The sequence below is a fragment of the Cryobacterium mannosilyticum genome (assembly GCF_004402705.1).
GTDB lineage: Bacteria > Actinomycetota > Actinomycetes > Actinomycetales > Microbacteriaceae > Cryobacterium > Cryobacterium mannosilyticum.
The window spans coordinates 1-44,006 of the sequence record NZ_SOFM01000025.1; the positions used below are offsets into that span (position 1 = coordinate 1).

The following is a 44,006-nucleotide window of genomic DNA, read 5'->3' on the forward strand; positions in this document are numbered from 1 at the left end:
GAGCTGACCGGTACTAATAAGCCAATAATTTGATAACACACCAGTTTGAATAAGCTGCAAGCGTCCACTATGTGGTTCTCGATGTACGGTCGAGAACAAACCCTCACGGGCTGATAGACACGTGAGGGCTCTATAACTGAAAAATATAGAATCGATTCATCGAAAGATGTTTCGGCGGCTATAGCGAGAGGGAAACGCCCGGTCACATTCCGAACCCGGAAGCTAAGACTCTCTGCGCCGATGGTACTGCAGGGGGGACCCTGTGGGAGAGTAGGACACCGCCGGACTTAACTTAGCAAGATCAGGAAAGCCACCCCACGGGGTGGCTTTCCTGCGTTAACGGCCCGGGGTCTCGACACGCTCGACNGATCAGGAAAGCCACCCCACGGGGTGGCTTTCCTGCGTTAACGGCCCGGGGTCTCGACACGCTCGACCGCCGGTGGTCGAGCGTGTCGAGACCCGCTCCCGGACGGGCCTGGCGTGATCACCGGACCGGCTCGAGGACCTCTCCGTTGAGGATGTCGAGGGTCCAGCCGGCGGGCCCGCTCTGCGCCACCGTGAGGGCGGCGTTGGCGATCGTCGGGATCGGCCGGTCCAGGACGCGCATCAGGCTGAGCCGGATCAGGGTGCCGTGGCTGACCACGATGATGCGCGCCCCAGGGTAGTCGAGCGCCAGCATCCGCAGAGCCCCGACCCCCCTGTCGGCGACGTCGCCCTCCGTTTCGGCGCCGCGGAAGCCGCCGTTGCCGGTCGGTCCCCCCGGCTCGCGCAGAGCCTCAAGCTCGGCGCCGGCGCCCAGACCCTCGGCCAGGCCGTAGTCCCGTTCCACGAGGGAGGGGACGCGCTGGGTCACCGTCAGTCCCAGGCCCTCGGCGATCAGGTCGGCCGTCTCGGCCGCGCGGGACAGGGGCGAGGAGACCAGGAAGTCCCAGTCGTAGGGTGACAGAGCGCCGACAGCAGCGACGGCCTGCCCCCGTCCGGTGTCGTTGAGGGGGATGTCGGACCGACCCTGGATGCGCATGGCGGCGTTCCAGTCGGTCTGGCCGTGACGGACAAGGGCGAAGGTAGTTGCAGAACTCACCCGTCCATTGTCCTCCAGTGTCCTGCAGCCGTTGCCCTCCAGGTGTCAGTCCCGGCCGACCGGGACGGTGCGCGCGCCGGACCGGGTGGCCGACCCGAGGGTTCGGGGCGTGGAACGCACCAGGCGGGCCAGGGCGAGAATGGACCAGCCGAGCATGACCACGAGGAGCACATTGCGAGCGGTCAGGAGCAGGACGGCGAACGGATCCCCGTCGACCAGGGGCAGGTAGAAGACCGGGAAGATCAGGGTTGTCAGCACGCTGATGGCGAGCATCAGATAGACCGGGGCGCGCCACTGCCGCCAGGCCGTGGCGGCGCCGACGACCACGATCGGCACGAGCCAGAGCATGTACTGCGGCGAACCGACCTTGTTGAAGACGATGAAGGCGCCAACGAGGGAAAGCGCGCCGAGCAGGAGCAGCCGGGAGGGGTCGCTGCGCCGGCGGAGCCCGACCAGCATGAGGGTGAGCACCGCGGCGAGCACCAGGAACATGAGCGGCGTCATCAACTCGGCGACGATGGCGGTGCCGGGGCCGGCGACCTCCCTGGTCGCAATGGCGTAGTTCTGGTAGATGGCCGTGTCCGGCCTTCCGGACACGGCCAGCCACACCCACGGCGTGGTGACGGGCGCCTCGAGCTGCAGGGCACGGTCGGACTGCATGGTGACGAACCCCGTGAGGAACCGGATTCCGCCCGAGGCCCACACCATCAGGGCGACGCCGCCGCTCATGGCCGCACCGGTTACGGCGACCACAGTGCGGCGGCTGGAGACCGTGACGACGGCCAGCATCACCGCGGCCGGCCAGACCTTGATCCAGGTGGCGGCGGTGAGCAGGGCGGCCGCCACGATCGGGCGGCGGGAAAGGAGGACGAGACCGGTGATCACGAGCGGGGCGGTCAGTCCCTCCAACCGGAGAAGGCCGACCGGGCTCAGCACGAAGCTGAGCAGCAGCCAGAGCCAGGCGGCCCGGTATCCTCGGGCGTCCCGGCCCCGATCGGTCAGCGTGGTCACGGCGATCGCGTTGAGGGCCATCGTCATCAGGAACCACAGCAGTTGATAGAGCAGGGGACCGCCGATGGCGGCGAAAACGATGGGGACGAGGGCCCCGATCGGGTACACCCACAGGACGTCGATGCCCGGCCAGAGGTGGTGGACGAGGCCGTTCTCCGCCCAGGTGCGGTAGAGCGGAAGGTCACCCAGGACATTTCCGGTGAGGATCGCCGGCAACAGGGCGAGCAGGAACACGACGTGGATCGCCAGGAAGCCCAGCACCAGGGTGCGCGGAGAATGAAGCCAGGCCAGCCTGGCCGGGGTGAGGGCGTGGAAGAGCCGGCGATCGGCCCGGTCGAGAAGCTGGGACACGGCACTCACCTCTGCAGACGACGGCACCGGGAGCGGTGCCTGACGCCAGCGTAGAAACCCCAGGTGACAGGCAGGCTGCGTGCGGGCATCCATTGGGTGACACTTCTGAGAGTGCTCTCAGCGGGGGAGGCTCACGCCGGCCGGCCGCAGATCAGGTCACGGGCGAGGAAGCGAAGAGCGCCCGGCTGCTGGCGACGAGATCGGAGACCTCGAAGAGACGGGCCAGGTCACGGCCGGCCGCGTGCGCCCCGCGCGCCTCGGCCTCGCTCTGAGGCGCCATCCGGCCCAGCATGACGCCACCGAGCGCGCGAACCGCGCAGGCCGCGATGACACCCTCCGGGGTTCCGCCGATTCCCATCACGAGGTCGATCGCGGTGCCGGGGGTCGCGGCGGCGATGGCCGTGGACACGTCGCCTTCGGCAGTGAGGCTGACGGTCGCGCCGGCGGCACGGAGCTCGCGGATCAGGGACGCATGACGGGGTTTGTCGAGCACCGCGACCGTGAGTGAGGTTTCGGCGATGCCGCAGGCCGCCGCGTAGGCGCGAAGGTTCGCCGCGGGAGAGCGTCGGAGGTCGAGCACGCCCAGGCCGGCGGCTCCCGCGATGAGTTTCTCCATGTAGAACACGCCGGCCGGGTCGAACATCGTGCCGCGGGGGGCAATCGCGATGACGCTCACCGCGCCCGGGCGGGCGAGCGCGGCGAGGCTGGTGCCGTCGAGCGGGTCGACGGCGATGTCGCACTCCGGACCCTGCCCGCTGCCGAGCCGTTCCCCGTTCGCGAGCATCGGGGCGGCGTCCTTCTCGCCCTCGCCGATCACGACCGTTCCGGAGAACGGCGCACCGATCACCACCGCCCGCATCGCGGCCACCGCGGCCGCGTCCGCGGCGATCTTGTCGCCGCGCCCGACCCAGGCCCTGGCGGCCAGGGCGGCGGCGGCCGTCGAGGAGCGGACCGCCAGGACCAGGTCCGCCGGCCACGCCTCGGCGCCGATGACGGTGGTTTCGGCGACGCCGTCGGAAGGATCGTGCTGCGGCATCCGTCACCTCAATGCTCTGGATTCGGTCCGGTGACCGGGCTCTTCCAGCCTACCGGGCGGTCGGATCACACCGCCGTGCGGGAGGCGCCGGTCAGGAGAGCAGTTCGCGGATGTCGGCGGCCGTCAGCGCCGCGCCGCGCGGGGCGGCATCCGTCATGACGCTCTCGAACAGGCGCGCCTTGGTGGCCTTGAGTGCCATCACCTTCTCCTCGATCGTGTCCTTGGCGACCAGGCGGTAGACCATGACGTTCTTCGTCTGGCCGATCCGGTGCACCCGGTCGACGGCCTGCGCTTCCGTGGCCGGGTTCCACCACGGGTCGAGCAGGATGACGTAGTCGGCCTCGGTCAGGTTCAGGCCGAAGCCGCCGGCCTTCAGGCTGATCAGGAAGACCGAGTTGGTGCCGTTCTTGAAGTCGTCGATCGTGCGGGCCCGGCCACGGGTCTTGCCGTCCAGATACGAGTAGCTGATCCCGGCCGCGTCGAGCCGGTCCCTGGCCTTGCCGAGGTACTGGGTGAACTGGCTGAAGATGAGGGTGCGGTGCCCTTCGGCGACGGTGTCCTCCAGCAGCTCGAGCAGCGCGTCCAGCTTGGTGGACGGGACCCCGGCGTACTTCTCGTCGTACAGGCTCGCGTCGAGGCTGAGCTGACGCAGCATGGTGAGCGAGCGGAAGATCTCGAACCTGTTCGCGTTCAGGTCCTCGATCAGCCCGAGCACCTTCTGACGTTCCCGGGCCAGATGCATGTCGTAGACCTTGCGGTGCTTCGGGTTCAGTTCGAGTTCGAGCACCTGTTCCTGCTTTTCCGGAAGGTCGCCGGCCACCTGGTCCTTGGTGCGGCGCAGCATGAACGGGCGGATGCGGCGGCGCAGCTGGGTGAGCCGGTCAGTGTCCGCGTCGGTCTCGATCGGTTTGCGGTAATAGTCGGTGAACCGGCCGGGGCTCGGGAACAGGCCGGGCGCCGTGATCGACAGCAGCGACCAGAGCTCCATCAGGTTGTTCTCCATCGGGGTGCCCGTGATCGCGAGCTTGAACGGCGTCTTGAGGCGGCGCGCGCACTGGTGCGCCCTGGCCTGGTGGTTCTTCACGAACTGGGCCTCGTCGAGCAGGAGTCCCGCCCAGTCCAGTCCGTCGTAATCGTCGAAGTCGAGCCTGAACAGAGTGTACGAGGTGATCACGACATCGGCGCCGGCGGCGACGGAGGCGAGGCTTGTGGCGCGCTTCGCCGCGGTCTGCGTGATCGTGGCGACGCGAAGGTCAGGGGCGAAGCGGGCGCACTCCGCGGCCCAGTTCGAGACCACGCTCGTGGGGGCAACCACGAGGAACGGCGCTCCCGGAGCCGAGGGGGACGCCAGGTCGCGGGCGTGCGCGATCAGGGCGATCGCCTGCAGCGTCTTGCCGAGCCCCATGTCATCGGCGAGGATGCCGCCGAGCCGGTGGTCGTAAAGGAAGCTGAGCCAGTCGAATCCGGACTGCTGGTAGGCGCGCAGGGTGGCGTGGACCGTGGCGGGGAGCGGGCGCCGGTCGATCCGGTCGGCATCCGTGAGCCCGGCGACGGCGGCGCGCCACCCGGCGGCCTGTTCGGAGACCACGCCGAGAGCCTGCAGCTCCTCCCAGAGATCGGCCTGGAACCGGCTGAGGCCGAGGGACTCCGCGCCGGCGTCCTGCAGGCCGCGCGCCTCCTCGATCAGCCGGCGGAGCTGGTGCAGTTCGGGGCGGTCGAGGCTGAACCAGGTGCCGCTGTCCAGGATCAGGATCTCCTGGTCGGCGGCCAGCGCCCGGAACAGATCGTCGAACGGGATCTCCTCGCCGTCGATGCTGACGGTCACCGCGAGGTCGAACCAGTCCCGGGCGGCGGTGCTCTCGGTGGTGGCCAGGCTGATCACGGGGGCATCGTCGGCGGGGCGGTAGCGGGGCGCGTCGGCGCTGACGGTGACCCGGATGTCGTCCAGCGCCTCGAGCTCGACCAGAGCCCCGGCCAGGAAGTCGATCATGGCGGCGCCCTCGAGGGTCGCGATCATGGCGAGGCGCGGCAGGCCCTCGTGCGCCGGCGCGAGCGCGGGGAAACCGGTGAGCACCGGCAGGACGGCAGCGAGGATGGCCTGTTCGCGCGTGGCGTCCCTGAACCGGGTGTCCCCGGGCGCCGGCCGGAGGGCGCTGCGATAGAGCGTGCCGGCCGTGCCGGTCTCCGCCCCGGCGGCGAGGTACTCCCAGTCCCAGTGCAGTTCGAGGCGCGCCCCCGGTTGGTGGGTGACCTGGAGGGCGAGCCGTGGCCGCGGCGTCTCCGGCAGGTCGAAGGAGCCGTCGGCGCTGGTCAGGGTGAGCTGTCGGCGCAGGAACGGGTAGAAGTCGGCGAGGAAAAGGGCCTCGTCGGCGCCGGGGACGACGAGGGCTTCGGCGGACGCGGCCAGGGCGAGCAGCTCCGCGCCGAGCTGGTGTTCGAGTGGCGCGAGGGTGAGCACGGAGCCCGTGTCGTCGGGTTCCGTGCCCGCCGCGGGCTCCTCCCAGGTGAACACGCCGTGGGCGGGGCTGCCGATGAAACCGAATTGAGCGCGGTCGAGCCTGCGCCCGTCCAGGATGACCGCGGGCGAGAGGGTGAGGGTGCCGTCGGCGCGGCGGATGTCGAGTTGGAGCGCGGCGGGGCCAGGCGTCACGTCCACCCGGGCCCGGCCGCTCGCGGTGGTGACCAGGGCCAGCCCGGCCGTGCTCGCCTCGGCGAGGATCTCCCAGAACGCCCGGTTGGCGAAGCCGTCGAGAAGGATCCACTGCTGGGCGTAGCCGGTGGATCGGTTGCCGGCGGAGTACAGCGCGTAGAGCGCCTTGAGTACCGCCAGTTGGGCGGGGTCGTAGGCGCCGTAGGCATAGGCGAGGTTGTCCCAGGTGAGATTGCCGCGGATCCACTTGCCCTTCTTGCCCATGACCACCGGGCGCGCGGCCAGCCGCCTGGGCCTGGCGCCGCCGCCGGCGAACCGTCCGTCTCGGACCGGGTCCTGAAGTTCGAACTGCAGGCCGACCACCGTGATCGCCGGGCGAGAGGCGGCCGGGCGGGCGAGCGGCGCGAGGGCGCGCTGCCAGTCCGGCAGGACAGGCGGAGCGGGCGGGCCGGCGGACGGCTCGAACCGGGGCATCCGCCGGTCGCCGACCGCACGGCCGGGTTCGCCGCCCGGGTTGTGGTCCCCCGGGGAGCCCGCGGTTGCGATCAGGAGGGCCGCCACATGCTTGCAGTTCTTCTTCATCGGGCAGGTGCACACGCCGGTGGCGCGCACGAGGGTGCCCGCCGCGTTGGCGGTGAAGGACACGGTCACGGCGTACGGCGCCGACCGGGTGCCCTGCACCTCGCCGAAAAGCTGGGTGCCTGCGCCGAACCATTCCGGCGGGTGGACGTTGCCGTTTCGGGCATAGCGCTCGCCGCGCGAGAACGCCTGACTGCCCACCAGTAGCGCGATCTGGTGGGAACTGAGCGAATGAGCCATGGTGAGGGCTCCCATTCTCCCACGGGACGGCGGCGTCGGCGCGGCAGGGGTGCGTTGACTTTCCAGGTCAGGCGTGGTCGGTCGAGGAACCCTTTCGGAGCGTGCGGCCCTGGAAGAACGCCGGGTCGGCTCGGCGCATCAGCAGCATCAGCACCACGCCGCCGATGAACAGCACCATGGCGAGGATGAAGACGAGACCGACCCCGCCGATGTTCGACCCGCTGCCGTAGTCGGGGTTCATGCTGTCATACAGGGTGGTCGCGAAGATCACGGCGAGGATCACCCCGCCGACGAGCGGGGCGAGGAACTTGAGCAGGAACGCCCTGGCTTTGGTGAAGGCCTCGGCCCGGAAATACCAGACGCAGGCGAACGCGGTGACGCCGTAGTAGAAGCAGATCATCATGCCGAGGGTCAGGATGGTGTCGGTGAGGACATCCGTGCTGAGCACCCGCATCACCGCGTAGAACACCCAGGCCACGATGCCGGCCATCAGGGTGGCGAAGCCCGGCGACTTGTAGCGCGGGCTGATCGCGGCGAACCGCTTCGGGAAGGCCTTGTAGTGGCCCATCGCGAGCATGGTGCGCGCGGGGCCGACGAAGGTGGACTGCAGCGATGCCGCCGAGCTCGACAGCACGGCCAGGGACATCAGGATCGCGAAGGGTCCCATCACCGGCCCGGCGAGGGCGGCGAAGACGTTCCCCTGGATGTCTTCGTTGCCCAGTCCGAGCTCGCCGGTGCCGACGCCGGAGAACATCAGGGCCGCGACGGCGACCAGGATGTAGAGCGCGAAGATGATGCCGACCGTGAGGGTGGCCGCGCGTCCGGGGGTGGTCTTGGGGTTCTTCGTCTCCTCGTTCATGGTGAGGGTCACGTCCCAGCCCCAGAAGATGAAGATGGAGAGCGACACCCCGGCCGCGAAGGCGGAGAACGACGGGGCGAGGAACGGGTTGAACCAGTCGGCGCTGAAGCCGAGGGCGTCGAACGACGTGCCGTTGCCGAAGTGCACCAGTGCGGCGACGCTGAACCAGACCAGCACGACCAGTTGGAAGGCCACGAGCACGTACTGCACCGCCTTGGTGGTTTCCATTCCCCTGTAGGAGACGTAACAGGCCGCGACCATGAAGACCAGGCAGGTGAGCACGTTGACGACCACGTTGGAGGCCAGATCGGCCAGGTCGGGATTGCCGAACAACTGGGCCAGCATGAGGTAGAAGAAGTCGACGGCGACGCCGGCGAGGTTGGACAGCACGACCACGGTGGCGACGATGAGCCCCCAGCCGCCCATCCAGCCGATCCACGGGCCGAACGCGCGGGTTGCCCAGGTGAAGGAGGTGCCGGCATCCGGCATGGCGTTGTTGAGCTCCCGGTAGCCGAGGGCGACCAGCAGCATCGGGATGAAGCCGACCAGGAAGATGCCGGGCATCTGCGTTCCGACGGCCGCGACCGTCGGGCCGAGCGAAGCCGTCAGGGTGTAGGCGGGGGCGATGCAGGAGATGCCGATCACGGTCGCGCCGAGCAGTCCGATCGAGCCGGCGCGGAGGCCCTTGTCGGACAGGCCGCCGGCGGCGGTGGAGGCTCCGGTGGAGCCCGAGGAGTGGATGTTCGTCATCAGAGCCTCTTTCGGTCAGTGCGTCAGCCGGGCGTGGGTGCCGGTGGGAACGACGATCAGGGGCACGGGCAGGGCATGCAGCATGCGGTGGGCCGTGATGCCGAGGAAGATCGTGGTGGGCTGGGCGAGCCGGCTCGACCCGACGAAGGCGATCTCGGTCTCCTGCCAGTCGAGGGCCTCGACCGCGGCCTCCACGCTGTGGCCGGACGCCACTTCGGTGGTGATGTCCCCGTGTGCCCGGGAATGGGCCCCGAAGTAGTCGAGCACGGTGCGCAGGTGGGCGCCGCTCTCGTTCTCATCGGCAACCGCCTCGCCGCCGGTGGCGTGGGTGCGGTGGGCGTCGACCTCGACCAGGGTGACGAAGCGCAGGTCGACGGTGAGGCCCTCCGAGAACGCGAGCACCGAGTCGAGCAGGGTGCGCCAGCCCGGCCGGGTGCCGATCGCGCAGGTGATCCGCGTGATCTGTTCCGGGGCGCGGTAGCCGTGCGGCGCGAGGGCGACGGGCACCGGTGAGGCGTGCAGCAGCGCGTTGGCCACGCTGCCGATAGTGAACCGGTTCAGGATGCCGCGGCGGGAGGCGCCGACGATGATCCGATCGGAGTCGAACCGTTCGACCGCCTGCAGCAGCCCCTCGGTGGCCGAATCCGCCCAGAGCAGGTTCGTCGTTGCGACGATGTCCGCCGGGATCCGCAGGGCGGCCTGGGCGAGCCAGTCCAGGCCCTGCTCCTCGAGCAGGGCCTGGAAGTCCGAGGCAGAGGCTCCCACCTTGGCGGGCACGGCGGAGGAGTGCGGCAGCACGAGGCAAAGCCGCAACTCGGCCCCGGTCAGGCGCGCCAGGGCGACACCCAACTCGATGGCTTCGTTGCCGCGTTCGGTCGCTTCGTAGGCGACGACGTAGTTCGCTACTCGGGTCACTGCTCACTCCTTCGATTCTGTGGTGCCGTGGTCAGTGCTGGTGCTCTGCGTGCCCGTCGTGGTCGTGCCCGTCGTGTGCGTCGCCGATGGTTCCCGGGGCGCAGTGTGCGCTCGGGCTCGGCGCCACGTCGAGCGACGGGTTGCGGTCGAAGAAACCGACCGGTTTCAGCCAGAACGATACCGTGTCGGCGGGCATGACCGGCCATTCCTCCGGCCGGGTGATGTGGTGGATGCCAAAAACGTACCAGAGCACGAGGTCGGTGTCGCGGACGGACCGACCGGCCTGGATCCACTCGGGCAGCCCGTGGTCCACCGAACTCTGGTTGACGAACTCGCCGCAGGGCCAGCGCTCCGTCTCGTCGTTCGGGGTGACCCAGACGGTGTGCCCGATCACCTGGGCGCGCTGCAGGGCCGGCGCGGCGGCGTCGAAGAACGACGGGATGGCGCCGCCGGGCACGAGCTTGTAGGAGACGGGCGTGCCGAGGCCGTTGAGCGACTTCTCGTTCACGACCTTCCAGGCCCGCTGGGTGTTCCACTCGAAGTCGTCGAAGCCCTCGGTCTCGATCGGCGTGTTCTGCTGGGTCAACGCCAGGCCGAGCGGGTTCGTCTCGCTGATCGGTTCGATCCGGGTCTCGGAGCGGAAGACCGTGTTCTCCGGACCGTCGATGTCGAGATCCATCCGGGCGACGATGAAATGCTGGTGGAACGGCGCGTAGGTGCGGGTGTCGACGAGCGTGCCGTTCGGATGTGGCTGGCCGGCGTCGAGGTGGGTGACCACCATGATCCCGGTGGCGCGCACCTCGCACTCCATGTTGCCGTCCTGGTAGAAGCGCCAGTAGACGAGGTACTCGTAGTTCGCGACGGTGACGTGGAAGGACACGACGAGGCGGCGCATCCGTCGCACCTCGGCGCCGCCGTCGTGGTCGACGTGCTTCCAGAGCACGGCGTTGTCCTCCTCGTGGATGCAGAAGGCGTTCGGGATCGTGTACGGCTCGCCGCGGCTGTTGTGCAGCACGGCGTCGAGATAGCGGATCTCGCCGAGGCAGTCGCAGCCGAGCTCGAGCGAGGTGGTCATGAAGCCGAGGCCCCACTCGCCGATGTCGAACGCGGTGCGGCGGAAGTGGTCGACGCTGGGGTCGCGGTAGGGCACGACCATTTCGGCGAAGGAGAGCCGGTTGGCGATCGGGCGCACCCGGTCGCCGTCGGTGTAGCTCACGTTGTGCAGGGTCATGCCCTCGCGGTAGTTGAACCCGATGCGGAGCGACCAGTTCTGCCACCGGACCAGGTTGCCGTCGACCGTGAAGCTCGGCCCGTCGGACTGCACGATGTCGAGCGGCGCGAGCGGCGGGCGGCGGCTGAGCTCGCGGATGCGTGGCGGAATCAGGTGCGGGACGTACTCGCCCATCACCTCCGGGCGTTCGACCTCGAACGAGTCCTCGATCTCGAGGAGTTCCATGCTGTTCACGTCGATGACGAAATGCAGGCCGCTGACCGGCCCGGCGTAAGGGTTCGCGCCCTTCTCCCGGCGCACCCAGATGTCCGCCCAGCCGAGCCGCCGGCCGCGGAAGCGGTCGGGGATGACGGCGTCGCCGTAGGTCCAGGTGTCGATGAACACATTGTCGAGGTCGGTGATGCCCCGGCCGGCGAGCACGGCGATCACGTCGGGGTGGGCGCGGAGGGCGGTATCCGCCTCGTCCCACTCGTCCACGGTGAAGTTCGCCTGCACGCCGGGCACAGTGGCCCAGTCGAGCAGGGAGTCGTCGGTGAGGGAGACCACCGCGACCCAGGTGCTGTTCTCCGCGCGGTTGAGCACGACGAGCCTGGCCCGCCGGTCCGGCACGGTGCCGTCGGCTTCGAAGGCCCGGACGGCGCCCTTGGGGGGTTCGACGAGTTCGATCGAGGCGAAGCGCCAGCCGTCGCCGACCCCGTGTTCGCGGGCGAGGATGGCGGACGCGGCGCTGAACTCGGCTCCGGCAAGTGGATCGAGCGGGTGAAAGGCCATCGTGATTCCTCTGCGTTGAAGAGTGGATGTCTGTGGGGCGTGAAGATGCGGTCATCCACACCGTACATCCAGAGGACGGTTCGTGGCGGCGGAAGATCGGGGGCCGGGCGCAGTGAATTCGCCTGCCCCGCGCCCGGGCGGGCGCGGTGCTGGCGTGTCGGTCGAATATGAAATAAAGTTGAGTCGATGAGGCTCAGCTTTTTCGTTGGTCTCCGTGTGGGGCCGGCCGGCCAGAGAGAGGTTTCCCGATGCAAGCAGGTCAGCAGCCGCCCCAGGAAGACGCCAAGACGGCCCTCGAGCAGTACGGGGTCAACCTCACCGAGATCGCCAAGAGCGGCAAGCTCGACCCGGTGATCGGCCGGGATGCGGAGATCCGCCGGGTCAGCCAGGTGCTCACCCGGCGCACCAAGAACAACCCCGTGCTGATCGGCGAACCCGGCGTCGGCAAGACGGCGGTCGTGGAGGGCCTCGCCCAGCGCATCGTCGCCGGCGACGTCGCCGACTCGCTCAAGGGCAAGCAGCTCGTGTCCCTCGACCTGGCGGCCCTGGTGGCCGGGGCCAAGTACCGCGGCGAGTTCGAGGAGCGGCTCAAGGCCGTGCTCAAGGAGATCAACGACGCCGAGGGGCAGATCATCACCTTCGTCGACGAGCTGCACACGCTGATGGGCGCCGGCGGCGGCGAAGGCTCGGTCGCGGCCTCCAACATGCTCAAGCCGATGCTGGCCCGCGGCGAACTGCGCCTGATCGGCGCCACAACCCTCAACGAGTATCGCGAGTTCATCGAGAAGGATGCCGCGCTGGAGCGCCGCTTCCAGCCGGTGCTCGTGGACGAGCCCAGCGTCGAGGACACCGTGGCCATCCTGCGCGGGCTCAAGGAGCGCTACGAGGCCCACCACAAGGTGACGATCGCGGACTCAGCGCTGGTGGCCGCGGCATCCCTCTCCAATCGCTACATCACCGCCCGACAGCTGCCGGACAAGGCGATCGACCTCATCGACGAGGCCGCGAGCCGGCTGCGGATGGAGATCGACTCGGCGCCGGTGGAGATCGACGAGTTGCGCCGCAGCGTCGACCGGCTCAAGGTGGAGGAGCTCGCCTTGAAGAAGGAGAAGGACGACGCATCGAAGCAACGCCTCGAGAAGCTGCGGGGTGACCTCGCGGACCGTGAGGTTAACTTGACGGCGCTGAAGGCCAGATGGGACCGCGAACGGGCTTCGCTGAATCGGGTGGGCGACCTCAAGAAGCAGTTGGATGAAGCCCGGGTGCTCCGCGATCGCGCCGAACGTGAAACCGACTTCCAGGAACGTTCGCGACTGGAGTTCGACGTCATGCCCAGAATCCAGAAGGAGATCGAAGCTGCCGAACGCGCTGAAGCGTCCCCGGACGAGCCCCGCATGGTCGGCGACCACGTCACCGCGGAGGACATCGCCGCGGTCGTGGCCATGTGGACCGGCATCCCAGTGGGCCGGCTGCTGCAGGGCGAGACCGACAAGCTGCTGAACCTGGAGGGCGAGCTCGGACACCGGCTGATCGGGCAAAAAGAGGCCGTGCGCGCCGTCGCCGACGCCGTGCGCCGCAGCCGAGCCGGCATCTCCGACCCGGACCGGCCGACCGGGTCGTTCCTCTTCCTCGGGCCGACCGGCGTCGGCAAGACCGAACTGGCCAAGGCGCTCGCCGAGTTCCTCTTCGACGACGAGAAGGCGATGGTGCGCATCGACATGAGCGAGTACGGGGAGAAGTTCTCCGTCTCCCGGCTCGTCGGGGCGCCCCCCGGTTACATCGGCTACGAGCAGGGCGGGCAGCTCACCGAGGCCGTGCGCCGCCGCCCCTACTCGGTGATCCTGTTCGACGAGGTGGAGAAGGCGCATCCGGAGGTCTTCGACGTTCTGCTGCAGGTGCTCGACGACGGCCGGCTGACGGATGGCCAGGGCCGCACCGTGGATTTCCGCAACACGATCCTGGTGCTGACCTCGAACCTCGGTTCGCAGTTCCTGATCGACGCGAGCCTCAGCCGGCAGCAGAAGGAGGACGCCGTGCAGCAGCTCGTGCGGCAGACCTTCAAGCCGGAGTTCGTCAACCGTCTCGACGACATCGTCGTGTTCGAGTCGCTGTCGATGGACGACCTCGGCCAGATCGTCGAACTGCTCGTGGACCGGCTGGAGCGACGCCTCGTCGAGCGGCGGCTCGAGCTCGCGGTGACCCCGGATGCCCGGTCCTGGCTGGCCGAACGCGGCTACGACCCGATCTACGGCGCGCGACCGCTGCGCCGGCTGATGCAGACCGAGATCGACGACCGCCTCGCGACGGCGCTGCTCTCGGGCAGGATCCGCGACGGGGACACGGTGCTGGTGGACCTGGACCCCGACGCGGACGCCCTCACCGTGGCATCCGCCCCCGCCCTGGTCTGACCCGGGCCCTCCCGCCGGTGCCGCGCGTGCCGCGAGAGTGCGATTTTCACCCCTTCTCGTTGAGGGCGAAAGCCGCACTTTCGCGGCAAGCGAAAACCGGGGTGACGGACGGGTGACGGTCAGGAGCGGCACCTAGGCTCGAAGGATGCGTGCAACAGTGATCTACGGCGAACGGGATGTTCGCCTCGAAGAAGTCCCAGACCCCATTCTTTCCACCGGCGGTGACGCCATCGTGCGCGTCGTCGCAGCCTGCGTCTGCGGCTCGGACCTCTGGCCCTACCGCGGCGTGCAGCCTACCGACGAACCACACCGGATCGGCCATGAATTCGTCGGCATCGTCGAGGAGATCGGCGCCGACGTCTCCACCATCAAGGTCGGCGACTTCGTCATCGCGCCGTTCTACGACTGCGACAACACCTGCGTCAACTGTCGCAACGGCGTCAGCACCTCCTGCCTGAACGGCGGCTGGTGGGGCTCCGACGACAAGCTCGGCGGCTTCGCCGACGGCGCCCAGGGCGAGAAGGTGCGCGTGCCGCACGCGGACGGCTCGCTCGTGGCGACCCCGGCCCAGCCGACCGACGCCCAGGTTCCGGGCCTCCTCACCCTCGCCGACGTGATGGGCACCGGCCACCACGCCGCAGTGTCGGCCGGGGTGACCACCGGCAGCACCGTCGTCGTCGTCGGCGACGGCGCGGTCGGACTCTGCGGCATCATCGCCGCCAAGCGCCTCGGCGCCTCCCGGATCGTGGCGATGTCGCGCAACCCCGAACGGCAGGCCGTTGCCCGCGAGTTCGGTGCGACGGACATCGTCGAAGAGCGCGGCGACGCGGGCGTTGCCCGCATCCGTGAGATCTTCGACGGCATCGGCGCGGACTGCGTGCTCGAGTGCGTCGGCACGAAGGAGTCGATGGAGCAGGCGATCGCGTCGGCCCGGCCCGGCGGAATGGTCGGCTATGTCGGCGTGCCCACCGGCGGCCCGATCGAGGTGCGACCGCTGTTCAGTCGCAACGTCGGGCTCAACGGCGGCGTCGCATCCGTGCGCGGCTACGTCGAGGAACTGCTGCCCGAGGTGCTCTCCGGCGCGATCAACCCCGGCCGAGTGTTCGACCTCGAACTGCCGCTGTCCGAGGTCGCCGAGGCGTACGCCGCGATGGACGAGCGCCGCGCGATCAAGGTGCTCCTCCGCCCGTAGCCGGTCCAGGTAACCCCGCTCGCTCTCGCGGAGGTCGGCAGCCGACAGGCGTCAGTCGTCGACGAGGAGCAGCTCGGCGAGGGCGCCACCTTCACCGTGCGTCTGCCGGTGCATGCCGCCGGGTCCCGTCACGATGACCTCGCCGGTGACATGGCAGGCTGTTCCGTATGAGTCTGTCCCGTATGAGTTCCGTCGATTCCGCTCCCGTCATCCACGTCCTGCACGAGAACCCGGACTGGTTCGGGCCGTTCCAGGCCGCGTTCGAGGCCGCCGGAGTGCCGTACCGGGAATGGCTGCTGGTGGACGGGGTGCTCGACCTCGATGAGGCTCCGCCGGCGGGGATCTACTGGTCGCGGATCAGCGCCTCGGCACACACCCGCGGGCACGGCCTGTCGAAGGACTACACCCGCAGCGTGCTGAACTGGCTGGATGCCTACGGCGCCCGCACGGTGAACGGCCGCCGCACCATCGAACTCGAGATGAGCAAGGTCGACCAGCTCACCCGGCTTCGCGCGCAGGGCTTCGACGTGCCGCTCACCCGCGTGGTCGTCGGTACGCATCTCCTGGTCGCGGCGGCGGAGGGCTTCCCGACCCCGTTCATCACCAAGCACAACCAGGGCGGCAAGGGCTTGGGCGTGCAGAAGTTCGACAGCGCGGCCGAACTGGCGGCGGCGATCGCCGCGGGGGACTACGAGGAACCCGAGGACGGCATCTCGCTGCTGCAGGAATTCGTCGTGGCCGCCCGCCCCGAGGTCACCCGGGTGGAGATCATCGGCGATGAGTTCATCTACGCGATCACGGCCGACACCGCGCGCGGCGGCTTCCAGCTCTGCCCGGCGGATGCGTGCGCCATCGACCCGACCACCGGCGCGCTGCTGCTGCCGCCCGGCGCGACCATCCAGCCCGAGGTGGGACAGCATATCTTCGCCCTCCGTGAGGGGTTCGATCACCCGATCATCGACCGCTACCGGGCGTTTTTGCGGGCCGAGGGGATCGAGGTCGCCGGGATCGAGTTCATCGAGACCGCTGACGGCCGCATCGTGACCTACGACGTGAACACCAACACCAACTACAACGCCCAGATCGAGGCGTCCGCACCACGCTCCGGGCCCGGCGCGATCGTGGACTACCTGGCCGCACTGCTCGCCGACGCCTACCCGTCGGCTCGCTAGCTGCGGGGTTGATCACCGTGACAGGCTGCTCACCGTGACAGGCTCGATCACCGCGACAGGCTTCGGCACCTCCAGCAGGAGTCGGCGGGCCGTGAGGCCGATGACCGCACTGTAGGTGGGGTAGGCGAAGCGCACCCTGGCCAGGGTGGCGACGTCGACGCCGGCGGCCATTGCCGTCGTCACGGACTGGATCACCTCGACCGCGTTCTCCCCGGTGGCATGGGCGCCGAGGATCAATTCCCGACGTCGGTCGGCGATCAGCTTGAGGAACCCGGGTTCCCGGCCGTCGATCACAGCGCGGTCGAGTTCGGTGTAGGGCACTGTCGCGACGACGCAGTGCGGATCGCGAGACCGGGCCTCCTCCTCGGTGAACCCCACTCCCGCGTAGTCGGGGTCGGTGAAGCCGCCGGCCGGAAGCAGGTGGTGCGGCGTTCTGCGATTGGCTCCCAGCACTGCGTTCTCGGCGGCGGCTTCACCCTCGAACTGGGCGGCCTGCACGAGCATGTCCCGTCCGTTCGCGTCGCCGACGGCGAAAATGTGTGGCACGATGCTCCGAAAGTACAGGTCCACCGGGATCGCCGAACGCGCCGTGGTGATGCCGGCCTTGTCGAGCCCCAGATCGTCGACATCCGCCGGCCAACCCGTGGACATGATGACGGCGTCGAAGCCGGACGACTGCTCCATTCCGTTCTCGCGCCAGGACAGGGTGAGGGTTCCGTCGGCGTGCTGCTCGATCGCCGTCACCGTTTCAATTCCCGTGTGCACGGCCACACCCTGCTGGCGGAACGCCGCCGACACCGTGGCGGAGATGTCGGAATCCGAAGCCGTCAGGATGCGCGGGGCGACGTCGAGCACGGTTACGGCTGAGCCGAACGAACTGAACACCGTGACCAATTGTGCGCCGGTGTTGCCGGCACCGATCACGGCGACACGTCGGGGCAGTTCCGGCAGCTTCAGGATGTCTTCCGGGACGGTCGCCAGGTGCGCCCCCGGCACGGGGAGTCGACGTGAGTGCCCGCCGACGCAGACCAGGAACGTGTCGGCGGTGAGAATGCGGCCGGTGTCCAGGACGACGGAGTGCGGATCGATGAAACGCGCCCGACCTTCCAGCACGAGTTCGATTCCTGCGTCAGCGAAACGCTCGGCCTCGCTCTTGATCGAGCGCACCCTGTTCACCCGCGACTGCACCCGGTCCACCATGGTGGCCCAGTCGATGCGTGGGTCGCTGACCACGATTCCATAGGTGTCCGCCGCGCGCACCTCGCGCATCAGGCGCGCCGCCTTGGCGAGCACTCTCGTCGGCACGCACCCTGTGTTCACGCAGGTTCCGCCGAGCTGATCGGCCTCCGCCACGGCGACGCGCGCTCCCAGTTCGGCGGCGCGGAGTGCCGCTGCCGTTCCGGCGGGCCCTGCGCCGATGACGACGACATCGAAGTGGTCGGGGGTTTTTGGGGTCATTGTGGTCTCCACCGGTGGTCACTCCTGAGAGCACCCGGACGCCTGGCCGGGAAAAATAGTTGGATGACATTTTTACCGGATGGGGCTGTGGAGTTACTGTGCTGGGACGAGGATCTCGACAGGCTCGATCACCGGTGCTGCTGGATCACCGGGTCTCCACGGCCGCCGGCGGGCGGCTGCTCGTCGTTGCTCAGTCGTCGACGAGGAGCAGCTCGGTGAGCGGCTTGCGGGTTCGCGGGGCGGTCTCGCGCTCGAGCAGCTCGCGGGAGAGCAGGGAGACGTCGCCGAGCACGCCGAGGGCGGTGATCGAGACGATGGCCTGGTCCTCGGCGAGGCCGAAGGCCAGGGCGAGAGCGGCGCCGTCGAAGCCGCCGAGCTGGTGGGTGTGCAGTCCCTCGTGCTGGGCCTGGATCGTCAGGTGCGCGACGGCCTGGCCGAGGTCATAGCGGGCCCAGGGGTTCTCGCGGGTTTCGTCGATCGCCAGGGTGGCGACGTTCACGATCAGCACGGAGGCGGCATTCGCCCACGCCTTGTTGAATCCCCTCAGCGTCTCGTGCACCTTCACGAAGCTGTCGGTGCCGCGGCGGGCGACGATGAACCGGGACGGCTGGATGTTGCTGGCCGAGGGCGCCCAGCGGGCGGCCTCGAGCACGGTGGTCAGGGTGGCCTCGTCGACGAGGGCCGTCGGGTCGAAGCCGCGCGGGCTCCAGCGCCCGGCGAGCACGGGGAGAAGGGGCGACGTCGTGTCGGCGGCGCGGCTGAGGGTGTCGGTGATGAGGGTCATGGGCCCGTCTTTCGCTGTGTTCGCTGGGGGTGGAGGGGCAACGCTGACCCATCTGCTCCAACGTTCGGCGCTCCCTGCTATTCCACGAGTCCTGCTCTACAGGCACGCCGGATGGCCACGACGTCTCGCGAGAGCGGGTGAATCGTCGGCAAGGGGCAGCGAAACCGACGATTCACCCGCTCTCGCGAGAGGGGGACAGGGGGATCTGGCGGCTACTCCCCGGTGAGGGAGGCGCGCACCTCGCGGCGGAGTACCTTGCCGACGAGGGACCGGGGGAGCTCGTCGACCTGCACGATGTTGCGGGGGACCTTGTAGGCGGAGAGCCGGGTGCGGCAGTAGGCGCGCAGTTCCTCGACGTCGAGGGTCGCCCCCGCGCTGAGCACGATCGCAGCCACGACGTCTTCGCCGCCGTTCTTGCTCGGCAGGCCGACCGCGGCGGCGTCCGCGACATCCGGATGCGAGAGCAGCGCCGCCTCGACTTCCGACGGGGACACGTTGAAACCGCCGGTGATGATCAGTTCCTTGATCCGGTCGACGACGGTGATGAAGCCGTCGGCGGAGACCCGCACGATATCGCCGGTGCGCAGCCAGCCGCCCTCGAGCAGCACCTTCGCGCTCTCGCTCGGCTGGTCCCAGTAGCCGGAGAAGACCTGCGGGCCGCGGATGAGCAGCTCGCCCTCCTCTTCGATGCCCCGGTCGACGGTCGGGTCGGCCGGGTCGACCACCCGGATTTCCGTGCTCGGGAACGGGACCCCGACCGTGCCCGGCCGCCGGGTCGGCCCCATCGGGTTGCCGACGGCGATCGGCGAGGCCTCGGTCATGCCGTAGCCCTCGACCAGCAGTCCGCCGGTCGCGGCCTCCCAGCGTTCGACGATCGACACCGGCAGGCTCATCGCGCCCGAAATGGCGAAGCGGATGCTGCGCAGGCTCACCTTGCGTTTCGCGGCGGCCGTGACCAGCCGGTCGTAGATCGGCGGGACCGCGGGCATGAACGTCGGCGGGGTGCGCCGGGCCGCGTCTAGCAGCAGCCCCTCTTCGAACTTGGGGAACAGGACGAGCCGGGCCCCGGTGGCCATCGCGAAGGTGAGGCACAGGGTGAGACCGTAGGCGTGGAACATCGGAAGGACCGCGTAGAACACTTCCTCGCCAACCTTCAGGCCCGGCACCCACGCCTCGCCCTGGAGGGCGTTCGCGCGCAGGTTGAAGTGGCTGAGGATGGCGCCCTTGGGGCTGCCGGTCGTGCCGCTGGTGTACTGCAGCGCGGCGGTGTCGCCGATCTTCGGCCGGGGGTGGTTGTGGCGGAGTTTGCGCGACCCGAGGAGCGAGGACCATTCGATCGCGCCCTTCGGCAGCGAGTCCACGGTGAGGGCGCTCCGGGCGGCGCGGGCCTTGCCGACGGGCAGCCGCAGCGCCACCCGTTTGGCGAAGGGCATGGCCTCCGTCAGGTCGACGGCGATCACGGAGCGCAGCCCCATGTCGGCCGGGAAGTCGCGCACGGTCGAATAGACCTTGTCCCAGACCACGGCCACGGTGGCGCCGTGGTCCTCGAACTGGTGCCGCAGCTCACGCTCGGTGTAGAGCGGGTTGTGCTCGACCACGATCGCGCCGAGCCGGAGCACGGCGTAGAACGCCACCACGTGCTGGGGGCAGTTCGGCAGCACGAGGGCCACCCGGTCGCCGGGCTTCACGCCGAGGCGCAGCAGCCCGTTGGCCACCCGGGAGATCTGCTCGCCGAGTTCGGCGTAGCTGGTCGTGGCGCCGAAGAAGTCGAGCGCGACGTCGCCGGAGAACCGCCGCACCGACGTCTCGATCATGTCGACGAGGGTCTCGGTCGGCTCGGTGATGGTGGAGGGAACGCCGGGCGCGTACGCACCGAGCCAGGGCTTGTTCGCGAACGCGTTCATCGGGCTGCCAGTTCCTTCTTCAGGGCGTCGACGAACGCGTCGATGTCCTCCTCGGTGGTGTCGAAGCCGCACATCCAGCGCACCTCGTTCCGGGCCGCGTCCCAGTCGTAGAAGCGGAACGACTCGCGCAACCGGTCGGCGACCCCGGCGGGCACCACTGCGAACACGGCGTTGGACTGGGTGGCCTGGCTGAAGCTGACGCCCGGGATCGAGCCGTCCGCCACGCCCCGCTCGAGGGCGGCGCGCAGCCGGGCGGCCATCTCGTTGGCGTGGCCGGCGTTGCGCCGCCAGAGGTCGTTCTCGAGCAGCGCGATCAGCTGGGCGGAGATGAAGCGCATCTTCGAGGCCAGCTGCATGTTCAGCTTGCGCAGGTAGATCAGGCCGTCGGATGCCTCGGGGTTGAGCACCACGACGCACTCGCCGTACATCATGCCGTTCTTGGTGCCGCCGAAACTGAGCACGTCGACGCCGGCGTCGCGGGTGAAGGCGCGGAACGGCAGCCCGAGCGAGGCAGCGGCGTTGGAGAGCCTCGCCCCGTCCATGTGCAGCTTCATGCCGTGCGCGTGCGCATGGTCGGCAATGGCCCGCACCTCGTCGACGGTGTACAGGGTGCCGAGCTCGGTGGTCTGGGTGATCGACACGACGAGTGGCTGGGCGCGGTGCTCGTCGCCCCAGCCCCAGGCCTGCTGGTCGATCAGCGCCGGGGTGAGCTTGCCGTCGGGGGTGTCCACGGTGAGCAGCTTGATGCCGGCCACCTTCTCCGGCGCCCCGGCCTCGTCGGAGTTGATGTGCGCGGTCGACGCGCAGACCACCGCCCCCCAGCGCGGCAGCATCGACTGCAGCCCGATCACGTTGGCGCCGGTGCCGTTGAAAACGGGGAAGGCTTCGACGCCCGGGCCGAAGTGCTCCGCGAAGACCTCCTGCAGCCGGGCCGTGTAGACGTCTTCGCCGTAGGCGATCTGGTGGGCGCCGTTCGCCCGGGTGATGGCGCCCAGGATCTCGGGATGCACGCCCGAGTAGTTGTCCGAGGCGAAACCGCGCGAGCTGAGGTCATGGAGTTGAGTCACTCCTCCATCTTCGCGCATCAAGCTCCTTCGATTCTGTGCGGGCTGCGGCCGCAGCCGACTGTTGCCGGGGCGGACAACTGTTCGCGGGGTGACGGCAACAGTTGTCCGCCCGGGCAACAGTCAGTGATTCACGGTGTCGGCGGGGCCAGGAACACCCGGGTGTTGTTGACGGATGCGGCATCCGTGTTCCAGAGGCCGACGACGCGGCCGGCGAGCTCGGTTTCGAGCCCGTCGAGTGCCTTGACCACGAAGACGACGGCCGCGGCCGGCGCCCCGGCCTTGCGGAAGCCCTGCCCGACGGCGCGGGTCCAGGTCTCGGCGGCGGCCTTCGTGGCGGCGTAGTTCGCCCCGCCGGCGAGCGGGTTGTCGACCGACACTGAGGAGACGATGGCCAGGCGCCCGGCGGGCGAGGCCAGCAGGTCGTCGTTGAAGGCGCGGGTCGTGTTGCGGAGAGTGGTCACGACATTACGGTGCAGGAAGGCCCAGTCCTCGTCGGACTGCCCGGCGAGGCCGCCGCCGCCGCGCCAACCGCCGACGAGGTGGATGAGGCCGTCGATCGGGCCGTGCTCGGCGTGTACCACCGCGGCGAGGCTGGTCACGGCCGCGAAGTCGGCCAGGTCGCACTGGTAGGTCACGGCTGCCGGGACGGCGGCCCGGAGCGTGCGCAGCCGTTCGGCGTGGGAACCGACCGCGATCACTCCCGCGCCGGCCCTGGCGAGGGCGGAGACCACGGCGAGGCCGGCGGCGCTGGTCGCCCCGGCGACGAGCACGATGCGACCGGCCACGGTTGGCCCGGCCACGGTGCTGCCGTCGGCGTCCTCTTCGGCGGCGTAGGCCGCGGCGAGGCCGATCCCGGATGCCGGGTCGGCGCGGCCGATCCCGGATGCCTGGCCCGAGCGGCCGATCCCGGAGGCCTGGCCCGAGCGGTCGACCGTGGGGCCGGCGTCAGACGCCGACCCCACGGTGTCGTCCGGTCGTTCAGTCACGCCCGGTGAGCCCGGCCGTCGACTCGATCACGGTCTTCATCTTCTTGTCGAGCGCCTCGAAGAACATCGACAGCGGGAACTCGTCGTCGAGGACGAGGTCGGTGTACCCCTTCGGCGCGCCGGCGAGCACCTCCAACGGCAGGCCGCGAGCCCAGGTCGACGCCGGGTTCGGCGTCAGGGTCTTCGCGATCATCTCGTAGGCGGCCAGCCAGTGCGCCTTCTTCGGCCGGTCGATCGACGCCCAGTACAGGTCGTCGATCTGCGCGCCGAGGGCGATGACGACCTCGGGCACTGCCTCCCAATCGAAGGTGAGCGCCGTGTCGGTCCAGTGCAGCACGTGGTGCTGGTGCATCCACGCGAAGAGCAGCTGGCCGCCGAGCCCGTCGTAGTTGCGCACCCGGCTGCCGCTGATCGCGAACCGGAAGATCCGGTCGAAGATCACGGCGTACTGCACCAGTTTCGCGTGCTTGCGCGCCTCGGGGCTGGCCGTCTCGTCACGCTCGATCGTGACCGATTCGCGGAAAGCGGTCAGGTCGCAGCGCAGCTCCTCAAGGGAGTAGAGGAAGAACGGCATCCGCTGCTTGATCATGAAAGGGTCGAACGGCAGGTCGCCGCGCATGTGCGTGCGGTCGTGGATGAGGTCCCACATCACAAAGGTTTCCTCGGTGAGGTGCTGGTCGTCCAGGAGCGCGGCGGCGTCGGCGGGCAGGTCGAGACGGGTGATCCCGGCGGCCGCGCGCACCACCCGGCGGAACCTCGCGGCCTCCCGGTCGGCGAAGATCGCCCCCCAGGTGAACGTGGGGATCTCGCGCATCGCGACCGTCTCGGGGAACAGGACGGCCGAGTTGGTGTCGTAGCCGGGCGTGAAGTCGAGGAACCGGATCGGCACGAACAACGCGTTCGTGTACTCCTTCTCCAACTCGTCGATGAACGCCGGCCAGATGACCTCGATCAGCACGGCCTCGACCAGGCGGTTGGTGCTGCCGTTCTGGGTATACATCGGGAACACGACCAGGTGGCGGATGCCGTCGGCCCGGTGAAGTTGCGGCTGGAAGGCCATCAGCGAGTCGTAGAAGTCGGGCTCGCCGAAGCCCTCCGCGACCCAGCGGGCGAAGTCCCTCGTGAGCGCCGTCAGGTAGGCGGCGTCGTGCGGGAAGCGCGGGGCGAGCTCGTCGACGGCCTCGGTGATCGTCGCCACGTGGGCGGCGGCATCCGGGTGCGCGGTGGCCTCGGGGACCGAACCGTTCTTGACCTGCAGGGCCTGCAGCGCGGTGGCGGCGGCCTTGAGGCGGAGCCAGGCGGGGGTGGCGGCGACATCCTCGAGAACCTCGGGCTCACCGACCAGTGCTTCTTGCGCAACATAATTCGACATGGGAACCTCCCGTCCTCCTGGATACCGCGGTTGCGGCAGTGGCGGCGCCGGCTTCAGCGCCACGGTCCAGCGTATCGGGACGACCCCGGCGTTTTCTTGCGACTTCCCGCAACGAATCGCCGGAAACATGGTCTGACCTCGCCGAATTCGAGCGTTTCGGTCGAGGTCGTCACTTCCGCCGGCCGGGCTCGACCGGAAAGGTCGAATTCGCGGGGGCGCGGCGGGCGGGGGAGCGGCTTCCGAGCTACCCTGCGAGGGTGACGGATGCGACGGGCACGACGGATACCGCGGCATCCGTGGTCGCGGCGCTGGCCGAGCTCGCGGACCCGGCGCGCGCCGAGGGTGCATCCCGGTACTTCCAGGGCGGCCCGGGCCAGTACGGCGAGGGGGACGTGTTCCTCGGGGTCAGTGTGCCGGCGACCCGGCAGGTGGTGAAGCGCTTCACCGGGCTTCCGTTGCCCGAGATCGACCTGCTCCTGGCCAGCCCGGTGCACGAACACCGGCTCGCCGCGCTGCTGATTCTGGTGGCCCGGTTCGAACGGGCCGGCACGACCCGTCACCGCGACGACGACGCGCGCGCCGCCATCGCCGGGTTCTACCTCGACGCCGTGCGCCGCGGCCGGGTCAACAACTGGGACCTGGTCGACTCGTCGGCTCCCGCGGTGCTCGGCGGGTACCTCTTCGACCGGCCGCGCGACGTGCTGTTCGAGCTGGCCGGCAGCGAAATGCTCTGGCAGCGGCGCACGGCGATGATCGCCACGCTCGGCTTCATCGCCCGCGGGGACGCGTCGACGACGCTCGAACTCGCCGCCCTGCTCCTGGACGACGCGGAGAGCCTGATCCACAAGGCGGTCGGCTGGACCCTGCGCGAGGTCGGCAAGCGCGTCGACCGGGCCCTGCTGCTCGCCTTCCTCGACGAGAACGCCGGGCGGATGCCGCGCACCGCGCTCAGCTACGCGACCGAGCACCTCGACGCCGGGCTGCGCGCCCGCTACCGGGCGCTGCCCCGGCCCACGGATCGGAGATGACCACCATGGCATTCGAAGAGGTCATCCGGACGGTCGTGCAGGTGGTCGAGGCGGTCGGCGCCGGGATCATGGTGCTGGGCGGGGCCTCCGCGTTCGTCGTGGCGGTGCCGCGGGCGCTCGCCGCCGCCACGCGGAAGAGCGCCTACACCGAGCTGCGCCGCAACCTCGGCCGGGCGATCCTGCTCGGGCTGGAGGTACTCATCGTGGCCGACATCATCCGCACGATCCTGGTCGACCTGACCACGGAGAGCGTGCTCGGCCTGGCCGGGATCGTCATCATCCGGATCCTGCTCAGCTTCTCGCTCGAGGTGGAGATGGACGGCGTCTGGCCGTGGGCGCGCTGGCGGGTGCGCCGCGGCGACCCGCCGTCCTGACCGGCCGGGGCCAGGGTCGCGCCCGGGCAGACAGCCCTGATCGCATCCGCCTGAAAAAAACCGGCGGGTACCGGTGCGCAGTCTTCTCGTGAGAGCGCGACCATGTTTGGCTGGTCATCACCGCAATCGGGCGACCGCCGGCGGCGTGAACGGAGATTCGGCTGTCGCCCCAGACGAAGACCGAGTTTCGACTCTTCCCTAATAACCGTTATCGTTGCTAATGATACGTGAAGATTTACAGGACCTTCTCAGCCGGCCACTGCGGTTTGCACGAGTTGTGCCAGGGGGAATCCCACGTTCCACATCCACATCAAGGGAGAACCAAGTGGCATCCAAACCTGCTGCAGACATTATTGAAAGCATGGGAGGGGCCGCGAATATCGTCGGCCTCACCCACTGCGCGACCCGCCTACGCTTCCAGCTCAAGGACGCGTCGGGCATCGACCAGAAGGCGGTTGAGGCGATCCCCGTCGTCCTGGGCGGCGTCGCCCAGACTGGGGACCGTTATCAGGTGGTCATCGGCGGAGCAGTCGAGACCGTCTACAACGACATTATGGCGCTGCCCGCATTGAAGAAGATGCACTCCGGTGACAGCCACTCCGGCGACGCCGCCGACATTAAGGCCGCGGAACGGGCCAAGGGCCCGCGAGGAAAGTTCGCGGGGCTCGACACATTCTTCGAGATCCTCTCCGACTCCTTCCGCCCGATCCTGGGCGCACTGCTCGGCGCATCGCTGTTCATCACCTTCATGGCCCTGATGGCGACCCTGGGTGTCATCCCGGCCTGGAACGCCCCCGGCGTCACCCTGGACCCGTCCTGGCAGTTCGTGAACCTGATGTGGCAGGGCGTCTTCGTCTTCCTGCCGCTCATGGTGGCCTACAACGCCTCCAAGCGGCTCGGCGCCGACCCCTGGGTCGGTTTCGCCATCATGGCCGTCGTCATGCTGCCGGGCTTCACCGCCCTGGGCCAGACCGACGGGGCGGAAACCGTCTTCGGCGGCAAGGCGTCCGTCGTGCAGATCTTCGGACTGCCGCTGACCGTCACGGACTACAGCTCGCAGGTCTTCCCGCCGCTGCTCATGGCGGTCGTGCTCGGCCTGCTGACCAAGTACCTGAAGAAGATCATTCCGTCCAGCGTTCAGTTGATTTTCGTGCCGTTCCTCAGCATGCTGATCATGATCCCGCTGACCGCCTTCCTGATCGGCCCGATGGGCGTGTACGGGGGCGCCGCACTCGGCAACTTCCTGAAGTCGATCAACGACTTCTCGCCGTTCATCTTCGCCGTTGTCATTCCGCTGGCCTACCCGTTCATGGTGCCGCTGGGCCTGCACTGGCCGCTCAACGCGATCATGCTGCTCAACATCCAGTCCCTGGGCTTTGACTTCATCCAGGGCCCGATGGGTGCCTGGAACTTCGCCTGCTTCGGTGCGACCGCCGGTGTGCTGTTCCTCTCCATCCGCGAGAAGGACCGTCAGATGAAGCAGACGGCGACGGGCGCGCTCGCGGCCGGACTCCTCGGCGGCATCTCCGAACCCTCGCTGTACGGCATCCACCTGCGCTTCAAGCGCATCTACCCGCGCATGCTCGTCGGTTGCCTCGTCGGTGGCGTCATCATCGGCCTCGGCGGCGGCGTGAAGACCAGCGCGTTCGTCTTCACCTCGCTGCTGACGATTCCCGCGTTCGACAACATCCCGCTGTACGCCGGCGCCGTTGCCGCCGCGTTCTTCACCGCGATGATCCTCGTGATCCTCTCCGGCTACCAGACGCCTGAGCAGAAGGCGGAGGTTGCCGCCCAGGTTGCCGCCGACGAAGCCGCCGCCAGTGAGAAGGCCGCCGATTCCGCACACGTGGCAGCTCCGGTTGCTGCCGCTGCCATGGCTGGCGCAGGCGCTGGCGCAGGCACGGCGACCGCGGTCGCCACCGTCCTGGCCACCGTCGGTTCGCCCGTCGCCGGCATCGTCATCCCGCTCTCCGACGTGCCGGACCCGGTGTTCAGCAAGGGCATCGTCGGCCTCGGCGTCGGAGTGGACCCGACCGAGGACACCGTGTACGCACCTGGCGCGGGCAAGGTCGTCGTCGCGCAGGCCACCGGCCATGCCTTCGGCCTGCTGCTGGACAACGGCGTCGAACTGCTCATCCACGTGGGCATCGACACCGTGAACCTGGCCGGCAAGGGCTTCACCGTCAAGGTGGCCGCGGGCGACCGGGTTGAAGCCGGCACTCCGCTGGTGACCTTCGACCGCAAGGTGATCGAGGAGGCCGGCTACTCGCTGGTCACCCCGGTGCTCGTCACGAACCCCAAGAAGTTCGGATCGGTCGATCAGGCGGCGTTCGGACAGGTGAGCGTCGGAAGCCCGCTCATCACAGTCGCGGCCAAGTAAGACACCTTACGGACAGGGTGGGCAGAGAATCTTCTCTGCCCACCCTTTCTGTCTGTGCGGATTCTGTCTGTGTGGATTCTGTCGTGCGGATGCGCAGGTCGCCGCGTCAGCGAATCAACGAGGGGCCTCCGGGTCAGCCGGCGGATGCCGCCCGCAACCGCCAGAGCGAGGTCACTTCCTTCGAGCGGGCGAGGTGCAGCGGGTCGCTCGCGTCCGCCGCCTTGCGGTGCACGGGCCGGGTGTCCTGCCGTGCGACGACCTCGAGGCCGGCGTCCTCGATGAGGTCGAGAAGCTCGCTCCGGCTTCGCAGGCCGAGGTGCTCGGCGATGTCGGAGAGCACGAGCCAGCCCTCGCCGCCGGGTTCGAGGTGTTCCGCGAGTCCGGAGAGAAAGCCGCGCAGCATCCGGCTGTCGGGATCGTAGACGGCGAAGTCGGTCGCGGTCACGGCGGCGGCCGGGATCCACGGCGGGTTGCACACGACGACGCTCGCCCGGCCTTCCGGGAACAGGTCCGCGTCGACGACGTCGACGGCCCCGGTCAGGCCCAGCCGGGCGATGTTCTCCCGGGCGCAGGCCAGCGCACGCGGCGCCTGGTCGGTGCCGACGACGCGTGCGATGCCGCGCCGGGCAAGGATCGCGGCGAGCACGCCCGTTCCCGTGCCGATGTCGAAGGCTGAGCTCGCCCCGTCCGGCAGGGGTGCCGCGCGCACGAGGTCGAGGTACTCGCCGCGCACGGGGGAGAAGACGCCGTAGTGCGGGTGGATGCGCGCCCCGAGCGCCGGGACGTCGACGCCCTCGATGCGCCACTGGTGCGCCCCGATCACGCCGAGGAGTTCGCGCAGGGCGAGGACCGACGGCTCGGTTGCCGGCCCGTAGGTCTCGGTGCAGGCATCCGCCACCAGCGGCGCCCGGCGGAGGGGAACCGAGTAGTCGGTGCCCAGCGGAACGAGGACCAGCCCGAGCAGGCGGGCCCGGCGAACCGCCTCGGTGCGGGTGCGGCGGAATGCGCTCGCCAGGTCGGGTGACGGGGTGTGCCGGCCGCGGTCGACACGGCGCGCGAGGGCCTGCAGCAGCTGGCGGCCGCCCAGGTAGTCGCCGCGCCACAGCATCCCGGTGCCCGCCTTCGCCAGGCGGTAGGCGGCATCCGCGGTGAGGGTGTCGTCGACGGGGATGATCCGCGTTGGCGGCGCCCAGCCGCTCTCCGAATGCCAGGCCGCCGACCGCGCCTCGCCGGCCTCGACCCAGCCGGCGCGGTCCGGTGACGGATGCCCGGGCGTGCCGGGGGCGGAGTTCGTGCCGATCATGGGGTCCCTCTTCCTGCTCAGGGGCGTGGGCGGTGTGGGTCGGGGAGGCTAGCGGAGGGCCGGCATGACCTCGCGCTCGAACAGCTCGATGCCCGAGCGGTCATAGGCCGCCTCGGGGAAGTAGTGGATGGCGTAGCCGAGGCCCCGCTCCTTCATCCCGCTCAGCCGCTCGACGATCTGCTCCGGCGTGCCGACTCCCTGCGCCTGACCGCTGCGGTACTCCGCCATGAAGTCCGCCGCGCCCGCGACGCCGAGATGGGGCGTGACCCGCGCCTCGATCACGTCGAGGCGGTCGGCCACCTCGGCCTCGGTCGCCGCGATCACGGTGTTGTAGTTGGCCGAGCGCGTGATGGCGGCGAAGTCCGTGCCCAGCACCCGGCAGTGTTCCTCGAGCAGGGCGCTCTTGTGGCTGAACCCCTCCGGGGACCCGTCGAAGTTGGTGTAATTCGCGTACTGCGCCGCGATGCGGAGCGTGACCTTCTCGCCGCCGCCCGCGATCCAGATCGGGATGCCGTCGTCCTGGAGCGGGAGCGGCCGCACGATCGCGCCGTCCACCTGGTAATGCGTGCCGTCGAGGGTGGCCGTTCCGGTCGTCCAGGCCTGCTTCATGATCTCGACGCCCTCCTCGAGCCGGGCGAGTCGTTCACCGGCCCGGGGGAACCCGTAGCCGTAGGCGCGCCACTCGTGCTCGTACCAGCCGGCCCCGATGCCCATCTCGACCCGGCCGCCGGAGATGATGTCGATGGTCGCGGCCACCTTGGCCAGGTAGGCCGGGTTGCGATAGCTCATGCAGGTGCACATCTGGCCGAGCCGCACCCGCTTCGTCGTGGCCGCGAAGGCGCTCATCAGGGTCCAGGCCTCATGCGTGGCCTCCTCGCTCGGCACCGGGACGGTGTGGAAGTGGTCGTACACCCAGATCGATTCCCAGTCGCCGGCGTCGGCGTGCGCGGCGAGGCCGCTCATCGCCGCCCACTGCTCGGCGGGGTCGATCCCGACCAGATCGTGACGCCAGCCCTGGGGTACAAACAGTCCGAATCGCATAGGTCGAGCCTAGGCGCAGTCGGGCCAGAGCCCGGTGACGGCCCGGGGTCGCGATGGCCAGGGCAAGCACTCCGGGGCCGCGATGTCCATACGCGCGCATGGGTTTCACAGGTAAAAGTGAGGATTCATCCAGTGCCGGCGTGCAGACTGACCACTTCGCCCGCCCGGCAATCCGGCCGCGGGTCCACCGACCCGGCGCCCCGGCCTCGTTTGCCCGCTGGCGCCGCCACCTGGAAGTCATGATCTCCCTCCTCCGCACCCTGTTCCGCCCGTCCGCCCGCGTGCCGTTCACACCGTCCTCCCGAAAGGCGCTCGCCGCCCGGCGGAAGCGCAGCCGCACCACGGTCGTGTCGGCCGCGGCCGCCCTGGCCCTCACCGGACTCATCGTCGGCGCCGCATCCTCCGCCCAGACAAGCGAGGCCGGCGCCGCGAGGATCGCGGCGACCACCGAGCTCTCCCAGAGCACCGGCCTCCGCCACGACCAGCTCGCCGTCCACCCCCAGACGGTGAAGGCGCACGCCGACGGGCGCGCGAAGAACACCCTCCGCGACGCCACCGTGGTGATGGCCTCGACCCGCGACAAGGTCGATGTCGGCCCGCTGGTGGCATCCGTCACGTCGCTCGCGAACTACCAGACCCTCGACCTCGACGCGGTCATCTCCCTGACCGGCCGGACCCGCACCATTGCGGCCACCGTGCAGGCCGCGGCGGCCGAAGCGGACCGGGCCGCCGCTGCGGCGGCCGCAACGGCAGCGGATGCCGCAGCCTCCGCGCTCGCCGCCGCCAACACTCCCGACGGGGCCCGCGCCACCGCGCGCGACCTCGCCGCCGCACGGTACGGCTGGGGCGAGTCCCAGTTCTCCTGCCTGACCCAGCTGTGGGCCAAGGAATCCGGCTGGTCGTACACGGCCCTCAATGAGGGCAGCGGCGCCACCGGCATCCCGCAGGCTCTGCCGGGCAACAAGATGGCCTCGGCCGGGCCGGACTGGCAGACCAACGCGAGCACCCAGATCAAGTGGGGCCTCGACTACATCAGCCGCGGCTACGGCACCCCGTGCTCGGCCTGGTCGCACTCTCAGGCGATGGACTGGTACTAGGCCGCCGGGCCGCGCCGTGTGGCCGCGCCCGTTTCCGCAGCCCGCTGCGGCGGGCGCGGGCGCGGGCTGCCGACACGGGCGCGGCGTCAACCCGAGCGGCGTCAGCGCCGGGGGTGCCGGTGCGACGGTGGACGTGGGAACATGGGCGGCATGGACCGCATCGACCCGACCCCGGCCGCCGACGAAGCAACGACGCTCGCCCAGTTCCTCGACTACCAGCGGGCGACCCTGCTCGGCAAGGCCGAGGGGCTGGATGCCGCGGGGCTGAGCCGGCGCCTCCCGCCGTCCACCCTCACCCTCGGCGGGCTGCTCAAACACCTCGCCCTGGTCGAGGAGCACTGGATCCAGGTGCGCTTCCTCGGCCGGCCGGAGCAGGAGCCCTGGGTCAGCGTCTCCTGGGAGGACGACCCCGACTGGGAGTTCCGCACCGCGGCCCAGGACGACTCCGAGGCGCTCCGGGAGCTCTATCGCACGGCCTGTGACCATAGCCGGGCGGCCGTCGCCGGCGTCGACCTCGGGGCCCTGTCGGCCGGCGTCAACCGGGCCGGCGAGCACTGGAGCCTGCGGTGGATCCTCGTGCACCTGATCGAGGAGACCGCACGCCACAACGGGCACGCCGACCTGCTCCGCGAGGCCGTGGACGGCACGGTCGGCGAGTAACCCGGCCGACCGGTCAGGTTCCGCCCTCGCGGGCGAGAGTGATCGCGGCCGCGTGCGCGCCGACGGCATCCAGATAGCGGCCGCCGGGCGGCCGGAGCGCCGGAGCATCGCCGAACCGGTAGACGAGCGGATGCCCGGTCGGCAGGTTGAGCCGGTGGATGGCGTGGTCGTCGAGCGCGTCGAGCACGGCGCAGTATGCCCGCAGGGAATTGCCGTGCGCGACGACGAGCACGACCTGGCCGGCGGTGAGCCGCGGCTCGATCCGTTCGGCGTGGAAGGCGACGACCCGGGTCATCACCTCGCTCAGCGACTCGGTGCGGGTGAGGGCCTCGGCGGGGAGCCGCCGGAACAGTGCCGACTCCCGCAGTGCGGCGAAGGCGGCGTCGCCCAGCGGCGGCGGCGCCGTGTGCACCGAGCGACGCCAGGCGAGGAACTGCTCCTGGCCGAACTCGGCCCGCACGTCCTCCTTCGACCGGCCGGTCAGGGCGCCGTAGTTGCGTTCGTTCACCCGCCAGTCCGCGGCGAGGACCTCCGGGCGGGAGGGCAGCTCCCCGGTCACGATCTCGGCGGTCTGCCTGGCCCGGTGCAACTCGGAACTGAAGACGGACTGCGGGGCGAGGCCCGCCGCGGCGAGCAGGGCCGCGGCGGACTGCGCCTCGTGGATCCCGCGCACCGACAGCGGGACATCCAGAACACCCGTGAACAGTCCGGCCGCATTCGCGGTGCTCTCGCCGTGACGGAGCAGGACCAGGATGCCGGCGTCTCGCACGGGTCACCAGCCTGTTCTCCGTCGCGGATGCCCGCGGGCCGGTCTCCCGGCAGCCGCGGCCGTCCTGGGCCGTTGTTCGGTTTCAGGCTACCGGTTAAGGCTCACGGTTTCGGGCTCACGGTCCCGCTGGCAGCGGGTGCGCGCCGGCACCCGGGTGCGCGCTCGCAGCGGGTGCGCGCCGGCCGGGGAGCGGTCAGAACCCGCCGAAGTCCCCGCCCCCGAAGTCGCCCCCGCCGAAGTCCCCGCCGCCGAAACCGCCGCCCGAGTCGCCGCCGAAGTCCCCACCGGAGGAGGCCGTGTCGGCGCCGGAGCTGTCGGCGCCGGCATCCGAGCCGGAGTCGCCCGAGGAGTCGCCACCGGCATCCGTGCCCCCGGAATCGCCCGGCAGGAACGCGCTCACCAGGGCGGACCCGATCACATAGCCGGCGACCGTGCCGAGGATGGTGCTGCCGACCATGCCGCCGAAGCCGAGCCCGCCCTGGCCCTGACCGCCGAAGCTGCGGGCGAGGGTGCCGGGCTGCCGGAGCTCCTGGCGGGTGGCGGCCTGAGCGAGCGTGGCCGGTTCGGCGTTCGCGGGTCGCTCGGCGGCGTCGGCGTTCTCGCTCAGCCGGCGGAAGAGCAGGTCGCGCTGCTCCTCGGTGAGTTTGCTGAACGCCTCGGTGTGCACCTGCTCGATCGTTTCGGGCGGGGCCGTGCGCAGCAGGTACTCGTAGCGTTCGACGGCGATCTCATCGTCGGTGCGTTTCGGTGCGGCCGGGCGGGCGGGTGAGCGCTCCGGCTCGTCGCGGCCGAGGAGGCGGTCGAGGAATCCCATGGTGTGCTCCTTCTGGCTGTCGGGATGACTGGCGGGCGCCGCATCGGGGCCGACGTCGACGTGGGTGGCAGTGCCGGTGGCGGCAGTGCCGGTGTCGTTGTCGGTGTCGGTGTCGGCAAGACTGGCAGGCGAGGCTGGGCGCGGGCTGGGCTTCTTCTCCCAGCCGGCCGAGCGCCCGGGTGCCCGCCTGGCCCAGCGCCCGGGTGCCCGCCTGGCCCAGCGCCCGGGTGCCCGCCTGGCCCAGCGCCCGGCCGGGCACCCGGCGTAGCATTCGATCGTCCGTCGACGCGCTTTCGCGCAGACCAGGAGGCAGCGTGCGCGGTGGTGAGGAGACCCTGCTCGGCATCGACCTGGGCACCAGCTCGGTCAAGGTCGCGCTCTTCGATGCGGACGGGCGGCGGCTGGCCGGCGCCCAGGCGGCGTACCCGCTCGACGCGCCGCACCCCGGCTGGGCCGAAACGAGCCCCGACGCCTGGTGGGCGGCCGTCTGCGCGGCCGTGCGGGAGGTGACGGCGGCTGCCGACCGTGACGTCGGCGCCGTCGGACTGTCCGGCCAGATGCACGGACTCGTGCTCGTCGACGGGCGCGGCGCGCCGGTGCGGCCCGCGATCACCTGGGCGGACACCCGGGCTGCAGGACTCCAGCCCGACTGGGCCCGGCTGGCCCCCACGGTGCTCGAGCGGCTCGGCAACCCGTTCAGCCCCGGAATGGCCGGCGTGCTCCTCGGCTGGCTCGCCCGGCATGAGCCGGCCACGCTACGGGCGGCAGTCGTCGCCCTGCAGCCCAAGGACTACCTCCGGCTGCGCCTCACCGGCATCGCGGCGACCGAGCACACCGATGCCTCCGCGACCCTGCTCTACGACCTGACCGGCCGGGCGTGGCTGACCGGCCTCGCCGCCGGCCTGGGCATCGACCCGGGGCTGCTCCCGCCGATCAACGAGGCCGCCGAGATCGCCGGGCCGCTGACAGCGGATGCCGCGGCCGACCTCGGCCTGCGGGCGGGTATCCCGGTGGCGCACGGCCTCGCCGACGCGGCCGCCGCGATGCTCGGCAGCGGGCTCGTGACTCCCGGCGCCGTGCAGCTGACCCTCGGCACGGGCGGCCAGTTCGTCACCCCGGTGGCCGCGCCCGCCCCGGCGGCCGAGCGGGGCATCCACTGCTTCGCGGCGGAGACCGGCTGGTACCGGATGGCGGCGATCCTCGGCGGCGGGCTCGCGCTGGACTGGGTGCGCCGCGTGCTCGGCTACGAGTGGCCGGAGTTCTACCACCTCGCCGGCCGGTCGATCGGCCCGGGCGCACCGCTCTTCCTGCCGCACCTGGTCGGGGAGCGCACGCCCTACCTCCGTCCGGACCTGCGCGGCGCCTGGGTGGGGCTCGACCTCGGCCATGACCGGTCCGACCTGGCCCTGGCGGCGCTCGAGGGGGTGGCGCTCGCGCTGCGCACGGCGCACACGGCGCTCGGCGCGCGGTCCGGCGGCGACCTCTGGCTCGCCGGCGGCGGCACGACCTCGCCGCCCTGGCGCGGGATGCTGGCCGACCACCTCGGCCGGGGGCTGGCCGCCGTGGAGGTGCCGGGGGCATCCGCTCGCGGGGCGGCGCTCGTCGCCGGACTGGCCGTCGGGCAGGTGGACCGGGCCGGGATCGCCGGGCCACTGGCCCCGGCGCGGCGGCACGTGGCCGATCCGCGGCCGGGCTCCGCCGCCCAGATTGAGGAGCGGGCCGCACTCTGGGCGGATGCCGTGCGGCGGAGCCTGGAGTGATCCTCTCGCCGTGATCGACCTTTTCGGTCCAGACCGACCGGCGTGCCGGTCGACCTCGACCGGAATGGCAGATCTCGGCGGGGTGGCGGGGTGGCGGGTGGCGGGGTGGCGGGGTGGCGGGTGGTCCGCAGGGAAAGTCTTGGGATGATGGAGCAATGACTCGAACCGTATCCGGAGCCCGCGTGCTGATCACCGGCGCAGCCATGGGCATGGGCCGCCTCTACGCCGAGCGGGCGGTGGCCGAGGGAGCCAAGGCCGTGATCCTCTGGGACCGCGACCCCGCGGCGCTGGCGGTCACCGCCGCCATCCTGAACGAACGTTCGGATGGCCGCAGCCAGGTGGCGCCGTACGTCGTCGACATCGCCGACCTGGGAGCGATCGCCCAGGCGGCCCAGCGGGTGCGGATGGAGGTCGGCAACCCCGACATCGTCATCAACAATGCCGGCATCGTGCGCGGCTCCTACTTCTGGGAACATGACAACGGCGACGACACCCGGCCGACCATGCAGGTCAACGCCCTCGCCCCCATGTACATCACGCGTGAGTTCCTGCCCGCGATGATCGAGGGAACCGGCCGCGAATCGCGCATCGTCAACATCGCGTCGGCCGCGGGGATGCTATCCACTCCCCGGATGAGCGTCTACGCCGCGTCGAAGGCCGCGCTGATCGGCTGGAGCGACTCCCTCCGCCTCGAGCTCACCCAGCAGGGCCACGGCCAGGTGAAGGTCACCACTGTCTGCCCGAGTTACATCTCCACCGGCATGTTCGAGGGTGCCCGCGGCCCCCTGTTCACCCCGCTGATGACGCCCGAGCATGTCGTCGACCGGGTGTGGCGGGCCATGCTCGCGGGCCGTCCGAGGCTCCTGATGCCGTGGACGGTCGGCCTGTCCAGCGCGGTGCGGGGCCTGCTCCCCCTGCCGACGTGGGACCTGGTCGCCGGCCGGGTCTTCGGCGTGTACCGGTCGATGGACGCCTTCACCGGCCGACGCTGACCTGCCCGCCCCGCCGCATCCGTCGCCCGCCCGCTGAGATGCGGACAATGCACCTTCGTGGCGCGGGAGGGTGCTTTTTCCGCAACGCACCAACAACGCGCCGGCGCCGGCGTGCCCCGAACTGGGGTCCTCATTTATGAGGACAACGGGGTGGTCTTCGCCTACGTTGAAGGTGCGCCCCCGGACGAGCTCACAACCGTCGGCCGGAGGAAAGGCACACCCGTCGCGAGGCGGGGTCGCAAAGGCACGGGGCCTCATGGTCAGCCGGCCCACCGGGAACAGGAACCAGATCGATGAACACAGTGACCGACGGCCCCGCCGTCCGCACGGGTGGGTCGGGAATCTTCACGCGGCCCACGGGCATTGCGGATGGCGCCCGCTGGCTCTTCCTCTGGCTGGCCGTCGTCTCCGTGGTCCTGGCCCTCCCCGGGGTGCTGCTCACGGCGCGCGGCGGGCTGCTGGCCCTGGGCCTCGCCGGCGGTGCCGTGCTCGTCTCCTCGCTCACCACCGGCTTCGTGCGCCGGCGCATCCCCCTGGGCGTCGACCTGATCGACGCGCTGGCGATGATGGCATTCGCCCTGGCGTCGCCGAAGGCGTCGGCCGTGGTCATGGTCATGTTCGGCGCCCTCTGGTTCCGGTCGCTGTACGGCTCCGGCGCGCAGGCCCTGCTGCGGGTCAGCCTGTTCGCCGCGGCCCTCGGCTCGCTCTACGCGGTGTGGCCGCTGCTGCGGGAGGACAGGATCGGGACCGACTTCGGCGCGTTCCTCGGCGTTCTCCCCACCATGTTCTTCACCGTGCTGATCGCCCGCCAGCTGGGCAAGTCCCTCGCCGCCCGGGAGCAGAGCATGGGGCGCGACCGCGTGCTCGCCGCGACCGGCTCCCAGCTGCTCGGCGCCACCAGCACGGCCGCGATCCTGGCCCTGGGCTGGTCGGCCTCGGCCGAGTTCTGCGCGGCGACTCCCGGGCTCCGGCTCGTCCTGCTCGCACCGGACGGGCGCACCCTGCGGGTCGCGGGCACGGCCGGCAACTTCCGGAACGTCCCCGGCCGGCTCCCCGGCGAGGTCCTGTTCACCCGGCCCGGGACATCCGTCGCCCGCATCCTCGACCCCGCGCCGCTGAACGCCGCGGTCGGCGAGCCGCTGATGTGGGAGTGCCTCGAATTCGAGGGGCGGGACGAGCGGAGCTGGCTGCTGGTCGGCGCGCCGGGCAGGATCCCCGCCGAGGCGATCCTCTCCGTGCGGGGCCTGGCCGGCCAGGTCGCGCTCGCCATCCGCAACAGCCACGCGCACGAGGAGCTCTCGGCGCAGGCCCGCACCGACTCGCTGACCGGCCTGCACAACCGCGCCTCGCTGCTCGCTGGACTCTCCGCCGGCCTGGCCGGCGGCGACGATCCGGCCGGGTTGCAGGTGCTCTTCCTCGACCTGGACGACTTCAAGGACGTGAACGACGAGCTCGGGCACCGGGCCGGCGACATCGTGCTGGTCGAGGTCGCCGCCAGGCTGCGCGCCTCGGTGCGCCCGACCGACGTCTGCGCGCGGCTCGGCGGAGACGAATTCGCGGTGCTCCTGCACGGCACCGGCCTGGCCGAGGCCACCGAGATCGCCCAGCGAATCGTCGACGCCGTGGCAGAACCGTTCCTGGTCGGCGCCGAGTCGATGCGGGTCGGCGCCAGCATCGGCATCGCGACGCCCGCCGCCGGAGTCGGCATCGAAGAGCTTGTGCACCAGGCCGACGTGGCGATGTACGCCGCCAAGGCGAAGGGAAAGGGCCGGGTCGAGCCATTCACCCCCGGCCTCCTGACCGCGGATCGGTACCACACCGTCCACGCCTGACTCGGCGCCGCGGACCCGACCGCGGTGCCCGGAGCGGGGCGCGGGGCCCGCTCCGCCGGCCCCGACAGGACGAGGTTGACGGATGCTCACTCAGCGTCGTAGTATGGAATCGTTTCCATGGAAACGATTCCATATAACACGACGAGGTGACACCCGATGGTTGCGATCACGATCAAGGACGTGGCGGCGCTCGCCGGCGTCTCCGTGGCCACGGCCTCGCGGGTGCTCTCCGGCAACCCGGCCACCTCACCGGACTCCCGGGCGCGGGTCGCCGCGGCCGTCACGGAACTCGACTACCGGCCCAACGCCCAGGCCCGCGCCCTGCGCTCGACCCGGTCGGACTCGATCGGCCTGCTCGTCTCGGACGTGCGCAACCCCTTCTTCGCCGACCTGGCCCACACGGTGGAGCAGGCCGCCCTGGCCGCCGGCTACGTCACCCTGCTCGGCAACGCCAATGAGCGCAAGGAACAGCAGGACCGCTACCTCGACACGCTGATCTCCCGCCGGGTGGACGGCATCATCGTGGCCCCCCTCGGCGACGGCAGCGGCAGCATCCGTTCGCTCATCACCCGGGAGATCCCCACCGTCTTCGTCGACCGCACCGTGGACGGCCTCGACATCCCGAGCGTGACCACCGACAGTGAGGCCGGCATCCGGCAGGCCGTCCACCATCTCGCGGCGGCCGGGCACACTCGGATCGGCTACATCTCCGGGCCGCAGGCCACCTCCACCGGCCGGGACCGGTTCGCCGCGTTCACCCGGGCGATCGCCGCCGCCGGACTCAGCCAGGATCCCGAACTCGTCTACTTCGGCGACTATCAGGCGGCCAGCGGCTCGGCCGGCGTGCACGCCCTACTCCAGCTGCGCGAGCCGCCGACGGCCCTGCTCGCCGCCGACAGCCTGATGGCCGTCGGGGCGATCGCCATCCTGCACAAGCTCGGCCGCCGGATCGGCGCCGACATCGCGCTGATCGCCTTCGACGACATCGAATGGTTCGCCCTGCTCAACCCCGCGCTGAGCGTGATCTCGCACAGCGTCGAGGAGATGGGCCGGATCGCCGTGGACATGCTGCTCCAGGTCATCGACGGCGGAAAGCCGGAGTCGGTGGTGCTGCCCAGCGAACTGATCGTGCGCGCCTCGTCGTCTACCCCCACCTCACCCGCATCCGGGCCCAGCCTAAGGACGAACTGAAATGAGCCAACAACCACTCGTCACCCTGCAGAACGTGGGCAAGACGTTCGGCCCGGTCACGGTCATCAAGGACGTCACCGTGAGCGTCTACGCCGGCAAGGTGCAGGTGCTGCTCGGTGAGAACGGCGCCGGCAAGTCGACCCTGATCAAGATGATGGCCGGCGTCTACCAGCCCGATGCCGGCCGGATCGTCGTCGACGGCAAGACCGTCACACTGCCGACCACCCGCGCCGCCGAAGAGCTCGGCATCGCCACCATCCACCAGGAACTCAATCTGGTGCCCACCATGAGCATCGCCGAGAACGTGATGCTGGGGCGGATGCCGACCAGGCACGGCATGGTCGACCGCAGCGCCCTCCGCAACCGGGCGCGCGCCGCCCTCAACCTGATCGGCCTCGACATCGACGTCGACACCCTGGTCGGCGAGCTCGGCATCGCCCGGCAGCAGCTCGTCGAGATCGCCAAGGCGCTCAGCATCAATGCCCGCATCCTCATCCTGGACGAGCCGACCGCGGCACTGACCCGGCACGAGACCGAGAGCCTGTTCGCCGTGATGGCCGACCTGCGCAGCCGCGGCGTCGGGATGCTCTTCATCAGCCACCACCTCGACGAGATCGCCGAGGTCGGCGACACCGTGACCGTGCTCCGCGACGGCGAGTTCGTCGCCGAGGTGCCGGCCTCCACCCCGGAGGACGAACTCGTCAAGCTGATGGTCGGCCGGAGCATCGAGGACCAGTACCCCCGCAACACCGGCGCCGAGACCCAGCCGGCCGAGACCCAGCCGGCCGAGATCCTTGCCGTCGAGCACCTAAGCTCGACCGGGCGGTTCTCCGACATCACCTTCACCGTGCGCGCCGGCGAGGTGCTCGGCATCGCCGGCCTGGTCGGAGCGGGCCGCACCGAGCTGATCCGCGCCATCGCCGGCGCCGACCACTACGACTCCGGCACCGTCACCGTGCGCGGCCAGGCGCTGCCCAAGGGCAACATCCAGGCGGCGATCAAGGCCGGCATCGGGCACGTCCCCGAGGACCGCAAGGGGCAGGGCCTCGTGACGGGCGCCTCGGTCAACGACAACCTCGGCTACGCCACCCTCGCCTCCACCGCCCGGCTCGGCCTGGCCGACTTCGCCGGCCAGCGCAGCCGGGCGCAGGCGGTCGCGACGAAACTGCGCATCCGGATGCACACCATCGACCAGGCGGTCGGCGCCCTCTCCGGCGGCAATCAGCAGAAGGCCGTCTTCGGCCGTTGGATCATCGCCGCCTCCACTGTGCTCCTGCTCGACGAACCCACCCGTGGAGTCGACGTCGGCGCGAAGGTCGAGATCTACGAGCTGATGAACGCGATCACCGCGGCCGGCGGCGCGATCGTCATGGTCTCCAGCGAACTTCCCGAGATCCTCGGGATGAGCGACCGCATCCTCGTGATGCGCGACGGCAAGCTGGCCGGCGAACTCACCACGGCCGAGGCCACCCAGGACGCAGTAATGACACTCGCCGCCCGCGATGTCGACGAGAAGAACTGAAAGAAAAGGGATCCACGCATGTCAACGACAACCCAGCCCGCAACGAGGCGCGGCTTCAACTACAAGAAGTTTCTCGCCAACAACGGTGCCCTGGTCGGCCTCGTCGTGCTCTGCATCGCGTTGTTCATCGCGACCCCCGACTTCCTGACCGGGCAGAACCTGCTCAACATCGGCATCCAGGTCTCCACGGTGGCTGTGCTGGCCTTCGGCATGACGTTCGTCATCGTCGCCGGCGGGATCGACCTGTCGGTCGGCGCCGTCGCGGCCCTCTCGGCGATGGTGTCGAGCTGGCTGTTCGTCAGCGCCGGCCTGCCGGGCTGGCTCGCCCTCGTCGGCGGACTCGTCGCCGGTCTGCTCGCCGGAGTGGTCAACGGCCTCGCCAACGCCTACGGCAAGCTGCCCAGCTTCATCGCCACCCTCGCCATGCTCAGCGTCGCCCGCGGACTGACCCTGGTCATCTCCGACGGCCGCCCGATCAAGACGCCCGCCGAGGTCTCCTTCCTGGGCGGAAACCTGGGTCCCGTGCCGATGCCCATCGTGGTGCTCCTGGTGGCCGCCCTGGTCGCGTCATTCCTGCTCAACCGCACCGTGATCGGCCGCTCGATGTACGCCGTCGGCGGCAACGCCGAGGCCGCGCGCCTGTCCGGACTGCCGGTCAAGCGCATCCTCGTCACCGTGTTCGCGCTCGCCGGGCTCTTCGCGGCGCTCGCCGGGCTGCTGCTGGCCGGCCGCCTCGACTCCGCCCAGCCCCAGGCCGCGGCGGGCTACGAACTCGACGCCATCGCCGCGGTCGTCATCGGCGGCGCCTCGCTCTCCGGCGGGCTCGGCAAGATCTCGGGCACCTTCGTCGGCGCCCTGGTGCTCGTGGTCATCCGCAACGGCCTCAACCTGCTCAACGTCACGTCGTTCTGGCAGCAGGTCGTGATCGGCCTCGTGATCGCCCTCGCCGTCGGCGTCGACGTGCTGCGCCGCAAGACCCGCAGCAGCTGAGTCGTCCCGCTCCCTCCCTCACATCACCACCCCGCTCCACCAACAAAGGAAAAACAATGAAGTCCTCCTCATTCCGCAAGATCGCCGCACTGACCGCCACCGCGGCCCTGATCCTCACGGGCACGACCGCCTGCGGCCGGGGCGGCGGAGACGCGGCCGGCAGCACCAAGATCGTGATGGCCATCTCCACCCTGAACAACCCGTTCTTCGTCGAGCTGCGCGACGGCGCCCAGGCGGCCGCGAAGACCGCCGGCGTGCAGTTGAACATCGTCGACGCCCAGAACGACTCGGCCACCCAGGCCAACCAGCTGGCCACCGCGGCCGCCGGCGCCACCAAGGCCGTCATCGTCAACCCGGTCGACTCGGATGCCGCGGCCTCCGCCGTCAAGGCGCTGACCAAGGCCAACATCCCGGTCATCGCCGTCGACCGCACCGTCAACGGCGCCGAGCTGACCTCCCTCGTCGCCAGCGACAACGTCGCCGGCGGACGCCAGGCCGCCGACGAGCTCGCCAAGTCGATGGGCGAGAAGGGCAGCGTCATCGCCCTGCAGGGCGTCTCCGGCACCTCCGCCAGCCGTGACCGCGGCGCCGGGTTCGCGGAGGGCATGAAGGCCTACCCGAACATCACGGTCGTCGCCAAGCAGACCGCGAACTTCGACCGCGCCGCCGCCCTCGACGTGACCACGAACCTGATGCAGGCGCACCCCGAGGTGACCGGTCTGTTCGCCGAGAACGATGAGATGGCTCTCGGCGCAGTCCAGGCTCTCGGCTCTCGCGCCGGCACGGACGTCATGGTTGTCGGCTTCGACGGCACCGCAGACGGCCTCGCCGCCATCCAGAAGGGCACCCTCGTCGCGACCATCGCGCAGCAGCCCGCCGAACTGGGCAAGCTCGCCGTCGAACTCGCCGTGAAAGCCATCAAGGGCACCAAGGTCGACAAGACCGTCCCCGTCGAGGTCGTCTCCGTCACGAAGACGAACGTGGGCGACTTCGCCAAGTGATCCCCTCCACAGCGTCAGTGGTCGTCGTCGGATCGATCAACGTCGACCAGCTGATCACCATCGAACGCCACCCACTGCCCGGTGAGACCCTGATCGGGAAGTCGATGGAGTTCCTCCCCGGCGGAAAGGGCGCCAACCAGGCCGTCGCCGCCGCCCAGCTGGGCGCCGCCGTGAGCCTGGTCGGCGCCGTCGGCCGGGACGCGCAGGCCCAGGTCGCCACCGCGATCCTCACCCGTGCGGGCGTCGGCCTGTCGGCGGTTCACACCGTCGACGGGCCGACCGGCCTCGCCCTGGTGACCGTGGCCGACGACGCGGAGAACACCATCGTCGTCATCCCCGGAGCCAACGCGCGGATGGGCGCGGATGCCGTCACAGCCGGCTCGAGCGACATCGCCGCGGCCGCCGTGGTCGTGCTGCAGGGCGAGATCCCGGCCGACGGGATCGACACCGCTGCCCGGCTCGCCACGGGACGGGTGGTGCTGAACCTGGCGCCGGTCATCCCCGTGGCCGCCGAGACGATCCGGCGCGCCGATCCCCTCGTCGTCAACGAGCACGAGGCTGCCCTCGTGCTCGCCCAGGTCGACCCCGGTGCGGGAATCCCCGCGACGGACGAAGACCTGGTGGCCCGTCTCCGCGCCTGGGGTGTGGCATCGGTGGTGCTCACCCGCGGCGCGAAGGGGGCGATCTGCTCCGACGCGAGCGGCACGACCAGCGTGCCGTCGCCGGTGGTGTCCGCGGTGGACTCCTCCGGCGCCGGCGACGCTTTCGTCGGGGCGCTGAGCGCCCGGCTCGCGGCCGGAGCCTCGCTGCTGGACGCGGCACGCTTCGCCGTGCGCGTCGGCGCGTTCGCGGTGCAGGGACGTGGCACCCAGACGTCGTACCCGACCCTGGCCGACACCCTGCCGGAGGTGCTCGCGTGAAGCGCGGGGGCATCCTGAACGCCGAGCTGTCGGGGGCCATCGCCCGGCTCGGGCACACCGACCTGGTGCTGCTCGCGGACTGCGGGATGCCCATCCCGCGCGGCGTGCCGGTGATCGACCTGGCCCTCGTGCACGGCGTGCCGCGGTTCGAACAGGTGCTCGACGCGCTGCTCGGCGAGCTGGTCGTGCAGCACGCCATCGCGGCCGACGAGGCGCAGGGGGCCCCGGCCGGGGCCTGGCTGGCCGACCGGTTCGACGAGATCGAGTACATCAGCCACGAGGAGCTGAAGGACCTCTCCGCCTCGGCGAAGTTGTTCATCCGCACCGGCGAGGCCACCCCGTTCGCCAACGCGGCGCTGGTCTGCGGCGTCTCGTTCTGACGCTCGCGGCTCAGGTTGGGGAAGGCGGCTCAGGTTGGAGAGCCTGTTGATTATTGGAGGCTGGCGATCCGAGGCCAGCGCTCAGTCCCATGTCGGATGTCGATGGGCTGGTGTCGGCGCGGGCGATCGGGCGCT

At 70.2% G+C, this 44,006-nt stretch carries 35 protein-coding genes, 1 rRNA gene and 1 riboswitch; of the genes, 19 read left to right on the forward strand and 17 right to left on the reverse strand.

The window, feature by feature from the left end:
* The first annotated feature begins 170 nt into the window (after nt 1-170).
* Nucleotides 171-287: ribosomal RNA gene (gene rrf, locus E3O32_RS09050) — 5S ribosomal RNA — on the forward strand.
* Between the two features lie 197 nt (nt 288-484).
* On the opposite strand, the gene E3O32_RS09055 is transcribed toward rrf, so the two are convergent.
* The 7 genes from E3O32_RS09055 to E3O32_RS09085 form a co-directional block, all read right to left on the reverse strand.
* A complete protein-coding gene (locus E3O32_RS09055; protein ID WP_255455500.1) occupies nt 485-1,081 on the reverse strand; it encodes a histidine phosphatase family protein in 597 nt (198 codons plus the stop codon).
* A 45-nt stretch (nt 1,082-1,126) separates the two neighbouring features.
* Complete coding sequence (locus E3O32_RS09060) at nt 1,127-2,443, reverse strand: glycosyltransferase 87 family protein (RefSeq protein ID WP_166790809.1); 1,317 nt, start codon at nt 2,441-2,443, stop codon at nt 1,127-1,129.
* Nucleotides 2,444-2,594: 151 nt separating this feature from the next.
* Nucleotides 2,595-3,479 carry a fructose-bisphosphatase class II family protein gene (locus E3O32_RS09065; protein WP_134508755.1) on the reverse strand — a complete coding sequence of 295 codons (885 nt, stop codon included), beginning with the start codon at nt 3,477-3,479 and terminating at the stop codon, nt 2,595-2,597.
* Between the two features lie 91 nt (nt 3,480-3,570).
* Nucleotides 3,571-6,948, reverse strand: coding sequence for a DEAD/DEAH box helicase (locus E3O32_RS09070; RefSeq protein WP_166790810.1), 3,378 nt, complete (start codon nt 6,946-6,948; stop codon nt 3,571-3,573).
* A 67-nt stretch (nt 6,949-7,015) separates the two neighbouring features.
* Nucleotides 7,016-8,557 carry an APC family permease gene (locus E3O32_RS09075; protein ID WP_134508759.1) on the reverse strand — a complete coding sequence of 514 codons (1,542 nt, stop codon included), beginning with the start codon at nt 8,555-8,557 and terminating at the stop codon, nt 7,016-7,018.
* Between the two features lie 15 nt (nt 8,558-8,572).
* Nucleotides 8,573-9,472 carry a universal stress protein gene (locus E3O32_RS09080; RefSeq protein WP_134508761.1) on the reverse strand — a complete coding sequence of 300 codons (900 nt, stop codon included), beginning with the start codon at nt 9,470-9,472 and terminating at the stop codon, nt 8,573-8,575.
* Between the two features lie 31 nt (nt 9,473-9,503).
* On the reverse strand, nt 9,504-11,474 hold the full coding sequence (locus E3O32_RS09085) for a primary-amine oxidase (protein ID WP_134508763.1): 1,971 nt from the start codon (nt 11,472-11,474) through the stop codon (nt 9,504-9,506).
* A gap of 248 nt (nt 11,475-11,722) precedes the next feature.
* Here E3O32_RS09085 and E3O32_RS09090 point away from each other — a divergent pair, with 248 nt between their 5' ends.
* The 3 genes from E3O32_RS09090 (at nt 11,723) to E3O32_RS09100 (ending at nt 16,246) form a co-directional block, all read left to right on the forward strand.
* Nucleotides 11,723-13,882, forward strand: a complete 2,160-nt coding sequence (locus E3O32_RS09090; RefSeq protein ID WP_134508765.1) for an ATP-dependent Clp protease ATP-binding subunit — start codon at nt 11,723-11,725, stop codon at nt 13,880-13,882.
* A gap of 145 nt (nt 13,883-14,027) precedes the next feature.
* Nucleotides 14,028-15,074, forward strand: coding sequence for a zinc-dependent alcohol dehydrogenase family protein (locus E3O32_RS09095; protein ID WP_134508767.1), 1,047 nt, complete (start codon nt 14,028-14,030; stop codon nt 15,072-15,074).
* Nucleotides 15,075-15,256: 182 nt separating this feature from the next.
* Nucleotides 15,257-16,246, forward strand: a complete 990-nt coding sequence (locus tag E3O32_RS09100) for an ATP-grasp domain-containing protein (RefSeq protein WP_134508769.1) — start codon at nt 15,257-15,259, stop codon at nt 16,244-16,246.
* A 12-nt stretch (nt 16,247-16,258) separates the two neighbouring features.
* Here the strand turns inward: E3O32_RS09100 and E3O32_RS09105 are convergent, their stop codons facing one another.
* From E3O32_RS09105 to E3O32_RS09130, 6 genes are all read right to left on the reverse strand, one after another.
* Entirely contained in the window at nt 16,259-17,704 is a 1,446-nt protein-coding gene (locus E3O32_RS09105; RefSeq protein WP_134508771.1) for a dihydrolipoyl dehydrogenase family protein, read from the reverse strand.
* Nucleotides 17,705-17,894: 190 nt separating this feature from the next.
* Nucleotides 17,895-18,488, reverse strand: a complete 594-nt coding sequence (locus tag E3O32_RS09110; RefSeq protein ID WP_134508773.1) for a nitroreductase family protein — start codon at nt 18,486-18,488, stop codon at nt 17,895-17,897.
* 212 nt (nt 18,489-18,700) lie between these two features.
* Complete coding sequence (locus tag E3O32_RS09115; RefSeq protein ID WP_134508775.1) at nt 18,701-20,392, reverse strand: long-chain-fatty-acid--CoA ligase; 1,692 nt, start codon at nt 20,390-20,392, stop codon at nt 18,701-18,703.
* The gene (locus tag E3O32_RS09120; protein ID WP_134508777.1) at nt 20,389-21,477 is read right to left on the reverse strand and encodes a threonine aldolase family protein; all 1,089 of its coding nucleotides are present in this window, start codon (nt 21,475-21,477) and stop codon (nt 20,389-20,391) included. Before E3O32_RS09120 ends, E3O32_RS09115 begins: the two co-directional genes overlap by 4 nt.
* 110 nt (nt 21,478-21,587) lie before the next feature.
* Nucleotides 21,588-22,259, reverse strand: coding sequence for an SDR family NAD(P)-dependent oxidoreductase (locus E3O32_RS09125; RefSeq protein ID WP_241974736.1), 672 nt, complete (start codon nt 22,257-22,259; stop codon nt 21,588-21,590).
* Nucleotides 22,260-22,437: 178 nt separating this feature from the next.
* Nucleotides 22,438-23,817 (reverse strand): DUF6421 family protein, encoded by a 1,380-nt coding sequence (locus tag E3O32_RS09130; protein ID WP_134508779.1) that lies wholly within the window; start codon nt 23,815-23,817, stop codon nt 22,438-22,440.
* 257 nt (nt 23,818-24,074) lie between these two features.
* On the opposite strand from E3O32_RS09130, the gene E3O32_RS09135 reads away from it, so the two are divergent.
* The 3 genes from E3O32_RS09135 (at nt 24,075) to E3O32_RS09145 (ending at nt 27,599) form a co-directional block, all read left to right on the forward strand.
* Entirely contained in the window at nt 24,075-24,845 is a 771-nt protein-coding gene (locus E3O32_RS09135; protein ID WP_198417544.1) for a DNA alkylation repair protein, read from the forward strand.
* The gene (locus E3O32_RS09140) at nt 24,842-25,219 is read left to right on the forward strand and encodes a DUF1622 domain-containing protein (protein ID WP_241974734.1); all 378 of its coding nucleotides are present in this window, start codon (nt 24,842-24,844) and stop codon (nt 25,217-25,219) included. The genes E3O32_RS09135 and E3O32_RS09140 overlap by 4 nt, the downstream gene beginning before the upstream one ends.
* Before the next feature lie 325 nt (nt 25,220-25,544).
* Nucleotides 25,545-27,599, forward strand: a complete 2,055-nt coding sequence (locus E3O32_RS09145) for a glucose PTS transporter subunit IIA (RefSeq protein ID WP_198417545.1) — start codon at nt 25,545-25,547, stop codon at nt 27,597-27,599.
* A 133-nt stretch (nt 27,600-27,732) separates the two neighbouring features.
* Here E3O32_RS09145 and E3O32_RS09150 read toward each other — a convergent pair whose 3' ends face one another.
* On the reverse strand, nt 27,733-28,902 hold the full coding sequence (locus E3O32_RS09150; protein WP_134508783.1) for a methyltransferase: 1,170 nt from the start codon (nt 28,900-28,902) through the stop codon (nt 27,733-27,735).
* 48 nt (nt 28,903-28,950) lie between these two features.
* The gene (locus tag E3O32_RS09155; protein WP_134508785.1) at nt 28,951-29,943 is read right to left on the reverse strand and encodes an LLM class F420-dependent oxidoreductase; all 993 of its coding nucleotides are present in this window, start codon (nt 29,941-29,943) and stop codon (nt 28,951-28,953) included.
* Nucleotides 29,944-30,182: 239 nt separating this feature from the next.
* Here E3O32_RS09155 and E3O32_RS09160 point away from each other — a divergent pair, with 239 nt between their 5' ends.
* Together E3O32_RS09160 and E3O32_RS09165 are read left to right on the forward strand one after the other, a co-directional pair.
* Nucleotides 30,183-31,040: an aggregation-promoting factor C-terminal-like domain-containing protein gene (locus E3O32_RS09160; protein WP_134508787.1), complete on the forward strand. Its 858-nt coding sequence runs from the start codon at nt 30,183-30,185 to the stop codon at nt 31,038-31,040.
* A 150-nt stretch (nt 31,041-31,190) separates the two neighbouring features.
* Nucleotides 31,191-31,700 carry a DinB family protein gene (locus E3O32_RS09165; RefSeq protein WP_338145192.1) on the forward strand — a complete coding sequence of 170 codons (510 nt, stop codon included), beginning with the start codon at nt 31,191-31,193 and terminating at the stop codon, nt 31,698-31,700.
* A 13-nt stretch (nt 31,701-31,713) separates the two neighbouring features.
* Here the strand turns inward: E3O32_RS09165 and E3O32_RS09170 are convergent, their stop codons facing one another.
* Together E3O32_RS09170 and E3O32_RS09175 are read right to left on the reverse strand one after the other, a co-directional pair.
* Nucleotides 31,714-32,469, reverse strand: a complete 756-nt coding sequence (locus E3O32_RS09170) for a 2,3-bisphosphoglycerate-dependent phosphoglycerate mutase (protein WP_134508791.1) — start codon at nt 32,467-32,469, stop codon at nt 31,714-31,716.
* Nucleotides 32,470-32,662: 193 nt separating this feature from the next.
* On the reverse strand, nt 32,663-33,283 hold the full coding sequence (locus E3O32_RS09175) for a hypothetical protein (RefSeq protein WP_134508793.1): 621 nt from the start codon (nt 33,281-33,283) through the stop codon (nt 32,663-32,665).
* Between the two features lie 76 nt (nt 33,284-33,359).
* Here E3O32_RS09175 and E3O32_RS17250 point away from each other — a divergent pair, with 76 nt between their 5' ends.
* The 10 genes from E3O32_RS17250 to rbsD all read left to right on the forward strand — a co-directional run bounded on the left by E3O32_RS17250 (nt 33,360) and on the right by rbsD (nt 43,871).
* Complete coding sequence (locus tag E3O32_RS17250) at nt 33,360-33,551, forward strand: hypothetical protein (protein ID WP_166790811.1); 192 nt, start codon at nt 33,360-33,362, stop codon at nt 33,549-33,551.
* Between the two features lie 46 nt (nt 33,552-33,597).
* The gene (locus E3O32_RS09180; RefSeq protein WP_166790812.1) at nt 33,598-35,043 is read left to right on the forward strand and encodes a xylulokinase; all 1,446 of its coding nucleotides are present in this window, start codon (nt 33,598-33,600) and stop codon (nt 35,041-35,043) included.
* A 155-nt stretch (nt 35,044-35,198) separates the two neighbouring features.
* Nucleotides 35,199-36,035, forward strand: a complete 837-nt coding sequence (locus E3O32_RS09185; protein ID WP_134508797.1) for an SDR family oxidoreductase — start codon at nt 35,199-35,201, stop codon at nt 36,033-36,035.
* Between the two features lie 203 nt (nt 36,036-36,238).
* Nucleotides 36,239-36,312: riboswitch (cyclic di-GMP riboswitch) on the forward strand.
* Nucleotides 36,313-36,328: 16 nt separating this feature from the next.
* Nucleotides 36,329-37,867, forward strand: coding sequence for a GGDEF domain-containing protein (locus tag E3O32_RS09190; protein ID WP_134508799.1), 1,539 nt, complete (start codon nt 36,329-36,331; stop codon nt 37,865-37,867).
* Between the two features lie 156 nt (nt 37,868-38,023).
* Nucleotides 38,024-39,058: a LacI family DNA-binding transcriptional regulator gene (locus E3O32_RS09195; protein ID WP_134508801.1), complete on the forward strand. Its 1,035-nt coding sequence runs from the start codon at nt 38,024-38,026 to the stop codon at nt 39,056-39,058.
* A gap of 1 nt (nt 39,059) precedes the next feature.
* Complete coding sequence (locus E3O32_RS09200; RefSeq protein WP_134508802.1) at nt 39,060-40,580, forward strand: sugar ABC transporter ATP-binding protein; 1,521 nt, start codon at nt 39,060-39,062, stop codon at nt 40,578-40,580.
* 18 nt (nt 40,581-40,598) lie between these two features.
* Nucleotides 40,599-41,570: an ABC transporter permease gene (locus E3O32_RS09205; protein ID WP_134508804.1), complete on the forward strand. Its 972-nt coding sequence runs from the start codon at nt 40,599-40,601 to the stop codon at nt 41,568-41,570.
* A 56-nt stretch (nt 41,571-41,626) separates the two neighbouring features.
* On the forward strand, nt 41,627-42,571 hold the full coding sequence (locus E3O32_RS09210) for a substrate-binding domain-containing protein (protein ID WP_134508805.1): 945 nt from the start codon (nt 41,627-41,629) through the stop codon (nt 42,569-42,571).
* Nucleotides 42,568-43,491, forward strand: a complete 924-nt coding sequence (locus E3O32_RS09215) for a ribokinase (protein WP_134508807.1) — start codon at nt 42,568-42,570, stop codon at nt 43,489-43,491. Before E3O32_RS09210 ends, E3O32_RS09215 begins: the two co-directional genes overlap by 4 nt.
* Nucleotides 43,488-43,871, forward strand: a complete 384-nt coding sequence (gene rbsD, locus E3O32_RS09220) for a D-ribose pyranase (protein WP_134508809.1) — start codon at nt 43,488-43,490, stop codon at nt 43,869-43,871. Before E3O32_RS09215 ends, rbsD begins: the two co-directional genes overlap by 4 nt.
* Nucleotides 43,872-44,006: the final 135 nt, after the last annotated feature.

Excerpts from the sequence above, each read along its gene's own strand:
- E3O32_RS09065 (WP_134508755.1), bottom strand. The coding sequence starts at position 3,479 with ATGCCGCAGCACGATCCTTCCGACGGCGTCGCCGAAACCACCGTCATC.
- E3O32_RS09070 (WP_166790810.1), bottom strand. The coding sequence starts at position 6,948 with ATGGCTCATTCGCTCAGTTCCCACCAGATCGCGCTACTGGTGGGCAGT.
- E3O32_RS09075 (WP_134508759.1), bottom strand. The coding sequence starts at position 8,557 with ATGACGAACATCCACTCCTCGGGCTCCACCGGAGCCTCCACCGCCGCC.
- E3O32_RS09085 (WP_134508763.1), bottom strand. The coding sequence starts at position 11,474 with ATGGCCTTTCACCCGCTCGATCCACTTGCCGGAGCCGAGTTCAGCGCC.
- E3O32_RS09090 (WP_134508765.1), top strand. The coding sequence starts at position 11,723 with ATGCAAGCAGGTCAGCAGCCGCCCCAGGAAGACGCCAAGACGGCCCTC.
- E3O32_RS09095 (WP_134508767.1), top strand. The coding sequence starts at position 14,028 with ATGCGTGCAACAGTGATCTACGGCGAACGGGATGTTCGCCTCGAAGAA.
- E3O32_RS09100 (WP_134508769.1), top strand. The coding sequence starts at position 15,257 with ATGAGTTCCGTCGATTCCGCTCCCGTCATCCACGTCCTGCACGAGAAC.
- E3O32_RS09105 (WP_134508771.1), bottom strand. The coding sequence starts at position 17,704 with ATGACCCCAAAAACCCCCGACCACTTCGATGTCGTCGTCATCGGCGCA.
- E3O32_RS09110 (WP_134508773.1), bottom strand. The coding sequence starts at position 18,488 with ATGACCCTCATCACCGACACCCTCAGCCGCGCCGCCGACACGACGTCG.
- E3O32_RS09115 (WP_134508775.1), bottom strand. The coding sequence starts at position 20,392 with ATGAACGCGTTCGCGAACAAGCCCTGGCTCGGTGCGTACGCGCCCGGC.
- E3O32_RS09120 (WP_134508777.1), bottom strand. The coding sequence starts at position 21,477 with ATGCGCGAAGATGGAGGAGTGACTCAACTCCATGACCTCAGCTCGCGC.
- E3O32_RS09130 (WP_134508779.1), bottom strand. The coding sequence starts at position 23,817 with ATGTCGAATTATGTTGCGCAAGAAGCACTGGTCGGTGAGCCCGAGGTT.
- E3O32_RS09140 (WP_241974734.1), top strand. The coding sequence starts at position 24,842 with ATGACCACCATGGCATTCGAAGAGGTCATCCGGACGGTCGTGCAGGTG.
- E3O32_RS09150 (WP_134508783.1), bottom strand. The coding sequence starts at position 28,902 with ATGATCGGCACGAACTCCGCCCCCGGCACGCCCGGGCATCCGTCACCG.
- E3O32_RS09155 (WP_134508785.1), bottom strand. The coding sequence starts at position 29,943 with ATGCGATTCGGACTGTTTGTACCCCAGGGCTGGCGTCACGATCTGGTC.
- E3O32_RS09160 (WP_134508787.1), top strand. The coding sequence starts at position 30,183 with ATGATCTCCCTCCTCCGCACCCTGTTCCGCCCGTCCGCCCGCGTGCCG.
- E3O32_RS09165 (WP_338145192.1), top strand. The coding sequence starts at position 31,191 with ATGGACCGCATCGACCCGACCCCGGCCGCCGACGAAGCAACGACGCTC.
- E3O32_RS09175 (WP_134508793.1), bottom strand. The coding sequence starts at position 33,283 with ATGGGATTCCTCGACCGCCTCCTCGGCCGCGACGAGCCGGAGCGCTCA.
- E3O32_RS09185 (WP_134508797.1), top strand. The coding sequence starts at position 35,199 with ATGACTCGAACCGTATCCGGAGCCCGCGTGCTGATCACCGGCGCAGCC.
- E3O32_RS09190 (WP_134508799.1), top strand. The coding sequence starts at position 36,329 with ATGAACACAGTGACCGACGGCCCCGCCGTCCGCACGGGTGGGTCGGGA.
- E3O32_RS09195 (WP_134508801.1), top strand. The coding sequence starts at position 38,024 with ATGGTTGCGATCACGATCAAGGACGTGGCGGCGCTCGCCGGCGTCTCC.
- E3O32_RS09200 (WP_134508802.1), top strand. The coding sequence starts at position 39,060 with ATGAGCCAACAACCACTCGTCACCCTGCAGAACGTGGGCAAGACGTTC.
- E3O32_RS09205 (WP_134508804.1), top strand. The coding sequence starts at position 40,599 with ATGTCAACGACAACCCAGCCCGCAACGAGGCGCGGCTTCAACTACAAG.
- E3O32_RS09210 (WP_134508805.1), top strand. The coding sequence starts at position 41,627 with ATGAAGTCCTCCTCATTCCGCAAGATCGCCGCACTGACCGCCACCGCG.